53 protein-coding genes and 2 pseudogenes (1 of these 55 running past the window's edge) are annotated in these 57,671 nt (G+C 52.7%); 15 read left to right on the top strand and 40 right to left on the bottom strand.

Going from position 1 to position 57,671, the window contains the following annotated elements:
- The 12 genes from gstA to blr form a co-directional block, all read right to left on the bottom strand.
- On the bottom strand, positions 1-189 hold the 5' portion of the coding sequence (gstA, locus tag AC3G3F_RS16780; protein ID WP_053529770.1) for a glutathione transferase GstA. It extends 417 nt beyond the left edge of the window; the window shows 189 of its 606 coding nt (coding positions 1-189); its start codon is at positions 187-189; its stop codon lies beyond the left edge, outside the window.
- A 104-nt stretch (positions 190-293) separates the two neighbouring features.
- Positions 294-1,799 (bottom strand): dipeptide/tripeptide permease DtpA, encoded by a 1,506-nt coding sequence (gene dtpA, locus AC3G3F_RS16775; RefSeq protein WP_000100918.1) that lies wholly within the window; start codon positions 1,797-1,799, stop codon positions 294-296.
- A gap of 600 nt (positions 1,800-2,399) precedes the next feature.
- Complete coding sequence (nth, locus tag AC3G3F_RS16770; protein ID WP_001030318.1) at positions 2,400-3,035, bottom strand: endonuclease III; 636 nt, start codon at positions 3,033-3,035, stop codon at positions 2,400-2,402.
- The gene (locus tag AC3G3F_RS16765) at positions 3,035-3,727 is read right to left on the bottom strand and encodes an electron transport complex subunit E (protein WP_001289628.1); all 693 of its coding nucleotides are present in this window, start codon (positions 3,725-3,727) and stop codon (positions 3,035-3,037) included. The genes nth and AC3G3F_RS16765 overlap by 1 nt, the downstream gene beginning before the upstream one ends.
- Before the next feature lie 2 nt (positions 3,728-3,729).
- Entirely contained in the window at positions 3,730-4,350 is a 621-nt protein-coding gene (gene rsxG, locus AC3G3F_RS16760) for an electron transport complex subunit RsxG (RefSeq protein WP_023187185.1), read from the bottom strand.
- Between the two features lie 3 nt (positions 4,351-4,353).
- Positions 4,354-5,412, bottom strand: coding sequence for an electron transport complex subunit RsxD (gene rsxD, locus AC3G3F_RS16755; protein ID WP_053508065.1), 1,059 nt, complete (start codon positions 5,410-5,412; stop codon positions 4,354-4,356).
- Complete coding sequence (gene rsxC, locus AC3G3F_RS16750) at positions 5,413-7,524, bottom strand: electron transport complex subunit RsxC (RefSeq protein ID WP_488395371.1); 2,112 nt, start codon at positions 7,522-7,524, stop codon at positions 5,413-5,415.
- Positions 7,517-8,095 (bottom strand): electron transport complex subunit RsxB, encoded by a 579-nt coding sequence (gene rsxB, locus AC3G3F_RS16745; RefSeq protein WP_053508062.1) that lies wholly within the window; start codon positions 8,093-8,095, stop codon positions 7,517-7,519. Before rsxB ends, rsxC begins: the two co-directional genes overlap by 8 nt.
- Complete coding sequence (rsxA, locus tag AC3G3F_RS16740) at positions 8,095-8,676, bottom strand: electron transport complex subunit RsxA (RefSeq protein WP_000133179.1); 582 nt, start codon at positions 8,674-8,676, stop codon at positions 8,095-8,097. The genes rsxB and rsxA overlap by 1 nt, the downstream gene beginning before the upstream one ends.
- A gap of 76 nt (positions 8,677-8,752) precedes the next feature.
- On the bottom strand, positions 8,753-9,193 hold the full coding sequence (locus AC3G3F_RS16735; protein ID WP_000214061.1) for a DUF2569 domain-containing protein: 441 nt from the start codon (positions 9,191-9,193) through the stop codon (positions 8,753-8,755).
- An 88-nt stretch (positions 9,194-9,281) separates the two neighbouring features.
- Positions 9,282-9,497: a transcription modulator YdgT gene (ydgT, locus tag AC3G3F_RS16730; protein WP_000217947.1), complete on the bottom strand. Its 216-nt coding sequence runs from the start codon at positions 9,495-9,497 to the stop codon at positions 9,282-9,284.
- 298 nt (positions 9,498-9,795) lie between these two features.
- Positions 9,796-9,921 carry a division septum protein Blr gene (blr, locus tag AC3G3F_RS16725; protein WP_023179784.1) on the bottom strand — a complete coding sequence of 42 codons (126 nt, stop codon included), beginning with the start codon at positions 9,919-9,921 and terminating at the stop codon, positions 9,796-9,798.
- A gap of 207 nt (positions 9,922-10,128) precedes the next feature.
- On the opposite strand from blr, the gene AC3G3F_RS16720 reads away from it, so the two are divergent.
- Entirely contained in the window at positions 10,129-11,169 is a 1,041-nt protein-coding gene (locus AC3G3F_RS16720) for an oxidoreductase (RefSeq protein WP_170245742.1), read from the top strand.
- Between the two features lie 74 nt (positions 11,170-11,243).
- Here AC3G3F_RS16720 and add read toward each other — a convergent pair whose 3' ends face one another.
- From add to malX, 3 genes are all read right to left on the bottom strand, one after another.
- A complete protein-coding gene (gene add / locus AC3G3F_RS16715; RefSeq protein ID WP_053508060.1) occupies positions 11,244-12,245 on the bottom strand; it encodes an adenosine deaminase in 1,002 nt (333 codons plus the stop codon).
- 216 nt (positions 12,246-12,461) lie between these two features.
- Positions 12,462-13,634: a MalY/PatB family protein gene (locus AC3G3F_RS16710; RefSeq protein WP_023248121.1), complete on the bottom strand. Its 1,173-nt coding sequence runs from the start codon at positions 13,632-13,634 to the stop codon at positions 12,462-12,464.
- Positions 13,635-13,643: 9 nt separating this feature from the next.
- Positions 13,644-15,236: a maltose/glucose-specific PTS transporter subunit IIBC gene (malX, locus tag AC3G3F_RS16705; RefSeq protein WP_488395367.1), complete on the bottom strand. Its 1,593-nt coding sequence runs from the start codon at positions 15,234-15,236 to the stop codon at positions 13,644-13,646.
- 172 nt (positions 15,237-15,408) lie between these two features.
- Here malX and AC3G3F_RS16700 point away from each other — a divergent pair, with 172 nt between their 5' ends.
- Positions 15,409-16,437 carry a Mal regulon transcriptional regulator MalI gene (locus AC3G3F_RS16700; RefSeq protein ID WP_023248123.1) on the top strand — a complete coding sequence of 343 codons (1,029 nt, stop codon included), beginning with the start codon at positions 15,409-15,411 and terminating at the stop codon, positions 16,435-16,437.
- 57 nt (positions 16,438-16,494) lie between these two features.
- On the opposite strand, the gene AC3G3F_RS16695 is transcribed toward AC3G3F_RS16700, so the two are convergent.
- Entirely contained in the window at positions 16,495-18,003 is a 1,509-nt protein-coding gene (locus tag AC3G3F_RS16695) for a YdgA family protein (protein WP_023248124.1), read from the bottom strand.
- A gap of 102 nt (positions 18,004-18,105) precedes the next feature.
- Positions 18,106-19,281 (bottom strand): mannose-6-phosphate isomerase, encoded by a 1,176-nt coding sequence (gene manA, locus AC3G3F_RS16690; RefSeq protein WP_053529763.1) that lies wholly within the window; start codon positions 19,279-19,281, stop codon positions 18,106-18,108.
- Positions 19,282-19,480: 199 nt separating this feature from the next.
- Here manA and fumB point away from each other — a divergent pair, with 199 nt between their 5' ends.
- Positions 19,481-21,127 carry a class I fumarate hydratase gene (gene fumB / locus AC3G3F_RS16685; RefSeq protein ID WP_053529762.1) on the top strand — a complete coding sequence of 549 codons (1,647 nt, stop codon included), beginning with the start codon at positions 19,481-19,483 and terminating at the stop codon, positions 21,125-21,127.
- Between the two features lie 167 nt (positions 21,128-21,294).
- A complete protein-coding gene (gene fumC / locus AC3G3F_RS16680; protein ID WP_053529761.1) occupies positions 21,295-22,698 on the top strand; it encodes a class II fumarate hydratase in 1,404 nt (467 codons plus the stop codon).
- On the opposite strand, the gene tus is transcribed toward fumC, so the two are convergent.
- The 5 genes from tus to rstA all read right to left on the bottom strand — a co-directional run bounded on the left by tus (position 22,695) and on the right by rstA (position 29,319).
- Positions 22,695-23,624 (bottom strand): DNA replication terminus site-binding protein, encoded by a 930-nt coding sequence (gene tus / locus AC3G3F_RS16675; protein ID WP_053529760.1) that lies wholly within the window; start codon positions 23,622-23,624, stop codon positions 22,695-22,697. The two genes, fumC and tus, sit on opposite strands and share 4 nt — an antisense overlap.
- 74 nt (positions 23,625-23,698) lie before the next feature.
- Entirely contained in the window at positions 23,699-25,000 is a 1,302-nt protein-coding gene (rstB, locus tag AC3G3F_RS16670) for a two-component system sensor histidine kinase RstB (RefSeq protein WP_053508052.1), read from the bottom strand.
- A gap of 111 nt (positions 25,001-25,111) precedes the next feature.
- The gene (locus tag AC3G3F_RS16665; RefSeq protein ID WP_079836387.1) at positions 25,112-26,818 is read right to left on the bottom strand and encodes an amidohydrolase; all 1,707 of its coding nucleotides are present in this window, start codon (positions 26,816-26,818) and stop codon (positions 25,112-25,114) included.
- A 151-nt stretch (positions 26,819-26,969) separates the two neighbouring features.
- Entirely contained in the window at positions 26,970-28,121 is a 1,152-nt protein-coding gene (gene ompS2 / locus AC3G3F_RS16660) for a porin OmpS2 (protein ID WP_488395363.1), read from the bottom strand.
- Positions 28,122-28,593: 472 nt separating this feature from the next.
- A complete protein-coding gene (gene rstA / locus AC3G3F_RS16655) occupies positions 28,594-29,319 on the bottom strand; it encodes a two-component system response regulator RstA (protein WP_488395362.1) in 726 nt (241 codons plus the stop codon).
- A gap of 126 nt (positions 29,320-29,445) precedes the next feature.
- Between rstA and AC3G3F_RS16650 the strand changes: the two genes are divergently transcribed.
- Positions 29,446-29,781 (top strand): GlpM family protein, encoded by a 336-nt coding sequence (locus AC3G3F_RS16650; RefSeq protein WP_000524877.1) that lies wholly within the window; start codon positions 29,446-29,448, stop codon positions 29,779-29,781.
- Positions 29,782-29,842: 61 nt separating this feature from the next.
- Here AC3G3F_RS16650 and AC3G3F_RS16645 read toward each other — a convergent pair whose 3' ends face one another.
- Positions 29,843-31,225 (bottom strand): amino acid permease, encoded by a 1,383-nt coding sequence (locus AC3G3F_RS16645; RefSeq protein WP_088733980.1) that lies wholly within the window; start codon positions 31,223-31,225, stop codon positions 29,843-29,845.
- A gap of 298 nt (positions 31,226-31,523) precedes the next feature.
- A complete protein-coding gene (gene ydgH, locus AC3G3F_RS16640) occupies positions 31,524-32,468 on the bottom strand; it encodes a DUF1471 family protein YdgH (RefSeq protein WP_053508048.1) in 945 nt (314 codons plus the stop codon).
- Positions 32,469-32,994: 526 nt separating this feature from the next.
- Here ydgH and pntA point away from each other — a divergent pair.
- Positions 32,995-34,524: a Re/Si-specific NAD(P)(+) transhydrogenase subunit alpha gene (gene pntA / locus AC3G3F_RS16635; RefSeq protein ID WP_079796269.1), complete on the top strand. Its 1,530-nt coding sequence runs from the start codon at positions 32,995-32,997 to the stop codon at positions 34,522-34,524.
- 10 nt (positions 34,525-34,534) lie between these two features.
- Complete coding sequence (pntB, locus tag AC3G3F_RS16630; RefSeq protein ID WP_053508046.1) at positions 34,535-35,923, top strand: Re/Si-specific NAD(P)(+) transhydrogenase subunit beta; 1,389 nt, start codon at positions 34,535-34,537, stop codon at positions 35,921-35,923.
- A 174-nt stretch (positions 35,924-36,097) separates the two neighbouring features.
- On the opposite strand, the gene AC3G3F_RS16625 is transcribed toward pntB, so the two are convergent.
- Positions 36,098-37,132 (bottom strand): AI-2E family transporter, encoded by a 1,035-nt coding sequence (locus tag AC3G3F_RS16625; protein WP_023249055.1) that lies wholly within the window; start codon positions 37,130-37,132, stop codon positions 36,098-36,100.
- Between the two features lie 135 nt (positions 37,133-37,267).
- Here AC3G3F_RS16625 and AC3G3F_RS16620 point away from each other — a divergent pair, with 135 nt between their 5' ends.
- From AC3G3F_RS16620 to mdtI, 3 genes are all read left to right on the top strand, one after another.
- On the top strand, positions 37,268-37,438 hold the full coding sequence (locus AC3G3F_RS16620; RefSeq protein ID WP_001539987.1) for a protein YdgV: 171 nt from the start codon (positions 37,268-37,270) through the stop codon (positions 37,436-37,438).
- 111 nt (positions 37,439-37,549) lie between these two features.
- Positions 37,550-37,912, top strand: a complete 363-nt coding sequence (gene mdtJ, locus AC3G3F_RS16615; RefSeq protein ID WP_023249054.1) for a multidrug/spermidine efflux SMR transporter subunit MdtJ — start codon at positions 37,550-37,552, stop codon at positions 37,910-37,912.
- A complete protein-coding gene (mdtI, locus tag AC3G3F_RS16610) occupies positions 37,899-38,228 on the top strand; it encodes a multidrug/spermidine efflux SMR transporter subunit MdtI (RefSeq protein WP_023249053.1) in 330 nt (109 codons plus the stop codon). Before mdtJ ends, mdtI begins: the two co-directional genes overlap by 14 nt.
- Positions 38,229-38,272: 44 nt before the next feature.
- Here mdtI and AC3G3F_RS16605 read toward each other — a convergent pair whose 3' ends face one another.
- From AC3G3F_RS16605 to asr, 3 genes are all read right to left on the bottom strand, one after another.
- Positions 38,273-39,094, bottom strand: coding sequence for a trypsin-like serine peptidase (locus AC3G3F_RS16605; RefSeq protein WP_023249052.1), 822 nt, complete (start codon positions 39,092-39,094; stop codon positions 38,273-38,275).
- Between the two features lie 99 nt (positions 39,095-39,193).
- Positions 39,194-39,274 (bottom strand): small membrane protein YdgU, encoded by an 81-nt coding sequence (gene ydgU / locus AC3G3F_RS16600; protein WP_100212526.1) that lies wholly within the window; start codon positions 39,272-39,274, stop codon positions 39,194-39,196.
- 91 nt (positions 39,275-39,365) lie between these two features.
- Entirely contained in the window at positions 39,366-39,629 is a 264-nt protein-coding gene (gene asr / locus AC3G3F_RS16595; RefSeq protein ID WP_053508112.1) for an acid resistance repetitive basic protein Asr, read from the bottom strand.
- A gap of 234 nt (positions 39,630-39,863) precedes the next feature.
- Here asr and AC3G3F_RS16590 point away from each other — a divergent pair, with 234 nt between their 5' ends.
- Positions 39,864-39,956: a KPN_01571 family protein gene (locus AC3G3F_RS16590; protein ID WP_001068154.1), complete on the top strand. Its 93-nt coding sequence runs from the start codon at positions 39,864-39,866 to the stop codon at positions 39,954-39,956.
- A 67-nt stretch (positions 39,957-40,023) separates the two neighbouring features.
- Here AC3G3F_RS16590 and AC3G3F_RS16585 read toward each other — a convergent pair whose 3' ends face one another.
- Complete coding sequence (locus AC3G3F_RS16585; protein ID WP_023249050.1) at positions 40,024-41,277, bottom strand: MFS transporter; 1,254 nt, start codon at positions 41,275-41,277, stop codon at positions 40,024-40,026.
- Positions 41,278-41,396: 119 nt separating this feature from the next.
- On the opposite strand from AC3G3F_RS16585, the gene AC3G3F_RS16580 reads away from it, so the two are divergent.
- The 3 genes from AC3G3F_RS16580 to bioD all read left to right on the top strand — a co-directional run bounded on the left by AC3G3F_RS16580 (position 41,397) and on the right by bioD (position 44,465).
- On the top strand, positions 41,397-42,296 hold the full coding sequence (locus AC3G3F_RS16580; RefSeq protein ID WP_023249049.1) for a LysR family transcriptional regulator: 900 nt from the start codon (positions 41,397-41,399) through the stop codon (positions 42,294-42,296).
- Positions 42,297-42,423: 127 nt separating this feature from the next.
- The gene (gene mlc / locus AC3G3F_RS16575; protein WP_053508043.1) at positions 42,424-43,644 is read left to right on the top strand and encodes a sugar metabolism global transcriptional regulator Mlc; all 1,221 of its coding nucleotides are present in this window, start codon (positions 42,424-42,426) and stop codon (positions 43,642-43,644) included.
- 125 nt (positions 43,645-43,769) lie between these two features.
- Positions 43,770-44,465, top strand: a complete 696-nt coding sequence (gene bioD, locus AC3G3F_RS16570) for a dethiobiotin synthase (protein ID WP_023249047.1) — start codon at positions 43,770-43,772, stop codon at positions 44,463-44,465.
- Here the strand turns inward: bioD and clcB are convergent.
- From clcB to AC3G3F_RS16515, 11 genes and pseudogenes are all read right to left on the bottom strand, one after another.
- Complete coding sequence (gene clcB, locus AC3G3F_RS16565) at positions 44,421-45,710, bottom strand: voltage-gated ClC-type chloride channel ClcB (protein WP_064055874.1); 1,290 nt, start codon at positions 45,708-45,710, stop codon at positions 44,421-44,423. The two genes, bioD and clcB, sit on opposite strands and share 45 nt — an antisense overlap.
- A gap of 135 nt (positions 45,711-45,845) precedes the next feature.
- Positions 45,846-46,994, bottom strand: a complete 1,149-nt coding sequence (gene osmV, locus AC3G3F_RS16560) for an osmoprotectant ABC transporter ATP-binding protein OsmV (protein ID WP_000593095.1) — start codon at positions 46,992-46,994, stop codon at positions 45,846-45,848.
- A complete protein-coding gene (gene osmW / locus AC3G3F_RS16555; RefSeq protein WP_000379677.1) occupies positions 46,994-47,641 on the bottom strand; it encodes an osmoprotectant ABC transporter permease OsmW in 648 nt (215 codons plus the stop codon). Before osmW ends, osmV begins: the two co-directional genes overlap by 1 nt.
- Before the next feature lie 9 nt (positions 47,642-47,650).
- Complete coding sequence (osmX, locus tag AC3G3F_RS16550) at positions 47,651-48,553, bottom strand: osmoprotectant ABC transporter substrate-binding protein OsmX (RefSeq protein ID WP_488395357.1); 903 nt, start codon at positions 48,551-48,553, stop codon at positions 47,651-47,653.
- Between the two features lie 28 nt (positions 48,554-48,581).
- The gene (gene osmY / locus AC3G3F_RS16545) at positions 48,582-49,292 is read right to left on the bottom strand and encodes an osmoprotectant ABC transporter permease OsmY (RefSeq protein WP_023249042.1); all 711 of its coding nucleotides are present in this window, start codon (positions 49,290-49,292) and stop codon (positions 48,582-48,584) included.
- Positions 49,293-49,597: 305 nt separating this feature from the next.
- The gene (gene dmsD / locus AC3G3F_RS16540) at positions 49,598-50,212 is read right to left on the bottom strand and encodes a Tat proofreading chaperone DmsD (protein WP_023249041.1); all 615 of its coding nucleotides are present in this window, start codon (positions 50,210-50,212) and stop codon (positions 49,598-49,600) included.
- 42 nt (positions 50,213-50,254) lie between these two features.
- A complete protein-coding gene (locus tag AC3G3F_RS16535) occupies positions 50,255-51,109 on the bottom strand; it encodes a dimethyl sulfoxide reductase anchor subunit family protein (protein WP_023249040.1) in 855 nt (284 codons plus the stop codon).
- Position 51,110: 1 nt separating this feature from the next.
- Positions 51,111-51,728 (bottom strand): dimethylsulfoxide reductase iron-sulfur subunit DmsB, encoded by a 618-nt coding sequence (dmsB, locus tag AC3G3F_RS16530; protein WP_023249039.1) that lies wholly within the window; start codon positions 51,726-51,728, stop codon positions 51,111-51,113.
- A 10-nt stretch (positions 51,729-51,738) separates the two neighbouring features.
- Positions 51,739-54,174, bottom strand: a complete 2,436-nt coding sequence (gene ynfF / locus AC3G3F_RS16525; RefSeq protein WP_488395354.1) for a selenate/tellurate reductase subunit YnfF — start codon at positions 54,172-54,174, stop codon at positions 51,739-51,741.
- A 98-nt stretch (positions 54,175-54,272) separates the two neighbouring features.
- A pseudogene (ynfE, locus tag AC3G3F_RS16520) lies at positions 54,273-56,711 on the bottom strand (selenate/tellurate reductase subunit YnfE).
- A gap of 156 nt (positions 56,712-56,867) precedes the next feature.
- Positions 56,868-57,176, bottom strand: a complete 309-nt coding sequence (locus AC3G3F_RS16515; RefSeq protein ID WP_077918492.1) for a DUF1161 domain-containing protein — start codon at positions 57,174-57,176, stop codon at positions 56,868-56,870.
- A 104-nt stretch (positions 57,177-57,280) separates the two neighbouring features.
- Between AC3G3F_RS16515 and AC3G3F_RS16510 the strand changes: the two are divergent.
- Positions 57,281-57,536, top strand: a pseudogene (locus tag AC3G3F_RS16510) (YnfC family lipoprotein); the annotation flags it as partial.
- Positions 57,537-57,671 lie beyond the last annotated feature (135 nt).

Here is a 57,671-nt window from a genome sequence, read left to right as displayed (position 1 = left end):
CAACAGCGTGCCGTCATCCAGAAGCAGAGCCGGAACCTGTCCTTTAGGGTTTACTGCCAGGTAATCATCACCGTTTTCCAGGCGTTTTTTTGCGAGATCGACGCCATCAAGCGTAAAGTCTTTGCCAATTTCGCGCAGGATAATGTGGGAAGCAAGAGAGCAGGCACCCGGTTTGTAGAACAGTTTCATCGGTAACTCCTTTTTGCTGAGGTTTAAAGTATGGTAGTGCGGGGACGGGCAAAAAAAAAGCCGCTAACGCACAGTTAGCGGCCTGAATGTTGTTTCCCGGAAAATTAAACTGTAGCGGCTTTAGAGCCTTTCTCAGCGGTATCATCGTCCTGGGTCATACGGTTCAGCTTAGGCGCTGTCAGCAGCATCAGGACGGCGATAACTGCGGTTGCTACGCCAATCTGCATAAATACGCGACCATAGACTTCCAGGGACATCAGTGGGTCAGTCACGTCACTCGGCACGGCCATCAGGTTGGCGACATAACCGCCGATGATGTTAGCGCCTGCCGTTGTCAGGAACCAACTACCCATGATGAAGCCCATAAGACGCTGCGGAACCAACTGTGCGACCATCGCCAGTCCCAGACCGGAGATCATCAGCTCACCGATACTTTGCAGACCATAGCTCACGATCAGCCAGTTTACGGATACGATGCCAGCATCGTTCGCAAATTTGGCGCCCAGCGGCAGAATCAGGAATGCGCCGGAACACAGCACCATACCAATGGCGAATTTCATCGGCATCGGCAGCGTATCGCCCATCCTGTTATAGATAGCGGCCAGAATCGGGCTGCCGATAATGATCCAGAACGGGTTCAGAGCCTGATACTGTTCCGGTTCGAAAGCGATACCGAGAATAGAGTGCTCGACGTTACGAATGGCAAAGAAGTTCAGCGACGTCGGCATTTGGCTATACAGTACAAAGAAGATAATCGCCTGCAGCATCAAAATAAAGGCGACGATCATTTTACGGCGAGCCGCGCCGTGCATGGAAAACGCTTCTTTACCGAAGATAATGACGATGCCAAGAGCGATTACGCCCAGCACCATACGCGCGATATCCTGGTTGTGCAGCAGCCAGGTGGCAACCGCAATCAGCACGACAATGCCCACGATCGTCAGCAGCAGGTTACGGAAGTTGATCGGTTCAAAGTCGGGTTTGGAACCGTAGCTTTTCACCCAGCGCTGGCAGAAAGCAAAGTTAACGACGGTTATCAGCATACCGACGACGCTAAGCGCAAACGCGGTGCTCCAGCCATAACGCGCCGCCAGCCACGGCGTCGCGAGCATAGAGAAGAAGGAGCCGATGTTGACGGACATATAATACATCGTAAAAGCGCCGTCGAGACGCGGATCGTCCTTCGCATAACAGGTAGACAACAGGGAAGACGGGTTAGCTTTAAACAGACCGTTACCCACAGCGATAGCCGCCATGCCCATATAGACGACGCCAGCGTCATGGCCAGACCATGCGACCAGCGCATAACCGATAGCCAGCACCACGGCACCCAGCATAATAACGCGTTTGGTACCCAGAACTTTATCACCTAACCAACCGCCAATCGCGACCAGGCCGTACACCAGTGCACTGAAGGAAGAGAAAAGGGTGATGGAATCCGCTTCTGACATACCCAGTTGTTTTACCAGGTAGACGGCCATAATGCCTTGCAGGCCGTAATAACCAAAACGCTCCCATAACTCTATCGAGAAGATGAGATAGAACGCCTTCGGTTGTTTGAAAGCGTTCAAACTGACGCTTTCAGTTGGTTTATTGTTTGCAGTAGACACTTTTACCTCTTTTTTACGCCCCGTATTAACAGGGATTGTCTGGCGCGTGATGAGTCAGACTCATCCGTCCGATTGTTATATTGGAGGGGAAACGGCAGGTAATGTTCACTATCTTTCCTCTCCAGACAAGACCTTTGTAATAATCTGTTACATATAACTCCTCTGGTTGAATCGTCCGGCGTCAGAAATGTTATCCAGAGTTAAATTTTTTCATTTGAAGAATGGCAGATTATTACACTGCGAAAAGGCCATAATTTTGGGTGAAAGGCGATATCTTCTGCTATTTAAGGTAAAAGGCAGTGATATAGGCCATTATCTGAAAAAATGGCAGAGTAATGTTTTGTAGTGAAAACGGGGCGTCAGTCTATCCGGTTGTAAATGTAACCTTAGATGTCACTAAATTTCACATGAAGTTATCAAAGTGATCCTGATCACGGATAGATAGAAATTTTTGCGATTAAAAAATGATTAACCTGACGTGGGGGGAAAACGAAAGCACATTACATCAGAAAAAGGACAGAGACTGGAATGATTAATGGCTAAAATAGATCCAGGCAGAAGGTGGGAGTGCGCTGGCGTGACGGACGCACTCCGACAATATCAAATATCGACTTTTTCTTTGTATTCGCAAAGATCTTCAATGAGGCAGGAGCCGCAGCGGGGTTTTCGGGCGATACAGGTATAGCGTCCATGCAAAATTAACCAGTGATGACAGTCCACTTTGAACTCATTCGGCACCACTTTCAGTAGCTTCTCTTCTACCTGCTCGACATTTTTACCCGGCGCGAACTGCGTTCGGTTACATACACGAAATATATGCGTATCAACAGCGATGGTTGGCCAGCCGAAGGCGGTATTCAGCACCACGTTAGCCGTTTTACGTCCCACGCCAGGAAGCGCTTCCAGCGCCGCCCGATCCTCCGGCACTTCGCCATTATGCTTGTCCAGTAAAATACGGCAGGTCTTAATCACGTTTTCCGCTTTACTGTTAAATAAGCCGATGGTTTTGATATAGGATTTCACGCCCTCTACGCCCAGTTCCAGCATCGCGGCTGGCGTATTGGCAACCGGGTAAAGTTTGGCGGTAGCCTTGTTCACGCTGACGTCAGTTGCCTGGGCGGAAAGCAACACGGCAATCAGCAACTCAAACGGCGACGTGAAATTGAGTTCTGTTGTGGGGTGCGGATTGTTGTCGCGCAGGCGCGTCAGAATTTCCAGCCTTTTTGCTTTGTTCATCAGACTTTCCCTGTTTCACCTGCCGGAACAGCGGAAGGCGCGGTTTCGGCGCGGCGTTTCTTCATTTTTTCATCAATAAGATATTTTACCGCCAGCATGAGTCCCAGGCCGATAAACGCGCCTGGCGGTAGCATCGCCAGCAGGAAAGGCGAGTCGGTGTGAAATATCTCGACCCGTAATACTTTTGCCCAGCCTCCCAGCAGGCTATCCGCGCCATCGAAAAGCGTGCCATTCCCGAGGATCTCGCGCAGCGAGCCCAGCACGAACATCGCGCCTGTCGCGCCCATGCCGATGGAAAAACCGTCCAACGCGGAAAGCCACGGTCCTTTTTTCGCGGCAAACGCTTCGGCGCGACCGACAACAATGCAGTTCGTTACAATCAGCGGAATAAAAATCCCTAAAGACTGATACAAACCGAATGCATAGGCATTGATCAGCATCTGTACGGCGCTTACCACCGAGGCAATGATCATAACGTAAATCGGGATACGGATTTCTGCCGGCGTCCAGCGACGTAGTGCGGAAACCGTCAGGTTGGTCAGCGTTAATACCAGCGTCGTGGCCAGACCCAGCCCCAGAGCATTGGTTGCCGTAGACGTCACCGCCAGTAATGGGCACAGGCCAAGTAGCTGCACCAGAGCGGAGTTATTTTTCCATAACCCCTGAACAACAATATCTTTTATTTCGCTCATGGTTATTCTCCACAGGCGGTTAAATGGGGGAGCTGAGCGGGCAGTGATTCGGCGTACAGCCCGGCGCGTTTAACTGCATTCACCACGGCGCGCGGCGTTATTGTCGCCCCGGTAAATTGATCAAAATCACCGCCATCTTTTTTCACCGCCCAGTGCGTATCATTTTCACCGCTGATGGTTTTACCGCTAAAGTGGGTAATCCAGTCAGACAAACGGCGCTCAATTTTATCACCCAATCCTGGCGTCTCATGATGTTCCGTCACGCGCGTCCCCAGGATGGTACCATTGAAATCTGCGCCGACGATAAGCTGGATAGCGCCGGAATAGCCATCTGGCGCGGTGGCCTCAATGATGGCCGCTACGGGTTTATCATCCTTGCGAGCGATAAAAACACGGTGTATGCCTTTGCCGAGAGCGGGCGCATCAACCAGATAACAACTCTCTTGCAGATTATTATTGTAACGATCTGGCGGCAATACCTGATCGAACAAGGCATGCTGTTGCTGCAGCGCTTGTTCGTGAATGGTTGATTTGGTCATCTGATTAATCACCGCGGTCAATCCCGTAGAGCCTGCGGCAAAAAGCGCCAGCGTAATACCGTGTTTACGAATCGTTTTCAGCATGGTTTATCCTTTGCGATGTCCATAGACGCGGGGGCGCGTGTAGTAGTCGATCAGAGGAACCGTGATATTCGCCAACAGGACAGCAAAAGCAACGCCGTCCGGATAACCGCCGAAGCTACGAATCAGCCACACTAATACCCCAGCCAGCGCGCCGAAAATTAAACGTCCACGGTTGGTCGTGGAGGCGGTAACCGGATCCGTTAAGATAAAAAACGCGCCCAGCATGGTGGCGCCTGACAGAAGATGCAACTGTGGCGAGGCCAGCGTAGCGGGCGAGAAAAGCCAACCTAACGCGGCGCATAGCGCCAGCGTGAGCAGAAAACTGACCGGGATATGCCAGCGGATAGCTTTTTGCCACAGCAGGAATACGCCGCCGACAAGCCAGGCGAGGTTAACCCACTGCCAGCCTACGCCGGCCAGCATGCCGCTGTATATCGGGTACTGCATAATTTGCTCAACGGAATGCCCGGCGCGCAAGGACGTTTTAAACGTATCCAGCGGCGTCGCCTGGCTGATACCGTCAATTCCTATACGTAGCAGCGTCATATCGCCGCCGCTGGCGGTATGCCCGGTAAAAATCATCCGCAACGTGTCCAGCATATCGGGCGTTGTTGCGGCTATTTCATAAGGCGGCAACCAGCTTGTCATTTGCACCGGAAAGGAGATTAATAGCACCACGTAACCGATCATTGCCGGATTAAAGGGGTTTTGTCCCAGCCCGCCATATAACTGTTTGGCGATAATAATGGCGAATCCCGTTCCCAGCACGACCATCCACCAGGGCGCGAGCGGAGGGATACTGACCGCCAGCAAAAGCCCCGTCAATAACGCGGAATAATCCTGCAGGTGGCTGGCGACCGATTGTTTGCGCAGCCTAAGGACAATGGCTTCTGCGACGAGCGCCGTGATGGCAGCCAGAACGATCTGGAAAAGCGTTCCCCAACCAAAAAACCACGTCTGCGCGGCAATCCCCGGCAGAGCGGCGATTAACACCAGCAACATGATTCGCGATGTCTGGCGCTGGTTATGGGTATAAGGCGAGCTTGCGATTCTGAATACCATTTAGTCCTCGTTAACAACCTGCTGCTGTGCTGCTTTTTTTGCCTGGACGCGGGCGATCGCCGCAGCAACCGCGGCTTTGCGCGGGTCGACCGGGTCGACCGGGACGCTTACGGCTTGCTGTTCCTGCTTGCGGGCTTTGGCGCGGGCGATAGCCGCTTCCACCGCGGCTTTGCGCGGGTCGACCGGTTCGACAGGAATGCTTACGGCCTGCTGTTCCTGCTTGCGGGCTTTGGCACGGGCGATAGTTGCCTCCACCGCGGCTTTGCGCGGATCGACCGGTTCGACAGGTTCACTTACGGCCTGCTGTTCCTGCTTGCGGGCTTTGGCACGGGCGATAGCTGCCTCCACCGCGGCTTTGCGCGGGTCGACCTGTTCGACAGGTTTTACGGCCTGCTGTTCCTGCTTACGGGCTTTGGCGCGGGCGATAGCTGCCTCCACTGCGGCTTTGCGCGGATCGTCGCCAGATATCGCGCTGTCAGCCATCGTATGACCGGCTTGTTTAGCGCGCGCTTGCGCTTTACGTGCTTCACGGGCCGCGATCGCGGCGCTATTGTCCGGCAGACTACCAGCCTGAATAATCACCGGCTGCGTGGCCTGCGCCTGTTTCTCTTTTACCCGTGCCAGCGCAGCGGCAATGGCATCCTGATCTTTTGCCGCAGGTTGTACGACCGCACTCTTGTGGCGTGCAAGGCGGGCGGCTTTTTCGCGCTCCAGTCTTGCCTGACGAGCCTCAAAACGCGCTTTTGCTTCGGCGGCGCGTTTTTCTTCAAGCCTTATTGCATTAATCTCCGCTTTTTCCTGACGGAAATATTGGACGAGCGGAATATTACTGGGGCAGACCCAGGCGCAGGCGCCACATTCTATACAATCGGCAATATGGTGAGTGGTAGCCTTGTCATGCTGCTGCCCTTTGCTGAACCAATAAAGCTGCTGCGGTAAAAGGTCGGCAGGGCAAGCGTCAGCGCAAGCGCTGCAACGAATACAGCTTTTCTCTTCCTGAGGCGTTCCCATTTCAGTCACGGATGGCGCCAGCAGGCAGTTGGTGATTTTTACAACCGGTACGTCAAGCCAGGGAAGGGTGAATCCCATTAACGGACCGCCCATGATGACCATTTGGTCGGCGGAAGGGCAGAAACCGGCATCGTTAAGCAAATGACGAACGGGAGTGCCGAGCCGCGCCCAGACGTTACCCGGACGGCTTACCGCTTCACCCGTTAAGGTGACGACGCGTTCTGTGATCGGTTCGCCGTCAACCACGGCGCGTTTAATGGCATAAGCCGTACCGACGTTTTGCATCAGCACGCCAATATCAGAGGAGCGCCCGCCGTGGGGAACCTGTTTTCCCGTCAGTATCTGAGTGAGCTGTTTTGCACCGCCGGAAGGGTATTTGGTTGGGATAACACGTAACGAAATATCGTGGGCGTCAGCCAGTACGGCGCGCAGCATGGAAATAGCCTGCGGTTTGTTATCTTCAATGCCGATTAATACCTCACGCGGTTGCAGAATATGCGCCAGGATGCGGATACCTTCCACAATCTGCGCGGCGCAGTCCTGCATCAGACGATCGTCCGCCGTAATGTAAGGTTCGCACTCTGCGGCATTAATAATAAGCGTGGTGATTTTATCGCCGCCGCCCTGCAATTTAACGCCGGTGGGAAACCCTGCGCCACCAAGCCCGGCAACGCCATACTGATGAATGCGTTCAATGAGCGCTTCACGGCTGTGGGCACGGTAATCAGACCAGCCCTCGCGCTCAATCCAGCGGTCCTCGCCGTCGGCATCAATGATGACGCTTAACTCCGCCAGCGCCGAAGGATGCGCCGTCGAGTGGGGCGCAATAGCGATAACCGTCCCGGAGGTGGGCGCGTGTACCGGCAGCATTCTCCCACGTCCACGGGTGAGCGCCTGGCCGCGCAGCACGCGATCGCCGACGCTAACGCACAGCTCGCCCTCAGCGCCAATGTGCTGTTTTAAGGGGATAACGAAGCGCGGTGCTAAAGGCACCTGGCGCAGCGGCGTGCCGTTTGACTGGGCCTTCATTTCGGGAGGATGAATACCGCCGTCGAAATCCCAGATTTTATCTTTTTTGAAAGCAGAAAATAGTTTAAGCATGTTGTTCCACGGGAATGATGCGAACGGGAATGGTGTTCAAATCCCATTTCCAACTGTCGGGCGTCTCATTCACCGGACGTAATTCGATGCAGTGCGTCGGACACGGAGCGACACACAGATTACAGCCGGTACAGAGATCGCTCATGACCGTGTGCATGGCGCGCGTTGCGCCGACGATAGCGTCAACCGGGCAGGCCTGAATGCATTTTGTGCAACCAATGCAGTTATTTTCATCAATAATTGCCAGCATACGTACCGGCGCGGCCTGCTGTTCTTCACCATCGCATGGCTGCGGCTCTACGTTTAGCAGCTCTGCAATTTTCAGCATGACGCCCTCGCCGCCGGGCGCGCAACGATTGATTTTCTCACCCTGGAGACCCACGGCTTCGGCGTAGGGACGGCAACCGGGATAGCCGCACTGACCACACTGGCTCTGTGGCAAAATTGCATCGATTTTTTCAACTACCGGGTCATCTTCAACCGCGAATCGGCGAGAGGCATAACCCAGAATGGCGCCGAACACCAGGCCCAGAAAGGTCAGGGCGCCAACGGCAATCCAGACAGTATTCATTACAACTTCACCAAACCACTAAAGCCCATAAAGGCCAAAGACATTAATCCTGCGGTAATCAACGCTATCGCGTTACCACGAAAAGGCGCCGGCACATCCGCCACGGCAAGGCGTTCGCGGATGGCGGCGAACAGAACCATTACCAATGAAAAACCGACGGCGGCGGAAAATCCGTACAGCGCCGACTGAAGAAAGTGATGACCGAGATTAATATTCAGTAACGCTACGCCCAGAACCGCACAGTTAGTGGTAATCAGTGGTAAGAAGATGCCTAACAAGCGGTATAATGCCGGGCTGGTTTTTCGTACAACCATTTCGGTAAATTGCACGACCACGGCAATGACGAGGATAAAGGCCAGCGTCCGCAGATAAATCAGATCCAGCGGAATAAGTATCCAGGTGTCGATAAGCCAGGCGCATATCGACGCCAGCGTCATGACAAAGGTCGTCGCCAGGCCCATCCCCATGGCGGTTTCCAACTTTTTGGATACGCCCATAAAGGGACAAAGGCCCAGAAACTTGACCAGTACAAAGTTATTGACCAGTACAGTTCCGACAAAGAGCAGCAGGTAATCAGTCATGTTTCGGCCTGAAATAAAAAAGCCGCCTATTATCTGTCAAACTACCACAGGCGACAACAGGTTAACTGTAGGGTTATTACGGATTAACAAACGTTGTTTTGACGCGCGCTGAACGTTTGAGATAAGGTACAATGAGCGCCGTCGCCAACAGTGGAAAGAGTAGCTGGCGCACGGCAAAGGCATCTGATACGGGCGAAAAGGCAAATGCTTTAACCGCCAGTAAAACCGACACCAGCAGCCAGATAATGTAATGCTTCGGCACGCAGCGTCTGCGCTTGAAGAATGCAATCGTCAACCACAGGGTATAGTACCACATAGCGATAGCGGTAATAAATGAAATGCCCCATAGCAGTAAATTACCGGTTTCCTGTCCGCTAAGCGTCTTGAACGTTTGCGGTGTGGCAAGCGCCATAACGTAGAGTAATAACGCCAGCGAGGCGCTCAACAACGCGACTAACAGCCAGGCTAACGGGCCAAGAAGCCAGCCTCCGATTCGTTGTGGCGGTGTTGTGGTCATATCTTCTCCGGGGTTACGCGCGTTAACGGTTATGCCGCTCATTTTGGGGCAAATATTATAAGGTTTTTAATGTCAAACGCTACTTTCTTTATTGCACATAGCGCCAGACGGATTGCGGGACCTGACCTACATCAAACAAGCGTCCTCCGGAGACCAGTTCGGCACGGCGGTGATCCGCAGCGCGATACATATTAACAATATCCCTGTCATCAGTAAGGGTATAGTTAAGGTGGTCGAACAGTTTTTCCAGACTTTCGAGCGAACTAATTTTGCGGAATTTTAATAGATAATCCTGAACAGTCATATAAAGTTGATCCATATTAAATATAATGCCAACGAAGTAGTCACTGATAAAAAATAAACAAAATCGCACCAGTGAGAGGTCAGGGGTGCAGGTAAAACGGGAATATTCTTACCGGTAAAGAGTCAGGCGCCAAATGGCGCCTGGGGCGAAAGGTTAACGCGCTTTCCTACAACAGGCAATAAACGTCAGACCAGGATAGAACATATTTCGTTTTTTTGGCCGATTTTTGACTTTTCCCGGCACGCCTTACGACACCGTTCACCGTGCCGTGCGAAAACGCCTTTGCGTTATCTGATGCTTACTTCTTCTGAACGGAAGCAACGGGTTCTGGCGGTTGGTAATTGTCAATATGATTGGCAATACCTAAAAGAATGACCGAGATAACGAGAACTATCCACCCTGTTAATTCAATCAGACGATTCATTATTGACGACATTTGCTTTGATTTATCCATAAACACAGAGAGTAAATGTTACTTTCCTGGCGAACGGTCGGCAAGAGGGATGGGAACGATTTCAAACTCTGTTCTGTAACAAGTTAATCATCAGATGCTACGTTGTTGGTCAGGACGCTATTGCGGCTAATGGTACGATGGTGTGGAATAGCGATATCTAAAACCGGAGGCAGTGAGATGAATGACAAAATCCGCGTTGGGTTAATAGGTTATGGTTACGCCAGTAAAACCTTTCATGCGCCCTTAATTATGGGAACGCCAGGGTTAGAACTTGCGGCGGTATCCAGCAGCGATGAAACGAAAGTGAAAGCAGACTGGCCGGCGGTGTCCGTGGTCTCTGAGCCCCGACATTTATTTAGCGATCCGCATATCGACCTGATTGTGATCCCGACGCCCAACGATACCCATTTCCCGCTGGCGAAAGCCGCGCTGGAAGCCGGTAAGCATGTGGTGGTTGATAAGCCCTTTACCGTGACACTGTCACAGGCACGAGAGTTGGATGCGCTTGCGCGGAGCACCGGCCGGGTACTTTCAGTCTTCCATAACCGCCGCTGGGACAGCGATTTTTTGACGCTGAAAGCCTTGTTGGCGGATGGCGTGCTCGGCGAGGTGTCTTTGTTTGAATCCCACTTTGATCGTTTCCGTCCTCAGGTGCGCGACCGCTGGCGCGAGCAAGGCGGGCCGGGAAGTGGTATCTGGTACGATCTGGCGCCGCACTTGTTGGATCAGACCATTCAACTTTTTGGTCTGCCGGTCAGCATGACGGTGGATTTAGCGCAACTGCGTCCGGGCGCGCAATCTACGGACTATTTCCACGCGATTTTATCTTATCCTCAGCGCCGCGTGATTTTGCACGGTACGATGCTTGCCGCAGCGGAGTCAGCGCGATACATCGTTCATGGTTCGCGCGGCAGCTATGTAAAATATGGCCTTGATCCCCAGGAAGAACGGCTAAAAAACGGCGAGCGTTTACCGCAGGAAGACTGGGGATATGATATGCGTGACGGCGTATTGACCCTGGTTGAGGGAGAGACACGCAAAGAAGAGAACTGGCTTACGTTGCCGGGTAACTATCCGGCATATTATGCCGCCATCCGCGATGCGTTAAACGGTAATGGTGAAAATCCCGTGCCGGCAAGTCAGGCGATTCAAATTATGGAGTTAATTGAACTGGGCATGGAATCGGCAAAACATCGCGCGACGCTGTGTCTTGCCTGAGATTTAGCATTTCTCCGCCTGGGATAGCATTAAACCGCAGGCGGAGAGAGGGCGTTAGCGTCAATAAAGCAATCTTATGCCGCGGCCACTTTTTCGCGCAGCGCACGTTTTTCGCCATCGCTCAGGAACGCCATTTCCAGACCGTTAATCTGTGCCTGGCGAATCTGTTCGCGGCTCAAGCCTGCCGCGGGCGCGGCAACGTGATATTCATGGATAATATCTACGCCCTGAACAGCCGGATCGTCCGTATTAAGACTAGCGAGAACGCCATGCTCAAGGAAGATTTTGAGCGGATGGTCTGCCAGCGATGCGACGGTACTGGTCTGAATATTCGAGGTCAGACAGGATTCAATACCGATACGTTGCTGCGCAAGAAAATCCATTAACGCGCGATCTTCAACGGCTTTTACGCCATGTCCGATACGTTCGGCCCCCAGTTCGCGAATTGCCTGCCAGATACTTTCCGGTCCTGCGGCTTCGCCAGCGTGAACGGTAATATGCCAGCCCGCATCGCGCGCCCGGTTAAAGTGCGACAAAAACAGACTGCCGGGAAAGCCCAGCTCATCACCGGCTAAATCCAACGCGATGATCTTCTCTCTGTGCGCCAGCAGCGCATCAAGCTCCTGTAAACATGCCGCCTCGCCGAAGGTACGGCTCATAATGCCAATGAGTCGCGCCTCGACGCCAAATGTGTTACAGCCGTCGCGTACGCCGTCGATAACGGCTTCAACCACGCCTGCAATCGGTAACTGATGCGCCATCGCCATATAACCGGGCGAAAAGCGAAGCTCGACGTAATGCAGGCCGTTACGTGCGGCATCTTCAATATTTTCAAAGGCCACGCGACGGCAGGCGTCAAGCGATGCCAGGACTTTTACCCCCCAATCGAGCTTAGAGAGAAAGCTTACTAAATCGGGTTCGGTTGAGGTGACCTGAACATGCGGAATCAGCGTTTCCAGCGTTTGGGCGGGAAGGGCGATGTTAAACTGGCGACCAAGATCCAGAATTGTTTGGGCGCGAATGTTGCCATCAAGGTGGCGGTGGATGTCAGTCAAAGGAAGCGTAATATCAATCATGGGCGCACTCAATTTTTAATAAAAGTGCGCACCATTATACTACAGATTGGTAATCCTCTGGAGATTTTGGAAAAACGGAGCCATTACGTTGCAACTTCGCGAGGGCGCGGGAGAAATTTTGTACCATTTTCTTTATCGCGCCCCGGTCAGCTCACAGGGGGAGTTGCTGTCATCGCATCTTAGGATAAAGGGTCAACCCCCCGCTTGTAGACGGTATCAGCGAACGGTGCGGATAGCATTAATTAATCCGTTGACGCCTTTTTCAAGTTTCAGGCGAGGGCATCCGGCATTCAGACGTACAAATCCCCGGCCTTCTGCGCCATAGGTATCGCCGGGCATAATGGCGACTTTCTCCCGGTGAATGAGCGCGTTCTGTAATTTTTGATTGTCAATGCCGAGCGGACGGAGATCAATCCAGGCCAGATAGGTCGATGGCGGCGCTTGCCAGTTCAACGTCGGAAAGGCGTCATTCAGCGCCTGCTCGATATAGCGCATATTAGCCGCCAGATAGACGCGTAACGCATCCAGCCACGGCGCGCCGTGCTGATATGCGGCAATATGCGCCGTGAGCGAGAGCACCGCTGGCGAGGAGAGGCCGTCACGACCTTTTAAGGCGGCCAGGTAGCGTTCACGGCTTGCGCTATTTTCAATGATTCCATAAGCGCCGGTTAATGCCGGGATGTTGAAGCTTTTCGAACCGGAGGAGAGCAGCGCCCAGTCTCCGCGCGCGACATTGCTCCAGGGAATATGCGGCTGGTTTCCCCATACCATATCCATGTGAATTTCATCGGAAATCACCCGTACGCCATGGCGCTCGCACAGCGCTGACATCGTTTCCAGCTCGTCACGCGTCCACACTTTACCGGTGGGATTCTGCGGACTGCACAGCAGCAGGATTTTGCTTTCCGGACGCGCCAGCGCCGTCTCCAGTTTTGCCATATCGCAATGCCAGGCGTTGCCTTCTTTCTCCAGCGGGACGGGAGTGACGATGCGATGGTTGCCTTCAATCGCTTTATAAAAAGCATCATAAGCGGGAGTATGAACTACCACGCCGTCGCCTTCGTCGGACCACTGGCGGATAAGCTCGGACGCCATATAGATAACGGAAGGGCCGTATACAAGGGCGCGTGTATCAATCGTGGTCTGATGACGTGTCGCAAACCAGTGGGAAATCGCCCCTAAAAACGCCTCATTTTTCCAGCGGCTATAGCCCAGTACTCCGTGGGAAAGGCGCTGGTTTAGGGCCTCCAGGATACATGGCGCGGTGGCAAAGTCCATATCCGAAATAGTAAAGGGGAGCAGATCGGCTTCGCCAAAACGATCGGCGACATAATCCCACTGCGTACACCATGTACCGCGACGGTCAACTTCCTGTGAAAAATCGAACATATCTCTTCCTTATGCCTGAACGGTATGCATCAAACCAACCATTTCATCTTTTACAGACTGAACCTGCGGGCCGATAACGACCTGCAAATTATGCTGATTGAGCTGTACGACGCCTATCGCGCGATTGTCCTTCAATGCCTGGACATCCACAAGCGACATATCTTTCACTGACAGACGTAGGCGGGTGATGCAGTTGTCCAGACTCACGATGTTTTCTGTGCCGCCTAATGCCGCCAGGATAGCAGGCACGTTGTAGCCGGATTTTCCTGGCGCGCCAGCGATCGCTTTTTCAATGCTGGTGGCGATCTCCGCCTCGCGCCCCGGTGTTTTGAGGTTAAAGCGTGTAATGGCGAAGCGGAAAATGACGTAGTAAACCGCAAACCACATCGCTGCCACTACCGGCACCAGATACCATTTTGTTGACAGACCATGCAGGATGCCGAACACCACAAAGTCAATAATATTGCCATCTGTATTGCTGATAGTGACGCCGAGAATCGCCATGATGGTAAAGCCCAGCCCGGTCAGCAGAGCATGAATAACATACAGTACCGGCGCCACGAACAGAAACAGGAACTCCAGAGGCTCCGTTGTACCGCCGACAACGCAGGCGATTAAACCGGAAATCAATAATCCTTTAATTTTAGGGCGGTTTTCTGGACGGGCGCAGTGGTACATTGCCAACGCGGCGCCCGGCAAACCACCGAGAAACGCCGGCATTTTGCCTTGCGATAAGAAGCGAGTGGCGCTTTCAGAGAAGCCGTGCGTCGTTGGGCAACTGAGCTGAGCCTGGAAAATAGTCAATGCGCCGCTAACGGTATGCCCGCACACTTCTTGTGTACCGCCCGCCTCGGTGAAGCGAATCAGCGCTACCAGAATATGGTGCAGACCAAAAGGCAACAGCAGGCGCTCGCCGGTGCCGAAAATCATCGGTCCAAAGTCGCCGGCGCTATTGATGATATGACCCAGTCCACTAATTCCCATCGCAAAAACTGGCCATACGAGCGGGATAACCAGGCCGACAAGCCCCATCACGACGGCGGAAACGATAGGTACAAAACGCGTACCGCCGAAAAAGGCCAGCGCATCCGGCAAACGAATGGTGTGAAACCGTTCATGCAGCATCCAGACAATAATACCAGCGATAACGGCGCCGAGGATGCCGGTATCGATCGAGGGGATGCCCAGAATATTTTGTACGTTATTGGCTTTCAGCACCGCCGCATCGGTGGTCGGCAGAATGCCTTTTGCCGTGAGCCAGAAGTTGACCGCAAGGTTCATTACCGCGTAACCGACGAACCCGGCAAACGCGGCGACGCCTTTGTTTTCTCGCGCCAGACCGAGCGGAATCGCGATACAAAACATCACCGGCAGGAAGCTAAAGGCAAAAGAACCTACTTTACTCATCCAGGTGAAGATAGCCTGTAGCAATGGATTACCCAGTACAGGGAGCAGGGTAATAACGTCGTGGCTACTGAGCGAGCTGCCGATACCGAGCATAATGCCGCAGAACGAGAGCAAGGCGACGGGCAACATAAACGTTTTGCCCAATTGCTGGAAAAATTCCCATAGCGTTATTCTTGGTGTGGTTTTCGTCGTCATCTAACGACTCCTTGTTAATAAAGACCGGTGTCAGGTTATGATGGCGAGAAGATAAAACGTTTTACCAGATTTTAGTGCGGCATTAATCACATTACTGACCGATAATAACGCGTATAAAGATAACAGATAGGTAAAACGTTTTATCTGTCAGACTCTGGAGCGATTTGTTGCCATGGCTATCGCCAAAAAAATCACTATCCACGATGTTGCGCTGGCGGCCGGCGTGTCGGTGAGCACCGTTTCCTTAGTGCTGAGCGGCAAGGGGCGAATATCGTCCGCGACCGGCGAGCGTGTGAACGCGGCAATTGAACAACTGGGCTTTGTGCGTAACCGCCAGGCGTCCGCGCTGCGTGGCGGGCAAAGCGGCGTTATCGGTTTGATCGTTCGCGATTTATCGGCACCGTTTTATGCCGAATTGACCGCAGGATTAACGGAAGCACTGGAAGCACAAGGCCGTATGGTTTTTCTCCTGCACGGGGGTAAAGATGGCGAACAGCTAAACCAACGTTTTACCATGTTGCTCAATCAGGGGGTGGATGGCGTGGTGATCGCCGGTGTGGCGGGCAGTAGCGAAGCGCTGAGAGCCCAGGCCGACGCACAAGGGATTCCCGTCGTGTTTGCGTCACGCGCCAGCTATCTTGATGATGCGGATATCGTTCGGCCTGATAACATGCAGGCAGCGCAGCTCCTGACGGAATACCTTATTCGTCAGGGCCATCAGCGCATCGCCTGGCTGGGAGGGCAAAGCGCATCTTTAACCCGCGCGGAGCGCGTGGGCGGCTATTGCGCGACGTTGTTAAAATACGGTCTACCGTTTCACAGCGAGTGGGTCGTGGAATGCACTTCCAGTCAGAAACAGGCTGCAGAAAGTATTACCGCGCTGTTGCGATACAATCCGACCATTAGCGCTGTCGTTTGTTACAACGAAACCATTGCGATGGGGGCGTGGTTTGGGCTACTGAGAGCAGGACGACAGAGTGGCGAGAGCGGTGTCGATCGTTATTTTGAGCAGCAGGTGTCGCTGGCGGCGTTTGCTGATGTTGCGGAGAATGCCCTCGACGACCTGCCGATTATCTGGGCCAGTACGCCGGCGCGAGAAATAGGCTATACCCTGGCCGAACGAATGTTGCAGCGTATTGCTCACGACGAGCACCATTTGCGGAGTCAAACGATAGCCGCTCGCCTGGTGACGCAAAAGTAGAGGCTGAGCGTTGTTCGGCGTAGACCGGGTGCAGCGTCGCTGCACCCGGCAAGGCGATTATTGTTGCGGCAACGCCGGAACGTCCGGTACGGAAAGCGCCGGCATCCCAAACAGGCCGACAAAGTCTTCCAACGGCATTTTTTGTCCGTTGAGCATGATCTGGCCATTGGCGTACTGCAAGCTGGAGGCGATGGTATTATCCTTCAGCGTTGTCAGTCTGAACATCTGACCCATTGCAGACAGCCCCTGCACCTGTTGTTTTGCCAGTTTTTCCGCATCATCCTGCTGATAGCCTTCCAGTTTTGCTATCTGCGTCATAAACTCGACCGCCATGTCCATCGGAATTGCCAGTTTCGCATCCAGCGATTTCACGGAGCGGTCGACTTCCTGCGCCAACGTTTGCGGTTGTGCCGTTGTGGTTGCCGGATCTTTCAGGAACAGCGACAGATTCAGCGTGGTTTCCCCTTTGGCGTTTTTCCAGCTAAGCGGCGCCAGGGTCAGCACCGGATCGCCTTTTAACAGCACGGGGAGGGCGCTAAAGAACGCTTCGGTGACTTTTTGCTGATAAAGCTCAGGATTCTGCGCCACATCCGGCTGATTCAGCAGCGCCTGCGTTTGCGCATGATATTGCTGGCTAAACTGGTGCCAGGCTTCGCCGTCGATTTGACCGACTTTCAGCGTTAATTTACCGCTGCCCAAATCCTGATTCTGTACTTTCAGGCTGTTAAGCGAGTAATCCAACTGGCTATTAATGGTTTTTCCGTCATTGACCAGATCGGACTTGCCGGCAATTTCCATCCCTTCCAGCACCGCCATCTCTTTACCTTCAATGGCGATGGACAGCTTATCCAGCGTTAACTTTTGGTCGCCTACACGCTCGTCAAAGCTTGCCAGTTTACTGGTACCGTCTGTTTTCAAATTATTAAAGGTGAGTTGCACCTTTTGATTATATTCGTTAACGGCATCGACCAGACCGCTCTGCGCTTCGCCTGACAGCGAAACCACATTACCGTCTTTATCGGCGTTAAGCTGGAACTCCCCGCCGCTAAAGGCGACCTTTTCACCGGCATTCTCGTAGTTTAACGGCTTGAGAGAGATATCGGAGCGGGTATCGCCGCCATAACCAATGCGGGTATTGATGACAAAGGGCGCGTCGCCTTTCGCGATATCAAAGAGTGGTTTTGCCGCATCGTTATTCACCAGCGTGGTTTTTACCGATGCCATAGAAGGGATCAGATTGAGCGTTTTGAGCTGGGCGAGCGGGAAGGGGCCATGTGAAACAGATTCGTCCAGCACAATGCTTTGCCCGGGTTTCAACCAGGTATTGTCTGCGCCGGCAACCGGTTTGACGACCAGTTGCAGATGGCTACTGAACACGCCGCGCTGGTAGTTTTGATAACTTAATTCAACACCGGCCTCCGGCGCAGTACGCTTGAGCTGTTCATTGGCCTGAGTCACCATTTCTGAAAGATGGTTCTCCAGCTTTTTCCCCGTATACCAGGCGCCGCCTGTCCAGACGATGCCAAGTGCAATCACTACACCTGCAGCTACCAGTGTTTTTTTCATATCAATTGTCCATAAAAATGAAACCAGGCGGATTAAACCGCCTGGAGGAGTTTTACGTCTCTTATAAGCTTAGCAAGAGTTGTTAAAAAATTCAGTATGTTGCTACAGCTTGTTATAAACACGCGCTAAACGGCCCGTGCCGCTGGCGTTAACCGGAGACTCATCCGCGCCGATAAAGGCAGATTCACCCGGCTTCAGTACCAGACGCTGTTCATCTTTCCGTAACACCGCCTCACCCTCAACGCAGAACAGAATCGCGGCGCTGTGTTGGCCGATGCTCGTCTCCTGAAGCGCCAGGTCGTGCAGTGAAAAGGCAAAGTCGTCAACCGGAATTGGGAAGTCCAGCTCCGCGCCGCTTTTCACCGGGGCAGTCAGCAACTCGCTGGCAGGTTTAGGTTCGAACTTCACGTTCGCGACCAGCTCAGGGATGTCGATATATTTTGGCGTAAGGCCGGCGCGCAGAACGTTATCGGAGTTCGCCATGACTTCCAGCGCAACGCCCTGCAAATAAGCATGAGGTGTTTCGGCAAACAGGAACATCGCCTCGCCGGGATTCAGTTTGACCACATTCAGCAACAAAGGAGAGAAAAGCCCGCTGTCGTCAGGATAATACTCTGAAATCACGCGGATCGTTTGCCACGGTTCGCCTTGCTGGCTGTTAAGTGCCGCTTTGAGTACGGCTAACGCGCGGGATTTTTCTTCGCCTTGCATATTCAACAGGCTGGCGAAAAGCTGGCTCAGACGTTCAGCGTTCGGCGCCTGCAAAAAGTGGGCGATAGCGGAATGCGCGCCAGCGATAGGTTGCAGTAAAGAGACAATGTCAGAAAATTCGCGGAACGCATTCATCGCCAGGAAAGGCGTCAGGGCAAAAACCAGCTCTGGTTTATGGTTAGGATCTTTATAGTTCCGCTCTGCGGCGTCCATTGGTATACCCGCCGCATTTTCTTTAGCGAAACCTATTTCGGAGTTGCGCTTATTCGGGTGCACCTGAATAGAGAGCGGCTGCGCGGCGCACAGTACTTTAAACAGAAACGGCAGTTCGCCGAAACGGTTGGCGACCGCTTCGCCCAGCAGGGCGGTTTTATTATTTTCGATGACGTCACGCAGGGAGACGGTTTCGCCGTGGGCAGTGGTGATTCGCGAGCTGCTTTTGGGATGCGCGCCCATCCAGAGTTCAGCCTGTGGCTGCTGCTGCGGATTTGCTATGCCATAAAGTTCCGTTAACGCAGTTTTACTTCCCCAGGCATAGTTTTGCACTGAGTTAATGAGTTTTTGCATTATCAAGCCCTGTTTCAATGTGGAAATCAATGGGAGGTATTAAACCAAGAAACCCGCATGAAGTAACCTCCGGGCGTAAAAAGTCGTACTTGTCTCAGTTTTTGTTAAAAAATTGTGTAGGATAGTGTAACTCGCTTTTAGTCGGGCAATGGAACACCTGCCCAGAGAATAACCATACCGAGCGGTAAGTGAGAGCACAATGTCAAACAAACCCTTCTTTTATCAAGACCCTTTTCCCCTCAAAAAGGACGCTACCGAGTATTATTTGTTGACCAGCGAACATGTTTCCGTCGCTGAATTTGAAGGACAAGAGATCCTGAAAGTCGCGCCGGAAGCGTTAACGTTGTTGGCGCGTCAGGCCTTCCATGATGCGTCTTTTATGCTACGTCCGGCGCATCAGCAGCAGGTGGCGGATATTCTGCGCGATCCGCAGGCCAGTGAAAACGACAAATATGTCGCGCTGCAATTCCTGCGAAACTCCGATATCGCGGCTAAGGGCGTGTTGCCCACCTGCCAGGATACCGGTACGGCCATTATTGTCGGCAAAAAAGGCCAACGCGTCTGGACTGGCGGAGGTGATGAAGCGGCGCTGGCTCGTGGCGTGTATAACACCTATATCGAAGACAACCTGCGCTATTCGCAAAACGCGGCGCTGGATATGTACAAAGAGGTCAATACTGGTACCAACCTGCCGGCGCAGATCGATCTCTACAGCGTCGATGGCGATGAATATAAATTCCTCTGTATCGCTAAAGGCGGCGGATCGGCGAATAAAACCTACCTCTATCAGGAAACAAAAGCGCTTTTGACGCCGGGTAAGCTCAAAAATTATCTCGTCGATAAGATGCGTACGCTGGGCACTGCCGCCTGTCCGCCGTATCACATTGCGTTTGTCATTGGCGGCACCTCGGCGGAAGCGAATCTGAAAACCGTTAAGCTGGCCTCGGCAAAATACTATGATGCGCTACCGATCGAAGGAAATGAACACGGGCAGGCATTCCGCGATATTGAGCTGGAAAAAGAATTGTTGCTTGAGGCGCAAAATCTTGGCTTAGGCGCGCAGTTCGGCGGCAAGTATTTCGCTCACGATATTCGTGTTATCCGATTGCCGCGTCACGGGGCATCGTGTCCGGTAGGTATGGGCGTGTCCTGCTCCGCGGATCGAAATATTAAAGCGAAGATCAACCGGGAAGGGATCTGGATCGAGAAGCTGGAGCGTAATCCAGGTCAATATATTCCGCAGGCGCTGCGCCAGGCAGGAGAGGGCGAGGCGGTGCGTGTCGATCTTAACCGTCCCATGAGCGAGATACTGCAACAACTGTCGCAGTATCCGGTATCGACGCGCCTGTCGCTGAACGGCACGATTATTGTAGGCCGTGACATTGCGCACGCTAAACTGAAAGAGCGGATGGACAGAGGCGAAGGTTTGCCGCAGTACATCAAAGATCATCCTATCTATTATGCGGGGCCGGCAAAAACGCCGGAAGGTTACGCCTCCGGGTCGCTTGGGCCGACTACTGCAGGGCGGATGGACTCCTATGTTGATCAGCTCCAGTCGCAGGGCGGCAGTATGATCATGCTCGCGAAAGGCAACCGTAGCCAGCAGGTAACCGATGCCTGTAAGAAACATGGCGGCTTCTACCTGGGCAGTATCGGTGGCCCGGCAGCCGTCCTGGCGCAGGGCAGTATCAAGCGCCTGGAGTGTGTGGAATATCCTGAACTGGGCATGGAGGCTATCTGGAAAATCGAAGTGGAGGATTTTCCGGCCTTTATTCTGGTGGATGATAAAGGCAACGATTTCTTCCAGCAGATTCAGACATCGCAGTGCGCACGCTGCGTTAAGTAACATTGCCGCCCTGCGGGGCGGTAACATTATTCGCTATTTTGCCGGAGGGCGGCGCAAGCGCTTTATCCGGTCTACACCGTTGTGTTGTTATCGTTAATACTCATAAGACCGCAAACATGTGGGCAATGTTGACACATGACCTCATCAACTTGAGTAAGGAGCAGGTAATGGTAACGGTACGCCGCGAGAAAGATTCAATGGGCGCGATTGAAGTCCCGGCAGATAAACTGTGGGGGGCGCAGACTCAACGTTCGCTGGAACATTTTCGGATTTCCACGGAGAAAATGCCCGTCTCGCTCATCCACGCGCTGGCGTTGACCAAGCGCGCCGCTGCGAAGGTCAACCAGGATTTAGGGTTGCTGGCGGCGGAAAAAGCCAGCGCGATTATCCAGGCGGCTGATGAAGTGCTGGCGGGAAAACATGCTGATGAGTTTCCGCTGGCGATCTGGCAGACCGGGTCCGGTACGCAAAGCAACATGAATATGAATGAAGTGTTAGCGAACCGCGCCAGTGAAATTTTGGGTGGCGTTCGCGGTATGGAACGCAAGGTGCATCCCAATGATGACGTCAATAAGAGTCAAAGCTCAAACGATGTTTTCCCAACCGCGATGCACGTAGCGGCGTTGCTGGCGTTACGCGAACACCTCATCCCGCAATTATCCGCATTAACGGATACGCTTCGCGATAAATCCCACGCTTTCGCCGATATTGTCAAAATTGGCCGTACTCACCTGCAGGATGCGACGCCGCTCACTTTAGGCCAGGAGATTTCCGGTTGGGTAGCTATGCTGGAACATAACCTCAGGCACATTGAGCACAGTTTACCGCATGTCGCGGAACTGGCGCTCGGCGGAACCGCAGTGGGGACAGGGCTCAATACCCACCCGGAATATGCCCGGCGCGTCGCCGAGGAACTGGCGACAATTACCGCTGCGCCGTTTGTTACCGCCCCCAATAAATTCGAAGCGCTGGCAACCTGTGACGCGTTGGTACAGGCGCATGGCGCATTAAAAGGACTGGCGACCTCGCTCATGAAAATCGCCAACGATGTTCGCTGGCTGGCGTCCGGCCCGCGCTGCGGCATTGGCGAGATTGCTATCCCGGAGAATGAGCCAGGGAGCTCTATCATGCCTGGTAAAGTGAACCCGACCCAGTGTGAAGCGGTAACGATGTTATGCTGCCAGGTGATGGGTAACGATGTGGCCATCAATATGGGGGGCGCATCAGGCAACTTTGAGCTCAACGTGTATCGTCCGATGGTTATTCATAATTTTCTGCAAACGGTGCGCCTGCTGGCCGATGGCATGGAGAGTTTCAATAAACACTGTGCGTCAGGAATCGCGCCAAACCGCGAGCGTATTACGCAGTTGCTGAATGAGTCGCTGATGCTGGTCACTGCACTCAATACGCACATTGGTTACGATAAAGCGGCGGAGATTGCGAAGAAGGCGCATAAAGAAGGGCTGACGCTCAAAGCCTCAGCCGTGGCATTAGGGTACCTTAGCGACGCGGAGTTCGACGCCTGGGTACGTCCGGAGTTGATGGTTGGCAGTATGACGCCGGGACGTTAATCCGCCACATACAGGTGCAGTCGCGGGATAATCAGTCGCAGCGGCTGCGCCTGTGGTTTAAAACGGTGCTGAATATTATCTGCGTCATAGTTTTCCAGCCCGCCAATATCCGGCGCGCCAGCGCCATTGTCCGTGTTGATTAACGCGATAATCGGCGTGGGGCAGGCGTGTTGCACCTGTTTCTGCTGGCCTTTATACCAGATGCGGGCGATCGGCTGTACTTTAACCGGGCGCTTAATCTTGAGTCGGGCCTGCTGCGGTAAGGCGGCGATATCCTGATATTCCCGTTCCAGCTTGAATTGCCATTGTTCGCGCGTCCACGGCGGGACGCTGCGAGGCGACGCGAGGCTTTTTTTCAACTGGCTCAGAACCTCATCCCGGCTTAAGTTTTTAATAATATGTTTATTTGCCCAACCGAAACGTATGGTGGCGGGGTTATTGATAAGCGTCAGCGTGCGGTAAGCGTTCAGCGTAATTAAGCCGGGTAGATGCCGATGCACCCACTCAAAACGCGCCGCCGAGGGAAGGCCGGACTCTACCGTAACCATCTGCTCGAAGGTGGTTTTCAACTGGTTAATGCGTTGTACCTGATTTTCCAGATCTGACTGCGTTGCATTATCCACTTGATAGCATAAGACGCCAGGCAGGCGGACGGCGGCTTTACTGCTGCGGTTTTCGGACTGCTGTTGAATAAACAAATGACGATAGTGACGTAGCGCCAGCGTTTCGGCCTCTTTCCCCAGATGTTGCGTCACCTCGATAGTGTCCAGCGGCGCATGTTCCGCCTCTTTGGTCACCTGAGGCAGTGAAAAGACACGGGCGATAAGTAGCGAATGCTGTTGTAGATTATCCGTCAGCACCGCCAGGTGTTGTTCTATCTGGCGAAAAGTGCCATTCAGGCGTTCAACGAGATCGTAGCGGGACATTGTATCATTCACTTTAGTTACAACATACTATCTGTATAGCACAATTTCCGCAGCTCAACCAGCGTGCAAAAAAGTCAGGCAGTGGTCATACCGGGAATTGCGTGCCAGACCGGCCAGCGAAAGCTAAATTTTGCGCCACCCAGTTCGCTATCGTCACAGGCGACGCTACCGCCCATCGCCAGCGCGATAGAGTGTACGATGGCGAGCCCAAGCCCGCAGCCGCCTGTCGCACGGTCTCTACTGGGGTCGAGTCTGACAAAAGGTTCAAATACGCGCTCTCGCGCATCCGCCTCAATGCCGGGGCCATCATCTTCGACTATCAGCGTTGCCTGACTACCGTCGAGTAACAGACTGACCTGAACGGTGGTACGACTGTAGCGCAGCGCATTATTCAGCAGGTTATCCAGTACTCGCGCCATTAACCGCATATCAAGCGCGCCATAATCGCCGGTTACACAGGTAAGAAGGTTTACGGCGCGTTCCGGGTTCACGCTCTGCACATCCTGCAAATGCGCGCTCAACCAGGCGGGGAGATCGGGTTCGGTCAGCATCAGTTCATTTTGTGGTCGGTCAAGGCGCGCATAGGTGAGCAACTCTTCAATCAGCGCTTCCAGTTGACCAATATCGCGATTGAGCGCCTGTGATTCCGGCTGTGTCAGATTTTCACTCATTTCAAGCCGATAGCGTAAACGTACCAGCGGTGTGCGAAGCTCGTGGGCGATACCGTCAATCAACTGTTTTTTACTGGCGATCAGGGCATTAATATTATCCGCCATCTGGTTGAACGCTACGCCGAGACGTTCGAAACTGGAGCCATTATCGAAATGCAGGCGTTCAGTCAAATGACCCTCGCCAAAGCGCTGCGCGGCGGATTCGAGCCTGAGCATCTCTTGCCAGTGCGGGCGCATCCAGATAAACACAGGAAAGGCGAGAGAAAACGCGATGAGTGCCATTAAGGCGATATCCAGCAGTCGCATTTGATGCAGGAAATAGAGATAGGGAACAGGGCCGACTGCCAGGACGTAATGGCTGCGCGGGATACGCTGAATAAAGGTGTATTGCTCGTCAAGCGCGACAATATCGCCTTCACGCAGTCGCTGAGTGGTAGCGGCATCAAGCTTATAGTGATTTAACGGTTCAACGCGTAAATCGAAAGAGAGGTTCAGGTCCATCTCTTTCAGCGTTTTCCCCCATTCACGCGGCGGAATTTCCCGCAGTTCGCTGCGCATTAGATAAAGCGAACTTTTCATCAGATCGTCAAGCGATTGTCTGCCCGCGCGTTCGGCGGTGAATTTGTACACCAGCCCGACCAATAATGTCATGACCAGAAAACAGACGAACAGCAAAAGGTAAAACTGCACAAACAGCTTTTTCATCAACACCCACCGGATATCAATACATTAACTCTATCGCGGCGCTGGCGGAAAAGATTTCCCGTCAGTGCCGCTGGTGGGTTATAAAAGCAGGCTTTGCGTCAACTGACAACCTCATTGTCCGGTGTTAAGGTCCGGACTTTCGTGAACAATGCGTCCATCGACAAGCGTCAAAAGAGCGCGGATGGTATCAATTCTGTCTTCCGGCATCGTCATAAATGGCTGATTGAGTACCGCCAGATCGGCCTGTTTGCCGATGCTAAGCTGCCCTCGGTTTTGTTCGGCAAAGGTGAGCCAGGCGGCATGGCGTGTATATAACGTTAGCGCTTCCAGACGCGTGAGCCGTTCGCTGGCGGGTTTACGCACGGAACCGCCTGATGCTATGCCCGTGATATGATATTCAATAGCGTGCCAGACGCCGGCAATGCCAATACGCGTCGAATCGGTGCCGCCAGCCACGACAAGCCCTTTATCCAGCGCCAGTCGAACCGGCGGCGAATTGTCTGTCGCGTAGGGTGGGTTGGCGTCGCGGATGGCAAGCCCCTCAAAGTAAGGCCCCATTTGCACAGTGTATGCCAGGCCCAGCTTACGCATTCGTTCAAGTGTCTGTGGCGAGCCGGTATTCAGATGCGCAATAGACCAGCGGAGAGGGCGCAGATCGTACTGCTGCGCTACCTGCTCAAAAATCGTCAATATCGTGTCGGCGCTGTCGTCGGTATAAGCGTGGATCTCAAGCGGTATTCCCCGTTTTGCCGCAAACATCGCGACCTGTCGAAGTGCGGTTTTGTCCTGCTCTGAGGAAGAAAATCCTGGGGCCATCCGCACGCCGTCATTCATTCCGGCCACCAGGCTTTCCCCCAGACCAAGAAAAGCCAGTTGCCCATCATCGGCGCGCGGCGGGCGAAAGGCCATGAGGTTGCTGAACCACTGCGCTTCATGACCTTTCGCTTCCGGCTGTACCGGAATGCGATACCCCACGCGCAGCGGTAAATCCCCCTGGTTTCGCATTGCAAATAATGGCTCATAAGCGGCGGCAGGTCCGGCAGAGGGGTCGATGATGCCGGTCACGCCGCGCGCGTTCATATCAGCGAAAAATTGCCGCAGACCGCCCTCATGATCGGCATCACTACTTATGCTGGCAAAAAGCTGGTTAAATGCGGCGATATCGCCAAATAATTTCCCTGTGGCGCTACCTTTTGCGTCGCGCTCTACGCGGATTCCCGCTAAATCAGGAGGAGGGGCGGCGTTAAGGCCAAGTACGTCTATACCGCGCTGATTCACCAATGCATAGTCGTAAAGATACTGGATATAAACCGGGTGTTCGGGAAGAGCGTGGTTAAGTTCGGCTACCGTCGGTGCCCGGTTTTCTGCAAATTGCGCTGGTATCCACGATCCCACTACGGCTACCCATTGATCGTGGGGACGACGGTTAGCGTCCGCGCGTAATTTATCCAGCGCGTCTTTAAGCGAAGGGCTGTCGTACCAGTAGGTTTCGAATGTCCAGGTTTGTCCGCCGCGAATGGCATGGATGTGGGTATCTGTCAGACCGGGTATCACGGTTTTACCCTGTAGATCGATGGTACGGGTATGGTTGCCGCGCCATTCATCTGTCGCCGTATCATCGCCAATCGCCACAATCCGCGAGCCGGAAATCGCCAGCGCGCTGGCCTGCGGCTGGGCATCATTCAGAGTAATGATATTACCGTTATGCAAAATAATATCGGCTGCGGGGCGGGCGGCGGTGGCTGCGCCTGTGGCCGTGAGCAGAAAAAGGAGAGCGGTTCTGGAAATCAGAGATGGGACGAGACTGAGCATTAGCATGTTCCTTTTTTCGGGCGATGAGCAAAAGATAGGGGGTGAACAAAAATTGTTCAATTCGTGCCCGGGGAACGGTGCGTTCTGTTTTTAGAACAGTAGTGACAAAAATAGAAAAGCCCGCCAAAATAGCGGGCTTGAGAATAATTAATAAAAATTAGAACTGGTAAACCACACCCAGCGCGACGATATCATCAGTGCTGATACCAGCATCTTTATAGAATTGATCGTCGTCATCCAGCAGGTTGATTTTATAATCAACATAGGTGGAGAAGTTTTTGTTGAAATAGTAGGTAGCACCTACGTCAGCATATTTAACCAGGTCTTTATCATCGCCATTAACGTTGTTATAGGTCAGGTCCTTACCTTTAGACATCAGGAAGGAAACTGCCGGACGCAGACCGAAGTCAAATTGATATTGGGCTGTAACTTCGAAGTTTTGCGTTTTGTTTGCTACGCCGCCAGCGTAACCTGCATCCGTTTTACCATAAGGCGTCATATTACGGGTTTCGGAATACATAGTGGCTAAATAGATGTTGTTGGCATCATATTTCAAACCTGCTGTCCACGCGTCAGCTTTGTCGCCGCCTGCAATAGTACCGCCGGCATTGACTTGCTCATTAGTACGATCGGACGTGGTATATGCAGCGCCTGCGCTGAAACCCATGCCAATATCATAGGTAGTGGAAATACCGAAGCCATCCCCATTATCGTAACGAATGTCGTCACCATCATTACGGTTATTGGTACCGATATTTACATCGTCAGCACTCTGGCTTTCATTTTTACCCTGATATTGCAACGCGAAGTTCAGACCGTCTACCAGACCGAAGAAATCAGCATTGCGATAGGTTGCCACACCGTTAGCACGGCCGGTCATATAGTTGTCGGCGTAAGTATAGGAGTCGCCGCCGAACTCTGGCAGCATATCGGTCCAGCCTTCTACGTCGTACAGGACGCCGTAGTTACGACCGTAGTCGAATGAACCGTAGTCACCGAATTTCAGGCCAGCGAATGCCAGGCGAGTCCAGGAATTAGCGCCATCGCCTTCGGAAGTGTTCGTCTGTACGTTATATTCCCACTGGCCGTAACCGGTCAGCTGATCGTTAATCTGCGTTTCGCCTTTGAAACCGAAACGAACATAGGTCTGGTCGCCATCTTTAGAAGAGTCATCAGAGAAATAGTGCAGGCCGTCTACTTTACCATAAAGGTCCAGTTTATTGCCGTCTTTGTTATAAACTTCAGCGGCGTGTACCGCGCCAGCAGCCAGCAGAGCCGGGATGACAAGTGCCAATACTTTTCTTTTCATTTTTTTATCCTTAAAAACTTAACTTTTTTGCAAAAGATTGAACTTCTACAGATTCGTTGAATCAAAGGCATCCTAATCCGAATAATATTATTTCAGCAAACGCTAACTTTTTTTATATGTTATTAATTAATACGAAAGTTACTGTTGGAAATGAATATATTTTATATGAATACATTAGTGACAATATATTCATATATATGATTTTTTTGGTTTCACATTTTGCGGGGAAAAACGGCAATATATTGAAAGGCAGCCATTCTATTATCAAATTTGTGAGTCGGCTTTGAGTTTTTTTTATTTAAATCTGGGGGCAAAAACGACGTAATGCTGAAGCGCAGGGCTGAGAAAATGCTAATAAAGAGTCTGTTTCGACCAATAAAAAGCGCATTCATATATACGGTGTTTTTTTGAGTAGTGGCGGCGTGCATCGCCACTATAACTTGAGAAAGGCGGGTAAAACCTGACGGCTAATTTACTCCGTTGTCGCCTCGTCCCAGGCGTGAGGGGCAAAAAGATAGCCTTTATTGCGAATGGTCTTTATACGATAGGGTTCAGCAGCGCTATCCAGCAGTTTCTTACGCAGGCGAGAAATCGCCACATCCACGCTGCGATCCAGACCATCGTAATTGACACCGCGTAGCGTTTTTAGCAACGCGTCGCGATCCATAATTTGTCCGGCGTGTGTCGCCAGCTCCCAGAGCAACTCAAAATCGGCGGTAGAAAGCGATATGAGCTCGCCATTGAGCTGGACCGCCCGGTTAAGGGGATCGATGGTTAACGCGCCAAAACGCAGCGCTTTATGCGCGCGCTCTTGTAGACTTTTTGTCTGTTGCGCCTGTTCGTTTTGCCGCAGGTGCAAGCGCAGGCGCGCCAGTAAAACGGCCGGAGGCGTAGTTTTGAGGATATAGTCACAGGCACCCATCTCCAGCGCCAGTATATGATTCATATCACTATCCAGCGAGGTGAGCAAGACAATCGGGCCTTGCCAGCGGTGGCGTAAATCGCGGCATATCGTCATGCCATCTTTACCTGGAAGCATAATATCCAGTAAAACCAGATCGGGCTGAGTGGTGAGGATAAGATCCTCCGCTTGGTCACCACGCGGCTCAACAATGACATCAATATCATGTTTCGCCAGATAAGCGGCAATGAGAGAACCTACTTCAGCGTCGTCTTCAACAAATACAATGCGGTTCATATTATAAATGGAGAATAGAAAACGCCAACATACACCGCCTCTGTTTTCCCTTCCATAAATCTTTTCTAAACGAGAGCGGTTCCGTTATGCTACACGCTGTTGTTATTAACGTGTTAAGGCAAGGTAATGGGACTCGTGATTAAAGCTGCCCTGGGGGCGCTGGTTGTCGTATTGATTGGTCTGCTGTCAAAAACGAAAAATTATTATATCGCCGGATTAATCCCTCTGTTTCCAACGTTTGCGCTTATCGCGCACTATATCGTTGCCAGCGAGCGGGGCATCGACGCGATGCGTACCACCATCGTCTTTAGTATGTGGTCGATCATTCCTTATTTTATTTATCTTGCAACGCTATGGTATTTCAGCGGCGTGATGCGCCTGCCTGTCGCGCTTGGTGGTGCGGTGGTCTGCTGGGGGCTAAGCGCGTGGCTGCTGATTTTTTGCTGGATTAAATGGCATTAATATTGGCAAAGACAGTGGTTTTCCCATCGTAATATCCGTATGTATTACGATGGGGAAGCATTTATCCCACCAGCATCCACGTAGCCGGAACCGCCGCGATCAGCAATAAACCAATCAGCACGACTTCCTGACGATTTAATACGTTGTCATGCTTGTGCGTCCGACGCGCATACAGGAAAACCAGTAATCCAGGCGCATACAGTACGACCGAGAGCAACAGGTGCATGGGGCCCGACGCGTATAACAACCATAAGCCATAAATACAGGCTCCGATACCTACCGCACGATGTAGGGGACGTGTTGCAATCTTCAGCAGAAATGCGCCGACCAGAAAGTAGGGCACCAGAATCATTTCTGACGCAATCGTCAATAGCGTATTGTAGTCCGAACCGGTAAGCCAGATCAGCACCAGACAGATTTGCACACAGATATTGGTGAGCCATAGCGACGCAGAAGGCGCGCCTTGCGCATTTTGTCGCGCGAAGATTCCCGGGAAGGACTTATAGGCTGCTGCCAGAAACGGCACTTCCGCCGCCATGATAGTCCAGCTTAGATAAGCCCCGCAGACAGACACAATCAGTCCCGCCGCAATAATAATTTCGCCCCACGGCCCCATCATTTTCACCATCAGACCGGCCATCGACGGGTTGCGCATCTCCGCCAGTTCCGGACGGGCGAGGACGCCAAGAGAAAGTAGCGTGACCAGGAGATATATTCCCAGAGCCGCGAGGACCGCCAGTAGCGTGGCGCGGCCTACATCGCGTTTATTTTTCGCTCGGGCCGAGACGACGACGGCACCTTCAACGCCAATAAATACCCACAGCGTAATGAGCATGGTGTTCTTGACTTGTTCCCATACAGGGATACCGAGTTCAACACCGGTAAAGTCCAGTGTGAAGGTATCAAGTTTGAACAACATGATAGCCAGCACAATAAACGCGCCGAGCGGCAACAGTTTCGCCAGAGTCGCGACCAGATTGATGCTGGCTGCCGTTTGTACGCCGCGCAGGATAAGGAAATGGACAATCCAGAGCAGGGCTGAAGCGCCGACAATAGCCTGCCAGGTATTACCGTCGCCAAACAGACGCAGCGCAGGCGTATCGGTAAAGAAACTCAGCGCTGAAAAGACAATAACTAAATACGATACGTTGGCGATGACCGCACACAGCCAATAGCCCCAGGCAGAACAGAAGCCAATGAGTTCGCCGAAGCCTTCGCGGGCGTAAGTAAAGATACCGCCGTCAAGGTCGGAACGAATACGCGTAAGGATTAACATGGCGAATGCCAGTAGAAGTATCCCTACGCCGGTAATGGCCCAGCCAATTAACAGCGCAGCCGGACTGGCAACGGCGGCCATATTCTGGGGCAGACTGAAAACACCTGCGCCAAGCATTGAGCTTAAAACCAGCGCGGTCAGCGCGCTCAGTCCCAGTTTTTTTTCCATCGGTATCCAGCTATAAAAATGAAATTGGAAGAATAATTATTATGGCAAAACGCATAAAAATGGTGAAAGCCACTAAGGCGCGGGATTTTACGGAGAGAAGGGAGCGCATGCAACGGCCTGGATAAGATTTATCGCTAAAAAAGCGAAAAGTGAGATTCATCGCGATATTTGACGGAGTTGGAATCCCGCGAGAAAATGCCTGATGGTGGCTTATCAGGCCTACCGTTGAACGATCGTGTAGGCCGGATAAGGCAGTTATGCCGCCATCCGGCGAGAAAACCTGATGGCGACGCGCGTCTTATTTATAGAGGTCGGCGCTGATGGTGATGTTGTTGCCGCGCTCCTGCCACTGACGCGTAATATGATAATACTTCGCGCCTTTCTTCGCCGCGCGTTTGGCGACCTGGTAGGAGATTTCTGTCATATTGCCGTAGTTGCCGGTGAACTTAACGCTGTCGAAAGGCACCATCATCGCGGCGGTCGCTTTATTCAGCTCCTCAACTTTTGTGCCATCCGGAAGTGTGACAGTGTAACGTCCGCCTTTGGTGGATTGCGTTTCAAAGAAACGGCCTACTTCGGCGCTCGGCGAGGCTGACGTGGCGACGCCTGGAATTTCGACTTTCTTCGCAGCTTCGCCGCCCTGAGCCAGCGCGGCGCGACCGGCTTCAGAATCTGCCGGAATAGCGTCCGGGCTCTGGACGATGCGTTTTTTCGCATCTTGTTTATAGATAAACGCAGTGATGCGCTGGTTCCCGCCCTGGTTCGCATCCACCTGACGAACAATATAGAAAGCGTATGCGTCTTTCTGTTTCGCTGCTTTCGTAATGGCATCGTTGACTTCCGGCTGGCTACGGTAGAAGCCCTGAACGGTGACGGTATCGTATGGTTCCAGTTGCACGGCCTGGTCTTTTGGTAATTCCACGATGCCATTAATGACACGATTTTTGGGCGCGTCAGCTTTCGGCGCGTCGGTTTTATACACATCCGCCACAACACGCCAGTTACCACTATTGCCGAACTCCGAGGTGTCGACAACATAGAAGGAGGCTGCACCTTCTTTATCCGCGCGGCGGGACACGGCGGAGACCGCATCGCCAATAGCATTAAAACGACCGGTAATAACGATGCGGTCATAAGGTTTTAGTGCAGCCGCTTGCTCCGGCGTCAGTTCTGTTGCTGCATGGACAGAAAAAGCAGCCGCAGAAAGCAGTGCCGACGCCAGGAGAGTGTTCTTAAGCTTCATAAAAATAATCCTTCGCCTTGCGCAAACCAGGTACTGGTATTGTTATTGACTAGAAACGTGGCTGATTATTGCATTTAAACCGTATGGATGTCTGCGGGATTTTTCACGCATCGTGTCATGTACCGTATCTTCGATGATAACATTTATCCCTATGTCGAAAAAAACGGCGGCTGGGTGGCTAAGCTGATGAAGCACATGAATTTAATAAGTTAATTTAATGTTAATTCCTTGATCGCGCCCGGGGTTTAATTATGTTTTGTTGTCAAATTTGAGCGAATTATCAGCCCTCGCAGGCCGTTTTCAAGGCATTATGGCTGTTTAGCGGCTGAATCGTTCATATTTTGCAAATTTGATAAAAAATTCTGTTTTTTGGCGCTAGATCACAGGCGTTATTTTCAGTAGGTTATAGAGAGTTTGTAACGGTTTTATTCTGCTGGGGTAACATTTACCTCAAACGCGGGCAGGCGTACGCTTCCCGCGCTTACTGACAAACCATCATCAAAAATACCGATGGAAGGGAACATTTATGCGAATTGGCATACCAAAAGAGCGGTTACCCAATGAAACCCGTGTCGCTGCGACGCCGAAAACGGTAGAGCAGCTACTGAAGCTGGGTTTTAGCGTCGCTATCGAAAGCGGGGCGGGTCAACTGGCAAGTTTTGACGACAACGCGTTTGCGCAGGCTGGCGCGGATATTGTAGACGGCAATGCCGTCTGGCAGTCGGAAATTATTCTCAAGGTTAATGCGCCTGAAGAAGATGAAATCGCTTTACTTAACCCCGGGACTACGCTGGTCAGTTTTATCTGGCCCGCGCAAAATTCTGGGTTAATGGAGAAACTCGCCGAACGTAAGGTCACGGTGATGGCAATGGACTCCGTGCCGCGCATTTCCCGCGCACAGTCGCTCGACGCGTTAAGCTCAATGGCGAATATCGCGGGTTATCGCGCCATTGTAGAAGCCGCGCATGAATTTGGGCGCTTCTTTACCGGGCAAATCACCGCCGCCGGGAAAGTGCCGCCTGCGAAGGTGATGGTTATCGGCGCCGGGGTTGCGGGTCTTGCGGCTATCGGCGCAGCAAACAGCCTGGGGGCGATTGTCCGCGCGTTTGACACTCGTCCTGAAGTCAAAGAGCAGGTCCAGAGTATGGGGGCAGAGTTCCTCGAACTGGATTTTAAAGAGGAAGCCGGTAGCGGCGATGGTTACGCCAAAGTGATGTCCGAGGCGTTTATCAAAGCGGAAATGGCGCTCTTTGCCGCCCAGGCCAAAGAGGTCGACATCATTGTTACCACCGCATTGATTCCGGGCAAACCTGCGCCGAAGCTGATTACCCGCGATATGGTCGATTCTATGAAGGCCGGCAGCGTGATTGTCGACCTGGCCGCGCAGAATGGCGGTAACTGCGAATATACCGTCGCCAATCAGGTTGTGACGACGGACAATGGCGTGAAAGTGATTGGCTACACCGATCTACCGGGGCGTTTGCCGACGCAGTCATCCCAACTTTATGGCACTAACCTGGTTAACCTGCTGAAGCTGCTGTGCAAAGAGAAAGACGGCAATATTGACGTGGATTTTGACGATGTCGTGATCCGTGGCGTGACGGTGATTCGCGACGGCGACATTACCTGGCCTGCGCCGCCAATCCAGGTTTCCGCGCAGCCACAGGCCGCGCCTAAAGCAGCACCTGCGCCAAAAGAGCCGGAAAAGCCCGCTTCACCCTGGCGGAAGTATGCGTTAATGGCGCTGGCGATCATTCTTTTTGGCTGGCTGGCCGATGTCGCGCCAAAAGAGTTCCTCGGCCATTTTACCGTATTTGCGCTCGCCTGCGTGGTTGGTTATTACGTGGTGTGGAACGTGTCTCATGCGCTTCATACACCATTAATGTCGGTGACCAACGCGATTTCAGGGATTATTGTTGTCGGGGCATTATTGCAAATTGGTCAGGGCGGCTGGGTCAGCTTCCTGAGCTTTATCGCGGTGCTTATCGCCAGCATTAATATTTTCGGTGGCTTCACCGTGACTCAGCGTATGCTGAAAATGTTCCGGAAAAACTAAGGGGTAACACATGTCTGGAGGATTAGTTATAGCTGCATACATTGTTGCCGCGATCCTGTTTATTTTCAGTCTTGCCGGGCTTTCAAAGCATGAAACGTCCCGCCAGGGAAATAACTTCGGTATTGCCGGGATGGCGATCGCGTTGCTGGCGACCATTTTCGGGCCGGATACCGGCAACGTGGCATGGATTCTGGTCGCCATGATTATTGGCGGCGCGATTGGCATCCGCATGGCGAAAAAAGTTGAGATGACCGAGATGCCGGAGCTGGTCGCGATCCTGCACAGTTTCGTGGGCCTGGCGGCGGTACTGGTTGGCTTTAACAGCTATCTGTACCATGACGCCAGTCTGGCGCCGGTGCTGGTGAATATCCATCTGACCGAAGTCTTCCTCGGTATCTTTATTGGCGCAGTCACTTTCACCGGATCGATCGTGGCGTTTGGTAAACTGCGCGGCAAAATCTCTTCTAAGCCGTTGATGTTGCCTAACCGTCACAAAATGAACCTGGCGGCGCTGGTTGTTTCTTTCCTGTTGCTGCTGGTTTTTGTCCGCACCGAAAGCGTGGGTCTACAGGTTCTGGCGCTGCTGCTGATGACCATTATCGCGCTGGCGTTTGGTTGGCATCTGGTCGCCTCTATCGGCGGGGCGGACATGCCGGTGGTTGTTTCAATGCTGAACTCCTATTCCGGTTGGGCTGCCGCGGCGGCTGGTTTTATGCTGAGCAACGATCTGCTGATTGTGACCGGTGCGCTGGTCGGTTCATCAGGTGCGATCCTGTCTTACATTATGTGTAAAGCGATGAACCGCTCTTTCATCAGCGTTATTGCTGGTGGGTTCGGTACTGACGGCTCCTCAACGGGCGACGATCAGGAAGCTGGCGAACATCGCGAAATCACGGCGGAAGAGACCGCTGAGATGCTGAAAAACTCCCACTCCGTCATTATTACGCCGGGGTACGGGATGGCGGTGGCGCAGGCGCAGTATCCGGTGGCGGAAATCACCGAAAAACTGCGTGCGCGCGGTATCAACGTGCGTTTCGGCATTCATCCGGTGGCGGGTCGCCTGCCGGGGCATATGAACGTGCTGTTGGCGGAGGCGAAAGTACCTTATGACATCGTGCTGGAAATGGACGAAATCAATGATGATTTCGCGGATACCGATACCGTGCTGGTGATTGGCGCGAACGATACGGTGAACCCGGCGGCGCAAGACGATCCCCGCAGCCCGATTGCCGGTATGCCGGTTCTCGAGGTGTGGAAAGCGCAGAATGTCGTGGTCTTTAAGCGTTCAATGAATACCGGTTATGCTGGTGTACAGAACCCGCTGTTCTTTAAAGAGAATACACAAATGCTGTTTGGCGATGCCAAAGCCAGCGTGGATGCGATTCTGAAAGCGCTTTAATCTTTTCAATGTGCGGCGGCCTCTTTGGAGGCCGTTTTTATACACTTCATTCTTTAAGCTGCCTCTTTGTTGGCTGCGCTCAGAAACCCCGGTCACATAGTTATCTATGCTCCCGGGGATTTCTTCCCTTGCCGCCGCAATGCATCTTGAATGATTTTGTGTATATATTGCATTTTATCTTTTGTTTAAATCGCTAAGCAGAACGGCGATACTCTGCCCGCCAGTGGTCTGTTCCAGGGCGATTTTGACAATGATGGTTAACGGAACGGAGAGCAACATGCCCACCGGACCTAATAGCCAGCCCCAGAAAATTAACGACAAAAATACAACTAAGGTCGAAAGTCCTAAACCACGTCCCATAATGCGTGGTTCAAGGATATTGCCGAAGACCAGATTAATCAGCAGATAGCCCGCCAGAACCAGCAGCGCATCATAAAACCCGTTAAACACCAGCACCTGAATAATGGGCGGCAGGGCAGCGAGCACCGATCCAATATTAGGAATATAGTTCAGCGCGAAGGCCAGTAGCCCCCAGACAAAGGCGAAGCGGACATCCAGCGCGGCCAGCATTCCCCATGCGACCAGCCCTGTCACGATACTGATCGCTGTTTTTAGCACCAGATAATGGGAAACGCTATCAAGCGCGCGTTGAATCGCCGCCATGCCTTCCACCGGGCGGCTCATCATCTGCTGCAGTTTCTCAGGCAGTTGTGGAACCTCCAGCAGCATAAATACCACGGTCAATAACAATAAAAAGATAGACGACATGGCATTGGACAATTGGGTGAGCAGGTTCGTTACCAGAGTCATGGCGGCGTTTGGATCGATATATTTCGCCAGCTCATCAACCGACACGCCAATGCCTGCCCGCTGTAACCACGGTTCAATACGTTGCAATGGTATGACCAATGAGGAGCGATATTGCGGCAGGGTACGGGCCAGTTCATTTAATGATGTGCCCAAATAGGCCAGCAGCAGTACCATTAACATAACAATAATCACAATAAGCAATGACACGGCGATAACGCGCGGAATTCGACATCGGGTCATCCGTTGCACAACAGGATTGAGAACTACTGCAATAAATAACGCCAAAATAAAGGGAACAATGATATCTGCGGCGAAGCGGATACCGCTCAGAATAACCACCAGCATTCCCAGCATAATGACGATTTTTAGACCATTGAGCGTGATGATCGGTTTTGTCATATCATTCCCTGTTTTCTGATGCCGACACGAATAATAATGTGATGCCGGTCGACCTGTTCTGGTTAAAATCAAACACTTCAGGTAAAGAAGTGAAAAGATTTTGAGTTAATTCCTGGCTTATGATACAAATCAGGCGTGTTCAACTACCGAGGACAATTATCATCCGCGATGACGAGAAGCAACACTGCGGATAATTGTAATATTATGGACAATATGTTCAGCGCTTTTTTCTCCACTCAAACGCATCTTCACTCTACCTCCTTTTTCCTGCTGATCGGCGAGCAGCACTGGCGTAACGCGCTTTAGTCTCTAACTTCTGCCTGAGCTGGCGCAACGCGCTGTGCTAACTGATTTTATTTTTTAGTTTGCTGCGTGCAGCAGACTCGAAAGAGTATATTCTCATGCAGGAGAAGTGTCATGTTTTACTGGATTTTATTAGCTCTGGCTATCGCGACTGAAATTACCGGCACGCTCTCAATGAAATGGGCTAGCGTGGGTAATGGTAATGCGGGTTTTATTTTAATGCTGGTGATGATCACGCTGTCATATATATTTCTTTCTTTTGCGGTAAAAAGGATTGCCCTGGGTGTGGCGTATGCCTTATGGGAAGGGATCGGCATTTTATTTATTACCGTTTTTAGCGTGCTGTTATTTGATGAAGCATTATCAACCATGAAGATTGCCGGCTTGCTGACGCTGGTCGCCGGCATCGTATTGATCAAATCAGGGACACGTAAACCCGGTAAACCGGTGAAGGAGGCGACCCGTGCAACAATTTGAATGGGTACACGGCGCCTGGCTTGGGCTGGCAATAATGCTGGAAATCGCGGCTAACGTATTGTTGAAATTTTCGGACGGTTTTCGCCGTAAATGCTATGGCATCTTATCGCTTGCCGCTGTTCTGGCCGCCTTCAGTGCGCTTTCCCAGGCGGTAAAAGGGATAGATCTGTCGGTGGCGTATGCGTTATGGGGCGGTTTTGGTATCGCCGCCACGCTGGCGGCTGGCTGGGTGCTCTTCGGCCAGCGCTTAAATCCCAAAGGCTGGGTTGGCGTGATATTGCTGCTCGCCGGGATGATTATGATAAAACTTGCCTGATACACGCGCTGCCGGTTAGGCAGCGATTCCCGCGACTCACAATATTAATCCTGCGCCAGCGCTTTCAGCTTATCGCGAAAGCCGGTGACGGATATAGCGCGGTTATCGGCGCGCCAGCGATCTTTAGCCGCAGGGGCGGAGCTTTGTACGCCAATGAGCTGCCATCCGCTATCCGTGTGCAATAATAGCGGCGAGCCGCTGTCGCCAGGTAACGTGTCGCACTGGTGTGAGAGTACGGCATTCTGCGCCCAGCCGGTCACGATGCAATCCTGATGAGAATAGAGCGCATTCAGATGATCCTCCGGATAACCGGACTGCGTGACTTTTCGGTCTGCGGCTTTCAACGCCGCAGTGAGCGCCGCTTTATCGCCGGTAAATAAAGGCACTGGCGTGATACCGGAAGGTGGGTAGCGTAATATTACCAGACCAAAATCCCAGCTTGCCGCGGCAGGCGGCACAATCCAGCCATCGCCATCCGCTTTCAGGCGCCGGCCCAGCGACGGTTCAACGCGGCCTTCAATGCCGTGGATTTCATAGCGCCATATTCCTTTTTGCGCCACAAAACGCAGCGCAACCGCTTTGTCCGGTTTTCCTTTTGGCGGCGTTAGCAGGCAGTGGCCTGCTGTTAGGGCGATATGTGGGGAGATAAGCGTTGCCGTACACAAATTGCCGCTGGCGGTCTCTAGTTGCCCGATGGCATCCCACGGCGATTGGGTGGGATCGGCGACGGGCACCCGATCGTCATGGTTAAAAAAAAGCGTTTTGACGTCGCTGGCATCCGTGGCGTTGGTATCAGACTCGTTGGCATCCGCCATGACCGGTAAAAAACAAACTATGCCCAGTAATACAGCAATGGTTTTATGCATATCACACTCTGGTGGGTAATTATGATTATTAACAACAAACCCTCAGTATTACTATAGACGTGACGGTAAGAAAGTGGGAGTAAAATCAGATAACTACACTCAGGAAAGATAGAAATGCGTGGCAATAACGGCGCATAAAATAAGCGCGATAAGAATGAGCTCAAAGCGGTAGCGAGACACTTTTTTGCCCTCCCAAACGGCGGCGCTAAACCAGAATGATCTAGCGCCGTAAAAACGGGCGCGGGGGCGCGCCACAGCATGTTATGACGACTTACGCAGCCGGCTGCGAAGTTGTTTTTGATGTAGATTTGGCTGGGGCTTTTTTGCCATCTTTTTTCTGGTGCTTTTTAGCCGCCTGCGCTTTTTGCTCAACGGGTTTCTTATGCGTATTTTTATGCTGTTTTTTGTGGTGCTGGGTGGGCTGGGTTGTTTTGGCTGGCGCTGCGGTTTTCGCAGGCGTCGCAGTCTCAGCCGCGAATGCTGCGGAAGAGAGACCCATTGCAGCGGCAACAACCAGAGCTAATACTTTTTTCATTTTGATACCCTCGATTTGGTTTTTCATTCAACCCCACTGCGGGGCCGGTGAAATAACTATATCGCTGTTATCAAAGGGCTTCCGTGAGTGATTGGTATCGGCATGTAACGATATGTACAATGACAGCGATAACGCGGCGTAAGCTCACCATAATGGGTAGTTTTTTGTTGCCGTTCCCTTTTTTAGTCTCAGAGACGGTAATATCTGCCCTCCAGAATAAAAAGCACACCATATATGAATCCAATAATCTGGGTGGTATTTACGCTTCTGGCGCTGGATGCAATCAGAGAAGTGATGGGCGTATCAAGCCTGACAGGTCTATGGTGAACAGTGAGTCGTGGAGTGAGAACCAGCCCGGCGATAGCGTACGTTGCTATCGCCGGGTGACTTTCTTTCAGGCGTGAAGACGATGATGTAACCGCGTCCCGACCAGGATGGCCAGTACCAGCATTAGCGCGATAAAACCGCCTACGCCGTTCCAGCCGTAACTATGCCAGAATACGCCGCCTAGCGTCCCGGCGATACTGGAACCCAGATAATAGCTGAAAAGATAAAGTGACGAGGCCTGTCCCTTCGCCCGCCGCGCACGCGGGCCAATCCAACTGCTGGCCACGGAGTGCGCGGCGAAAAAGCCGGCGGAAAAAAGCAGCATTCCGGCAAAAATCAGCCAAAGCGAGGTAAAAAGCGTCAGTAAAAGCCCGCACAGCATTATCGCGGTAGAGAACAACATGACCGGTCCCCGGCCATAGCGCGAGGTCATTGCGCCAGCTTTCGGTGAGCTCCATGTGCCGGTGAGATAGGCTACTGATAACAGTCCGACCACGGCCTGGCTTAATTCCCAGGGGGAGAGCATCAGGCGATAGCCAATGTAGTTAAACAGGGTCACGAACGCCCCCATCAGTAAAAAGCCTTCGGCAAACAGCAGTGGTAGCCCCCGATCGCGCCAGTGGAGACGGAAATTAATAAATAGCGTTTTAGGTCGTAACGACGTGGGACGGAAATGTTGCGAGGCGGGTAAAATCTTCCAGAACATCAGCGCAGACGCCAGCGCAAAACATCCGATGGTCGCCAACGCGATTCGCCAGTTAAAAAAGTCGGTCATGACGCCGCTTAATAAACGCCCGCTCATCCCGCCGATGGAATTACCGCTAATATAGAGCCCCATGGAGAAGGCGACAAAGCTGGGATGGATTTCTTCGCTCAGGTAGGTCATTCCCACGGCGGCGACGCCGCTTAACGATAGACCGATCAGCGCGCGCATAATCAGAATACCATGCCAACTGGTCATCATGGTTGATAACAATGTGCAGCAGGAGGCTAATAACAAGGCGGTGACCATCACCGGTTTACGGCCTATCGCATCAGAAAGCGGGCCGGTAAAAAGTAAGCCGATGGCCAGCATGGCGGTAGAAATAGAAAGTGACACGCTACTGCTGGCGGGGGAGACGCCAAACTCCTGGGAAAGTACCGGTAATATAGGCTGAACACAGTAAAGAAGCGCGAAAGTCGCCAGACCCGCGGAAAAAAGGGCCAGCGTGACGCGCATAAAAGGCGCTGTACCGCGTTTAATAAATTGAACCGGCTGAGAATGGCGTTGTTCATCGATATCGCTCGCCGTGGCGTCATCGAGAATAGTTGTACGACTCACGTTAAATCCTTGCTTTACATCTCCGTAAACAGGAGACGGGTATAACCGACAGATAAAGCATAGAAAAAGCAAAATATTCTGTCTAATATATTAATTGTCTCAAATAAGACGTTAAAAATATGAATATCGAATTACGTCATTTACGTTACTTTGTGGCGGTAGCAGAAGAGCTGCATTTTGGTCGCGCCGCCGCGCGCCTCAATATCTCGCAGCCGCCGCTGAGTCAGCAGATACAAATTCTGGAGCAGCAGGTCGGCGCGCGATTACTGGCGCGGACCAACCGCAGCGTAGCCTTAACGGCCGCCGGGCGACAGTTTCTGGCGGATAGCCGACAGATCCTGAGTCTGGTAAACGACGCCGCCGCTCGCGCCGAGCGGTTGCATCAGGGAGAAGCGGGTGAAATCCGTATTGGCTTTACGTCTTCAGCGCCTTTTATTCGGGCGGTATCGAATACCTTTTCGCTGTTCCGCCAGTCCTACCCGGGGGTGCATATGCAAACGCGTGAAATGAATACGCGTGAGCAAATCGCGCCGCTCAACGAAGGCGTACTTGATATTGGCTTGCTACGTAATACGCCGCTGCCCGACACGCTTAATCGCGAGGTGATTTTGCATGAGCCGCTTATGGCAATGATCCCGCGCGAGCATCGGCTGGCGCAAAAGCCGGTCGTCAGTCTGACAGAGCTGGCGAAAGAGCCTTTCGTCTTTTTCGATCCGCATGTCGGGACGGGCCTTTACGACGATATTCTCGGCCTGATGCGGCGTTATAACCTGACGCCGACCATCACGCAGGAGGTTGGCGAGGCAATGACCATTATCGGTCTGGTGGCGGCGGGACTGGGCGTCTCGATTCTGCCGGCATCCTTTAAGCGCGTGCAGATGAGTGAGATGCGCTGGGTCCCTCTGGCGGAAGAAGACGCCGTATCTGAAATGTGGCTGGTATGGCCAAAGCATCATGAACAGAGTCATGCCGTACAGCGGTTTTGCCAACTGCTATTAATGGCTGCCCGGCAGGATTAATTTTACTTAAAAAGGGTGAAAATGTGCAGTTAATCACACGGCTAAGCAAAAAGTTGACGGCGAGTATTGAAGTGTTTCACCATAGCACACAGATTATTTCGGAGCGCGAAAATAAAGGGAGTGAGCGGTGGTTGCTGATAGTCAGCCTGGGCATATCGATCAAATTAAGCAGACCAATGCTGGCGCAGTGTATCGCCTGATTGATCAGCTCGGACCGGTATCGCGAATTGACCTGTCTCGTCTGGCGCAGTTGGCGCCTGCCAGTATTACGAAAATTGTCCGCGAAATGCTGGAAGCGCATTTGGTTCAGGAACTTGAAATTAAAGAGGTGGGCAGTCGTGGCCGTCCCGCCGTCGGGCTGGTAGTGGAAACTGAAGCCTGGCACTATTTATCTATTCGTATTAGCCGTGGCGAAATTTTCCTTGCGCTGCGCGATCTTAGTAGCAAGCTGGTGGTAGAAGAGTGTCTGGAGCTGCCGTTAACCGAAGCTACGCCGTTGCTTGAGCGAATTATCACGCACGTTGATCGGTTTTTTACCCGCCATCAGCAAAAACTGGAGCGTCTGACCTCTATTGCGATTACGTTGCCGGGCATTATCGATACCGAAAACGGCATTGTGCATCGGATGCCGTTTTATGAGGATGTCAAAGAAATGCCTTTAGGTGATGCTTTGGAGCGTCATACCGGCGTACCGGTTTACATTCAGCATGATATCAGCGCCTGGACGATGGCGGAGGCGCTTTTTGGCGCCTCACGCGGTGCGCGCGACGTTATCCAGGTGGTGATTGATCATAATGTGGGGGCGGGTGTTATCACCGACGGCCATTTGCTTCATGCGGGCAGTAGCAGCCTGGTGGAGATTGGGCATACCCAGGTCGATCCTTATGGTAAGCGCTGTTATTGCGGTAATCATGGCTGTCTGGAGACCATAGCCAGCGTCGATAGCGTACTGGAGCTTACGCAGCTTCGGCTTAATCAGTCTATGAGTTCAATGCTACACGGCCAGCCGTTAACGGTAGATTCACTGTGTCAGGCAGCGATACAGGGAGATCTATTAGCAAAAGATATCATTAGCGGCGTTGGCGCGCATGTTGGACGCATTCTGGCTATTATGGTGAATTTATTTAATCCGCAAAAAATTCTTATTGGTTCGCCGCTAAGTAAAGCGGCCGATATCCTTTTTCCGGCGATTGCCGACAGTATTCGTCAGCAGGCGCTGCCCGCCTACAGTAAGAACACGGTAGTGGAAAGCACGCAGTTTACCAACCAGGGCACGATGGCGGGGGCGGCGTTGGTAAAAGATGCGATGTATAACGGCTCTTTGTTGATTCGTCTATTACAGGGTTAACATTTTTTAACTGTTGTACAAAAATTTGCGCTAACTCAAGCTGATTGCCCTTGCCATACCTTAGACTTTCTCCACTGTATTATTTTCCTGACTTATATTTTCGAAGCATAACGGTGGAGTTAGTGATGCTGAAGCGTTTCTTTATTACAGGTACAGACACTTCTGTTGGGAAGACGGTGGTTTCCCGCGCATTACTACAAGCGTTAGCGTCGAGTGGTAAGAGCGTGGCAGGATATAAACCTGTCGCCAAAGGGAGCAAAGAGACCCCGGAAGGGATGCGCAACAAAGACGCTTTGGTATTGCAAAGCGTCTCTTCTCTGGAATTGCCGTATGAGGCGATTAATCCGATCGCGTTAAGCGAAGAGGAAAGCAGCGTAGCGCATAGCTGTCCTATTAATTACACCTTGCTGTCCAACGGGCTGGCAAGCCTGAGCGATAAAGTGGATCACGTTGTTGTGGAGGGCACTGGCGGCTGGCGTAGTCTGATGAATGATTTACGTCCGTTGTCCGAATGGGTGGTACAGGAACAATTACCGGTATTGATGGTGGTAGGGATTCAGGAGGGGTGCATTAATCACGCGCTACTGACTGCGCAAGCTGTCGCTAACGATGGACTGCCATTAATTGGCTGGGTGGCGAATCGCATTAATCCTGGCCTGGCGCATTATGCTGAAATTATTGATGTACTTGGAAAAAAACTGCCAGCGCCGCTGATTGGCGAGTTGCCATACCTGCCGCGCGCTGAGCAGCGTGAACTGGGGCAGTATATTCGTTTGTCAATGCTCGGCAGCGTGCTGGCGGTAGATAGAATCATGGCGTAACGTTCGCGAGAGTACTGACGCGACTACGCAGGCAATCAGCAGACCGGGGAGCAACTGATACTCGCCGGTCATTTCACAAATCATCAGGGTAGACATAATCGGCGCATGGGTTGTCGCCGCCAGTAGCGTCGCCATACCCGCCAGTCCCAATAAAATCACTATTTCATTCGAGCCTGGCAGCCAGAATCCCCATATCCGCCCTAAAAACATTCCAATTGATAATCCGACAAATAATGTTGGCGTAAAGACGCCGCCCGGCGCGCCAGAGCCGCTGCTGGCGAGCACAGCCAGAATTTTGCACGCAAAAATTCCGCCAATCAGCGAGAATAGCGGCGGGGAGAGCAGAAATGATTGTACGACGCTATAGCCGTTTCCCCATACCGTGGGCGTCAGTAACGACAGTATTCCGACAATAAGTCCGCCCAACGCCAGCTGCCAGGGCGGCGACAGTTTTAAGCGTAAAAAGCTATTATGGCTGGCCGTCATCAGCCACATCAGCAACGGGCCGCACAGACCGGCGACCAGGCCGGTACTGACTATCATGACGTACTCCCGCGCGTGGAGATCAACGTTCAGATGTACGGTATAGAGTAGTGAATCGCTACCGCTTAATACATGGGTGGTTAGCAGGGCGACGACGGCGGAAACGACAACCGGGCCGAGGGAAGCCAGCATTAAAGTACCGAACAGGATTTCCGCGATAAACAGGCTGCCCGCCAGCGGTGCATGGTAAGCGCCCGCCATGCCCGCAGCGGCGCCGCTGGCGATCCATAATTTCCATTCCTCACGCGGAGTGAAGCGTCGGGCAAAGCCGGATGCCGCCAGCGCGGCGAGGAGGATCATTGCGCCTTCGCGACCAATTGCGCTGCCGCTGACCACGACCAGCAGCGAGGCCAGCGATTTCACCAGACTGGCGCCAACGTCAAATTGCCCGTCGGTTTGCAATGCTTCCATATAGTCAGTGGGCGCATGGGGACGCTGTTGGTTCATTTTTTGCCACCCCCACAGCAACAGACCAGCGGCCAGGCCGCCAAGCGCAGGCGTAATCAGCCGTCGCCAGGGCGAAAGCCCCTCAGCCGCATTCACCAGACTGCCAGTGTCATTACTCAGGAAAATCCACTCCAGCAATTGCATCGCATGACGGAAGGCGGCGACAGCCAGCGCCGCGAGAATACCGATGAGCATAGCGATCAGCAGGCGACGAAACATCGCGCGCAGATCCGGGTAAGCGTGTAAACGATGCATGAGCGGGTAAACAGGGAGTTTCAGGATAGCCTATTCTGCGGGGAAATGGCGTCAGACGCAAAAGCACTATGTGCGATATAATATTGCGTACAATAATGATATTGCCGGATAGCGAGACACCATCCGGCGGCGGCGTTAGCTGCTTTCGTGAATATTTAGCGCCCGACGCGTGCGGCCTGAGCTGAGATAATCGGCGATGTAATCCTGAGAGATTTCACCGTTATAGCGTCCGTCTTCATCAACGATCGGCATCCAGCTAGTATTACTTTCGTACAATCTGGACAGCACAATACGCAGGTTATCTTCCGCTTTGCCCGTAATACGGAAAGGATGGGTGATATCGGCGCAGGTTCCGCTGGCGTTCCGCGCTTCCCGGCGCTTCACAAATCCCAGTGGCTTACCGTCGTTGTCAATGACGGTAATCGCGCGAATATCGTGATCATCCATAATGCCGAACGCCTCGCTTAACGGCGTGGAAGGCCGCGCGGTAATGGTTGGCTGTTGGTCGGTAACATCGCCCGCGGAGACCAGTAGCAGACGCTTTAACGTTCTGTCCTGGCCGACAAACGACCCGACAAATTCGTTAGCCGGTTTGGCCAGCAGTTCATCAGGACTGGCGCACTGTACAATTCGCCCCTGACGGAACACGGCGATACGGTCGCCGAGCTTTAGCGCTTCGTCGATATCATGGCTGACCAGCATCACCGTCTTTTTTAGCTTACGCTGCATATCAAGAAACTGGTTCTGGATCACTTCGCGGTTAATTGGGTCCACAGCGCCGAAGGGCTCATCCATCAGCAGTACCGGCGGATCGGCGGCCAGAGCGCGGATCACGCCAATACGCTGTTGCTGTCCCCCGGACATTTCCTTTGGATAGCGATGCAGAAATTTTCTGGCATCCAGCGCCACCATGTCCATCAACTCTTCGGCGCGTTGCTTGCATCGCGCTTTGTCCCATCCCAACATGCGCGGCACAACGGTAATATTTTCTTCAATCGTCATATTAGGAAACAGGCCGATCTGTTGGATAACATACCCAATATTGCGGCGTAGCGTTACCGTATCCATATCGTTGGTATTCTCGCCGTTAATAAGAATATTACCGCTGCTGGGCGCGATCAGCCGGTTGATCATCTTTAACGTGGTGGTTTTGCCGCAGCCGGAGGGGCCGAGCAATACGCACATTTCGCCTTCCGGTACGTTCAGGTTGACGTTGTCGACGGCTTTTAGCGGCTGACCCTTTTTCTGTACAAATTGTTTGGTGAGATTTTCCAGTTTTATCATTATCGTATCCCCTTAGGTGTCAGTACGACTTGCAGACGATGCAACAGCCAGTCAAGCACAATCGCCAGTAGACAGATCATCAGCGCGCCGGCAATTAACATGCGAATATCGCTGCCGCTAATGCCGTTTAACAGTAGCAGCCCCAGACCGCCGGCGCCGATAACCGCGGCAATCGCCATCACGCCAATATTCATCACTACCGCGGTGCGGATACCGCCGAAAATAACCGGTAGGGCCATTGGAATTTCGACCCAGCGCAGCCGTTGCCAGAAAGTCATACCAATGCCGCGTCCCGCTTCACGCAGACCGGGCGGCAGACTATCAAGCGCAGTATGGGTATTACGGACAATCGGCAGTAAAGAGTAGAGAAAAACGGCCGTTACGGCGGGCAGAACGCCAATACCATGTCCTATCAGCGAAAAGAGCGGAATCATTAACCCAAACAGCGCGATAGACGGAATAGTAAGAAGTAGCGTGGCGGCGCCCAATACCGGCGTTGCCAGCCATTTGTGGCGTACAATCAAAACGCCTAACGGTACGCCGATGATAATCGCCAGACCGACGGCCAACGCGACCAGCCAGAGATGCTGAAAGGTAAGGCTGGCGAGGTAGCCGGCGTTATCCAGCATATAATGTATCGTATCCATAGGCGCTCCTTACAGTAGACCTTTGTCCTGCAAAAATTGATGGGCTACCTGTTGCGGCGTGCGATGATCGATATCGACCTGGGCGTTTAAGGTCGATATCACATCATTATTGAGCAGGCCAGAAAGGGTGTTTAAGGCATCATCAAGGCCAGGATTGGCTTCCAGCACTTCTTTACGCACCACCGGCGTGACAGCGTAACTTGGGAAGAAGCCTTTATCATCTTCCAGCACTTTCAGATCAAATCCTTTAACCCGTCCGTCGGTGGTATAGACCAGCCCGGCGTCAACCAGACCATCCCGGACGGCGTTATAGACCAGCCCCGGGTCCATCTGTCGTATTTGCGGGCGATCGAGCTGCATCTGATAGGCTTGCTGAAGGGGCTTCATCCCGTCGCTGCGCCCGGCAAATTCCAGATCGAGACCGAGCATCCAGTTGTGGTTAGGATCGTTCTGTCGGACCTGTTCGATTTTTGCCACCATTTGCGAGATGGTGGTGATATTTTCTGCCTCGGCGCGTTTGCGCTGCATCGCGAACGCGTAAGTATTATTCATGTCAGCCGGTTTGAGCCATACCAGACCCAGCTTCGCATCCAGATGTTTTACCGTGTCGTAGGTTTGTTGTGGGTTCATGCGCTTATCGATACGGTTGAAAATAATCAGCGATGTACCGGTGTATTCCCAGGTGATATCAATCTGTTTATTCACCATCGCATTACGTGAAATTACCGCGGCGATATTGGTTTGCGGCTGAACCTGAAAGCCTTTTTTCTGCAAATACTGTACGGTCATGGCCGAGAGAATATGCTGCTCGGTAAAGCTTTTAGTGGCGAGAACCAGCGGCGCGGCCTGCGTCTGGCTACTGAACAACAGCGTTGCGGCAAGCCATCCCAGCAGGTGTTTTTTGAATCTCATTTAACGCTCCTTATTGTTATTTATGCGTTCAGGCGGTATGAGGGCTAAGACGTCGCCCAAGCCAGGCAAGCAGGGTGTCAAGAACCAGCGCGAATAACGCCGTGGCCGTTGCGCCCAGAATCAACGTAGGAAAATCGTTGAGATAAATCCCCGGGAAAATCAGCTCGCCATAGCTGCTGGCACCGATCAGAAAGGCCAGCGGCGCGGTGCCGACATTGATGGCGGTCGCGATGCGAATACCGGACAGCATTACCGGCCACGCATTGGGTAGCTCTACCTGGCGAAGCCGCTGCCATTTTGTCATCCCAATCCCGTTCGCCGCTTCAATCAGTGAGGCGGGAACGGAGCAGAGACCCGCATAGGTATTGCGGACGATAGGCAGAAGTGAAGCCAAAAATAGCGCGACAATGGCGGGGGTATCGCCGATCCCGATAATCACCATCGCTAAGGCCAGGACGGCCAGTGGCGGCAACGTATTGCCGACATTAAAAATTTGCATGACATATTCAGCAAATCCTTTTGCCGCAGGACGGCTGAGTAAAATCCCGCTCGGGATGCCGACCAATAAAGCAAAAAACATGGACGTAAAGACCAGCATCAAATGTCGTTGCCCCAGATACAGCAGATCGACCTGACGCGCTTTCAGCGTCTCCAGACCGATTCCCCAGATAAACAGCGCCAGTAACAGCAAAATGACGATAGTGAACCCAAGTACGCGTTTTAGGGTGAAGGTGTGCATTGCGGTGTGTCTCCCTGTTTGCATGTGTTATGGCGACGTAAAGACGTCGCGTGTTGTTATGCCATGTTCCGGCAGGGTGCTTTGAGCTATAGCAACAGGTTGGGAAGGATTCCAGCGAGGCGTGATTTTTAACACTGTTAAACATCTATTAACAATTGTGTTTTGCCCTTACGCGGCTTAGCGTGACCATTCACGATAAAGAATTATCTTAAAAATAGAATGGCTATGTGACGTTGTCACTTATTGTAGGTGAAAATAGGCCGCAATGGGCGAAAAGGCAGGTAAAATCCTGCCTTTTGTGGGGATTAACGGAATAACGGTTTTACGGCGATGGGAATAATGAGTTGAGCTTGCCATTGCGCCAGAGTCAAACGCGCCAGTTGCCCCAACGCCTGATAAAACGGATGCCCGGCATGATCGATAAATACGTCCAGAAAGCGGGACGACCACGGAAACAGATGCCAGGCCAGGAGTTGTTCACATTCATGATGACGGCCATTCTCGGCAAGCCAGGCCGCCAGCAACAACAGCGACCCAAAATGATCTTCTGGCTCGTTTTGCTGCATTTCAAACTGAATCCCGTTTTCGCGCATCCACTGACGTAGCGCCAACGTAGAATCGCCAAATAATACGCTCTCACGATCCAGCCAGACGGAACCCCACGGCGGAGACGGCAGAGCGTAAGGGCCGATAAACAGGCGCTGCCAGGCTTGTGGCAACGACTCTTCGCTGTGGGTCTTAAACATAGCCGCCACAGGCGCAAGCGTATCGGCATCAAGCGGCCACTGCGCCTGCCAGTCGTCGGTTAATAGCGCCTGAACCAGAGGAGCGGTTTCGTGGCTTTCCGGCGAATAATAAAACAACGCGCCAAGAACACGCGCCGTTACTGCAAAATCATCACGTTGTAAAAAAGTGGTCATTCAAACAATCCCGAAAGGTGCGGGTCGCCCCGCACGCATAAATTAACCTGCGACGGCCATACCTACGGTCATATGCAGGCCATAAAAAAGTCCGCGGCCAATAATTTCGCCCGCCAGCATCAGCACGACACCGAGCAGCAAACCAACAGTATGCGGTTCGCGGCGACGGATTAGCGGACATAGCCAGCAGCCTAATCCGGCAGCAAGCAAGACAATGCGCCAGACCTGTAGCATACCGTAATCCGGTACGAGATGGCTGGCCTGTTGCACGGAACTGTGAAGGGTTGAGAGGGACAGTCCCTGTAGGACGATGACCGTCACGCACACCACCAACGCCAGGCCGCTAATACTGGCAAACGTCACGCTGCAAAATGGGACGCGCGCGATGCGTAGCAGTAGCGCCGCAAACACAGGGCCACACAGGAATGCCGTGAGGAAAAAGGCCAGCGTGGTGTAGCCATTATACCAGGTCGGCACGGTATCTATCTGATAAACGAGCGTCATTGCCCAGATGAATGCAACGCCGAGCGCCATACTGACCAGCAGCCACACTTTACCCAGAGCCGGGGGCATTTTACCGAGTACCGCCACCAGCCACCAGATGCCGCCTACGGCAAAGAACACCGATCCTGCGGCGATTTCATTACTCAGTGCGGAAGCGCCTACGCGGTTAAGCGAGTTAAACGCGCGCATCGGCGAGCCAAGATGCATAATCGACGCGAGGAACCCCAGTCCCATCACCAGCCACAGAAAAAACATACTACGCACGATACGTTGTTTTGCCACATCGTCTTTGGTGGTTAACCAGCCATACCCACTCACGATCAGCGCCCCGGCCACACATTGACCCAGCACCGTAAACAGGACCAGCGGCCATTCATGCCATCCACTTCCCATCTTATACCTCCTTCGGATTGGCCAGATAACCGATGGTGTCTCCGGTCGGGCGGCTGTTGGCGTTGGGTTTAATCACAATATTCGGCTTCGTGAAATGCACGCGCGGCAGCGGCGCGACGGCAGCCAGCTCACCGTGTTTTTTACGCAGTTCGTCTATCGGGCCGAAATCCAGCGCCCGCAGCGGGCAGGACTCGACGCAAATCGGTTTCTTACCTTCCGCCACCCGGTCATAACAGCCGTCGCACTTGGTCATATGACCTTTGGCCGTGTTGTACTGCGGCGCGCCGTACGGGCAGGCCATGTGGCAGTAGCGGCAGCCGATACAGACCTCTTCGTTCACCACCACAAAACCGTCATCGCGCTTGTGCATCGCGCCGCTCGGGCAGACTTTGGTACAGGCCGGGTCTTCGCAGTGGTTGCACGAAATGGAGAGATAATAGGCAAAGACGTTCTGGTGCCAGACGCCGTTATCTTCCTGCCAGTCACCGCCTGCATACTCATAAATGCGGCGGAAGCTGACATCCGGGGTCAAATCTTTGTAGTCCTTGCAGGCCAGTTCGCAGGTTTTGCAACCGGTGCAACGGCTGGAATCAATAAAAAATCCATACTGGGTTGTCATCGGTTACTCCTTACGCCTTTTCAACCTGAACAAGGTTCGTATGTGACGGGTTCCCCTTCGCCAGCGGAGAAGGCCGGTGCGAGGTCAGAATGTTAATGGAGCCGCCACGATCGATTTTGTCGCCAAACATGTCGGCATTTAACCAGGCGCCCTGGCCGATAGCGGTGACGCCAGGCAATATGCGCGGCGTGACTTTTGCCGGAATGAGCATCTGTCCGTTCTGGTTAAAGACCCGCACGGTGTCGCCGTGCTGAATGCCGCGCACTTGCGCATCAATCGGGTTGATCCAGATCTCCTGCGGACATGCCTGTTGCAGGACGTCGATATTGCCGTAGCTGGAGTGGGTACGCGCTTTATAGTGGAAGCCGGTTAGCTGTAGCGGGTAGCGCTGACGAAGCGGATCGTCCCAACCGTCAAAGCCTGGCGTATAGGCGGGTAAAGGATGGATAATCTCATCTTTCTTCAGCTCCCACGTGTCGGCGAGGGTTGCCAGCCGCTCGGAATAGATTTCGATTTTACCGGACGGCGTTTTCAGTGGATTTGCGGCAGGGTCTTCGCGGAATGAGCGGAAAGCGACGTAGTGCTCCTCCGGGCATTTTTTCTTGAAAATCCCTGTCTGTTTCATCTCTTCGTAATCCGGCATTTCCGGATTACGCGCTTTGGTTTTTGCGTGCAGGTATTTGACCCACTCATGCTGCGTGCGGCCTTCTGTGAAGGTCTGGTATACGTCCGGACCAAGCCGTTTAGCCACTTCACTGAGCGTCCAGTAAATGGGCTTTCTTTCAAATTTCGGCGAGGTGGCGGGCTGACCAAGAATGACATATCCCATATTGCCTGCGGATTCGTGGGAAATCAGATCTTCCTGCTCGGTCGGCATTAAATCAGGCAGCAGAATGTCGCAATATTTTGCCGATGCGGTCATAAAGTGCTCAATGCCGACGATCATTTCACATTTACTGTCGTCCTGAAGCACCTCGTGGGTGTGGGCGATATCGCCGTGCTGATTGATCAGCGTATTACTGGCGTAGCACCATAAAAATTTAATCGGCACGTCGAGCTTGTCTTTTCCGCGCACGCCGTCGCGTGTGGCGGTCATTTCCGCGCCATGATCGATAGCGTCGGTCCAGGTAAAGACCGAAATCTGGGTTTTTACCGGGTTCTCCAGCATAGAAAACCATTCGACGCCCAGATCCCAGGTGCCTTCGCGCACGCCGGAATTACCGCCATTTATGCCGACGTTACCGGTGAGTACAGACAACATGGCGATTGCGCGTGCGGTCTGTTCGCCGTTAGAGTGGCGTTGAGGTCCCCAGCCCTGGCAAATATAAGCCGGTTTCGCCGAGCCGATTTCCCGCGCCAGTTGAATGATTTTTTCCGCCGGAATACTGGTAATCTGCGCGGCCCATTGCGGCGTTTTCGCGATACCGTCTTCGCCCTGACCCAAAATATAGGCTTTATAGTGTGCGTTACGCGGGGCTGAGGCGGGCAGAGTGGTTTCGTCGTAGCCGATGCAGTATTTATCCAGAAACGGTTTATCAATAAGATCTTCGGTAATCAGCACCCAGCCGATTGCCGCCGCCAGCGCGCCATCGGTACCTGGGCGAATCGGCAGCCACTCGTCTTCGCGGCCGGCGGCAGTGTCGTTATAACGCGGGTCAATGACGATCATCCGGGCGTTGGAGCGTTCGCGCGCCTGTTCGACATAGTATGTCACGCCGCCGCCGCTCATACGTGTTTCCGCGGGGTTATTGCCAAACATCACCACCAGTTTTGTATTGGCGATATCATCCGGACTGTTGCCGTCGTTGCCGCCGAACATATAGCTCATGGCCGCGCTGATTTGGGCGGTGCTGTAGCTACCGTAACGGCTGAGATAGCCGCCGCAGGCGTTCATCAGGCGATACGGTATGTTAGAATTGGTGATATTGCCGCCGTCCACGCCGGTACCGTAAAGCACATGTACCGCTTCGTTGCCGTAGTCCTTGAGGATACGTTTCAGGTTATCGCCGATGGTATCCAACGCTTCATCCCAACTGATACGTTCGAATTTGCCTTCTCCACGTTTACCAACGCGTTTCATCGGATATTTCAGGCGATCGGGGTGGTTCATCCGGCGACGAATGGAACGACCGCGCAGGCAGGCGCGTACCTGATGGTTGCCATATTCATCGTTGCCCGTGGTATCTGATTCAACCCAATATACGGTGTCATCTTTTACGTGCAGGCGTAGCAGACAGCGGCTGCCGCAGTTAACGGTACATGAACTCCAGACCGCTTTTTCTGCCACATTGCCAGATGCGAGGTCTGCTGCGGCGTGGGCGATGCGGGAGAACGGAAGGGTGAAAGCGCTACTGGCAAGCGCAAGGCTACCGATAGCGGAGGTTTTCACCAGGCTTCGTCGGCTGATACTGGCCGCCATTAATGCCTCAGGGTTGGTGATTTTCATAACAGCTCACTATGCTCATCCAAAAAAGAGTTTTAAATGTTGTTGTGTTCGCAAAACGGGGAGCCCCGGGCGCGTAAAAACGTCCCGGAGCAGGCGGCTTAGATTTTTTCGATTTCCACCAGATTTGTATGTTGAGGATTCCCTTTTGCCAGGGGGGAAGGACGCAGCGTCGTGAGCGTATTGATGCAGGCGCCGTGGTCAATTTTATCGCCAGCCATATCCGCATTATGCCATGCGCCCTGACCCATCGCGCTGACGCCGGGCAGAATACGCGGCGTGACTTTGGCGGGTAGACGCACCTCTCCACGATCGTTAAAGACGCGAACCTTATCGCCATTCGCGATACCGCGTTTTTGCGCATCGAGCGGATTTATCCACACCTCCTGGCGACAGGCGGCCTGCAGAACATCAATATTGCCGTAGCTTGAATGGGTACGGGATTTATAGTGAAAGCCAAACAGCTGTAGCGGGAAGGTGTTCCGTTTCGGATCGTCCCATCCTTCAAAAGTAGGGGTATAAATCGGCAGTGGGCTTATCACGTCGCCTTCCGCCAGCTCCCAGGTACTGGCGATGTGAGCGAGTTTGCTCGAGTAGATTTCGATTTTGCCGGACGGCGTTTTTAACGGATTGGCCTGCGGATCTTCACGAAATTTTTTATAGGCGACAAAATGGCCGTTGGGATCTTTGCGTTTATAGATGCCCATTTTTTTCAGCTCGTCATACGCGGGCAATGCCGGATCTCTTGCCTGCATTTTGGCGTACAGATATTGCAGCCATTGCGCCTGTGTTCGGCCTTCGGTAAACCGCTGATACACATCGTCGCCGAGGCGTCTGGCGATTTCGCTGAGTACCCAGTAGATGGGCTTGCGCTCGAACTTAGGCGTCGTCGCCGGTTGGATAAAAATCAGATATCCCATATTGCCGGCGTAATCATTGGGGATGATATCTTCCTGTTCGACGGTCATGAGATCCGGCAGTAAAATATCGGCGTACTTCGCGGAAGAGGTCATAAAATTGTCGATGACCACAATCATTTCGCATTTCGCTTCATCCTGAAGAATTTCATGGGTTTTATTAATATCCGAATGCTGATTAATCAGGGTGTTGCCAGCGTAGTTCCATAGAAATTTGATCGGAACATCCAGTTTATCTTTGCCGCGTACGCCGTCGCGCAGGGCGGTCATTTCCGGACCGCGCGCAATGGCGTCCGTCCAGCTAAAGCAGGAGATGGCGGTTTTAACGGGATTCTCCAGGACCGGCAGACGTTCAATGGTAATGGTGTAAGTAGATTCGCGTGCGCCGCTATTACCGCCATGAATGCCGACGTTGCCGGTCAGAATCGGTAACATGGCGATGGCGCGAGCGGTTTGTTCACCGTTCGCCTGACGCTGCGGCCCCCAACCCTGACAGATGTAGGCCGGCTTGACGCTGCCTATCTCGCGCGCCAGTTTGATAATCCGATCGGCGGGGATGCCGGTAATATGCGATGCCCACTGCGGCGTTTTGGCGATACCGTCATCCCCCTAGCCCAAAATATAAGCCTTATAATGGCCATTGGGGGGCGCGTCAGCCGGAAGGGTCTTTTCATCGTAGCCGATGCAATAGTTGTCGAGAAAAGGCTGGTCAACGAGATTTTCGTTAATCAATACCCAGGCAATTCCCGCCACCAGCGCGGCATCGGTGCCGGGGCGAATTGGTATCCACTCGTCTTCACGTCCGGCAGCGGTATCGGTATAGCGCGGATCTATCACGATCATGCGCGCATTTGAGCGTTCACGCGCTTGCTCCAGAAACCAGGTAATGCCGCCGCCGCTCATGCGTGTTTCAGCCGGATTATTGCCGAACATGACCACCAGTTTACTGTTTTCGATATCAGACGTGCTGTTGCCGTCGTTGGAGCCATAGGTGTAGGGCATGGCGCAAGAAATTTGCGCGGTACTGTATGAGCCGTATTGATTCAACGAACCGCCGTAGCAGTTCATCAAACGCTTCACCGGCGAGGCGGCAGGCGACGAGCGGGTTATGTTGCCGCCTACGATGCCGGATGAATAGTGGATATAGACGGCTTCATTGCCGTAGGTCTCTACGGTCTTTTTCAGGCTGGCGCTAATGGTGTCCAGCGCTTCCTGCCAGCTAATGCGTTCAAATTTGCCTTCGCCGCGGCGGCCAACGCGTTTCATGGGATAGTTAAGGCGATCCGGATGGTTAATGCGCCGACGGATTGAACGGCCCCGCAGACAGGCGCGAACCTGATGATTGCCGTAGACATCGTCGCCAGTGTTATCAGTTTCAACCCACCAGACTTCATTATCTTTTACATGCAAACGCAGGGCGCAGCGACTGCCGCAGTTGACCGAACAGGCGCCCCAGACGATTTTATCTTCTTCGTTGCGCATGGCCTGCTGCACCGCCGCGGCCGCGGTACGCATCCCAAACGGTAAAGATACGCCTCCGGCAGCCAGCGCCAGTGAGCCAAGCGCCGCTGATTTCACTAACGTCCTGCGGCTAACGCCTGTTTGTTGCTTTTCTCCGGGCATCACTCACTCCATTGTCGTTATTATTTCGCTATATATTGATAACTATAACGAAATTATTAACATGCTAATGATGTAATGAGTTTACCCCTTTGGGAGTAAGGGTTATTAATCCATGTCAAAGAGCATTACCCTCCGGACCCGGAGGGTAGGAGGATTTTATTGCGGTTCGGCGGATGAACCGTCCTGAGCGGGTGGGGTATTGGCTGGCGCATTGCCGCTGTTGGTGCGGGTATAAAGGATTTTATGCGTGTCGTTCGCGCAATGACCCACCACCTGTGAATCCGGCTGATCGGCCTGGTCGTTAGGAACAATAGTGAGCGTAAAATTATCCGCCGGTACGCCGTTATTGATGATACGTTGTTCAATATCACTTTTTACTCTCTCGCACGATCCCGGTGCCGCCATCACCAGCGAGGGGGCGCTAATTAACGCCAGAGCGGCTATTGCAGTTGCGATTTTCATCATGAACTCCTGTGATTAATGACGATGTTCTAAGCTTAGCATTTTTCGTGTAAATAACTGTATTTACTAATATGATTGATAAATATCGTTTCATCCTGGTGACACGCGTGAAGAAACCCATTTTACTGACGTTATTGTGCATGATGCCAGCAGGTTGAGATAACCCGAAATCCTCTGGGTCTTATACGCCGGAAATGGCCCGTTTTTCGAATGAATTTGATTTTGATCCAACGTGGTCCGGTAAAGGATTTCAGCCAGACGTTGATGAATGAGAACGGCGAGGTGGCGAAGCAGGTCACCGGTACGCTTTCACAGGACGGCTGTTTTGATACGCTTGAGTTACACGAGCTGGAGAATAATTCTCTTGATTGCGTTATGATTCCCAGCCCAGTCAGTCTGACTGGCAGCATAACCTAAACAGGAAAATACCATGAGCACTTCGTTGTTCAGTAACACCCCGACGGTCACGGTCCTCGACAACCGCGGACTGACCGTGCG

The sequence above is a fragment of the Salmonella sp. FC25216 genome, assembly GCF_057751355.1.
Note: the sequence above shows the minus strand (reverse complement) of the source record. Positions and strands in the feature narration are given on the sequence as shown.

Bases quoted from the DNA above. Each gene is read 5' to 3' on its own strand.
- rsxA (WP_000133179.1), bottom strand. From the start codon at position 8,676: ATGACTGATTACCTGCTGCTCTTTGTCGGAACTGTACTGGTCAATAAC.
- asr (WP_053508112.1), bottom strand. From the start codon at position 39,629: ATGAAAAAAGTATTAGCTCTGGTTGTTGCCGCTGCAATGGGTCTCTCT.
- AC3G3F_RS16605 (WP_023249052.1), bottom strand. From the start codon at position 39,094: ATGCATAAAACCATTGCTGTATTACTGGGCATAGTTTGTTTTTTACCG.
- blr (WP_023179784.1), bottom strand. From the start codon at position 9,921: ATGAATCGTCTGATTGAATTAACAGGGTGGATAGTTCTCGTTATCTCG.
- add (WP_053508060.1), bottom strand. From the start codon at position 12,245: ATGATTGATATTACGCTTCCTTTGACTGACATCCACCGCCACCTTGAT.
- AC3G3F_RS16700 (WP_023248123.1), top strand. From the start codon at position 15,409: ATGGCTATCGCCAAAAAAATCACTATCCACGATGTTGCGCTGGCGGCC.
- AC3G3F_RS16710 (WP_023248121.1), bottom strand. From the start codon at position 13,634: ATGTTCGATTTTTCACAGGAAGTTGACCGTCGCGGTACATGGTGTACG.
- rstB (WP_053508052.1), bottom strand. From the start codon at position 25,000: ATGAAAAAGCTGTTTGTGCAGTTTTACCTTTTGCTGTTCGTCTGTTTT.
- dmsD (WP_023249041.1), bottom strand. From the start codon at position 50,212: ATGACCACTTTTTTACAACGTGATGATTTTGCAGTAACGGCGCGTGTT.
- AC3G3F_RS16625 (WP_023249055.1), bottom strand. From the start codon at position 37,132: ATGACAAAACCGATCATCACGCTCAATGGTCTAAAAATCGTCATTATG.
- dmsB (WP_023249039.1), bottom strand. From the start codon at position 51,728: ATGACAACCCAGTATGGATTTTTTATTGATTCCAGCCGTTGCACCGGT.
- clcB (WP_064055874.1), bottom strand. From the start codon at position 45,710: ATGCATCGTTTACACGCTTACCCGGATCTGCGCGCGATGTTTCGTCGC.
- AC3G3F_RS16580 (WP_023249049.1), top strand. From the start codon at position 41,397: ATGAATATCGAATTACGTCATTTACGTTACTTTGTGGCGGTAGCAGAA.
- AC3G3F_RS16590 (WP_001068154.1), top strand. From the start codon at position 39,864: ATGAATCCAATAATCTGGGTGGTATTTACGCTTCTGGCGCTGGATGCA.
- AC3G3F_RS16765 (WP_001289628.1), bottom strand. From the start codon at position 3,727: ATGAGCGAAATAAAAGATATTGTTGTTCAGGGGTTATGGAAAAATAAC.
- osmV (WP_000593095.1), bottom strand. From the start codon at position 46,994: ATGATAAAACTGGAAAATCTCACCAAACAATTTGTACAGAAAAAGGGT.
- rsxC (WP_488395371.1), bottom strand. From the start codon at position 7,524: ATGCTTAAACTATTTTCTGCTTTCAAAAAAGATAAAATCTGGGATTTC.
- AC3G3F_RS16720 (WP_170245742.1), top strand. From the start codon at position 10,129: ATGAATGACAAAATCCGCGTTGGGTTAATAGGTTATGGTTACGCCAGT.
- ynfF (WP_488395354.1), bottom strand. From the start codon at position 54,174: ATGAAAATCACCAACCCTGAGGCATTAATGGCGGCCAGTATCAGCCGA.
- AC3G3F_RS16535 (WP_023249040.1), bottom strand. From the start codon at position 51,109: ATGGGAAGTGGATGGCATGAATGGCCGCTGGTCCTGTTTACGGTGCTG.
- pntA (WP_079796269.1), top strand. From the start codon at position 32,995: ATGCGAATTGGCATACCAAAAGAGCGGTTACCCAATGAAACCCGTGTC.
- fumC (WP_053529761.1), top strand. From the start codon at position 21,295: ATGGTAACGGTACGCCGCGAGAAAGATTCAATGGGCGCGATTGAAGTC.
- AC3G3F_RS16515 (WP_077918492.1), bottom strand. From the start codon at position 57,176: ATGATGAAAATCGCAACTGCAATAGCCGCTCTGGCGTTAATTAGCGCC.
- AC3G3F_RS16735 (WP_000214061.1), bottom strand. From the start codon at position 9,193: ATGACCACAACACCGCCACAACGAATCGGAGGCTGGCTTCTTGGCCCG.
- manA (WP_053529763.1), bottom strand. From the start codon at position 19,281: ATGCAAAAACTCATTAACTCAGTGCAAAACTATGCCTGGGGAAGTAAA.
- ompS2 (WP_488395363.1), bottom strand. From the start codon at position 28,121: ATGAAAAGAAAAGTATTGGCACTTGTCATCCCGGCTCTGCTGGCTGCT.
- AC3G3F_RS16695 (WP_023248124.1), bottom strand. From the start codon at position 18,003: ATGAAAAAAACACTGGTAGCTGCAGGTGTAGTGATTGCACTTGGCATC.
- pntB (WP_053508046.1), top strand. From the start codon at position 34,535: ATGTCTGGAGGATTAGTTATAGCTGCATACATTGTTGCCGCGATCCTG.
- AC3G3F_RS16650 (WP_000524877.1), top strand. From the start codon at position 29,446: ATGGGACTCGTGATTAAAGCTGCCCTGGGGGCGCTGGTTGTCGTATTG.
- rsxG (WP_023187185.1), bottom strand. From the start codon at position 4,350: ATGCTGAAAACGATTCGTAAACACGGTATTACGCTGGCGCTTTTTGCC.
- fumB (WP_053529762.1), top strand. From the start codon at position 19,481: ATGTCAAACAAACCCTTCTTTTATCAAGACCCTTTTCCCCTCAAAAAG.
- rstA (WP_488395362.1), bottom strand. From the start codon at position 29,319: ATGAACCGCATTGTATTTGTTGAAGACGACGCTGAAGTAGGTTCTCTC.
- malX (WP_488395367.1), bottom strand. From the start codon at position 15,236: ATGACGACGAAAACCACACCAAGAATAACGCTATGGGAATTTTTCCAG.
- AC3G3F_RS16645 (WP_088733980.1), bottom strand. From the start codon at position 31,225: ATGGAAAAAAAACTGGGACTGAGCGCGCTGACCGCGCTGGTTTTAAGC.
- AC3G3F_RS16665 (WP_079836387.1), bottom strand. From the start codon at position 26,818: ATGCTAATGCTCAGTCTCGTCCCATCTCTGATTTCCAGAACCGCTCTC.
- rsxB (WP_053508062.1), bottom strand. From the start codon at position 8,095: ATGAATACTGTCTGGATTGCCGTTGGCGCCCTGACCTTTCTGGGCCTG.
- mdtJ (WP_023249054.1), top strand. From the start codon at position 37,550: ATGTTTTACTGGATTTTATTAGCTCTGGCTATCGCGACTGAAATTACC.
- rsxD (WP_053508065.1), bottom strand. From the start codon at position 5,412: ATGGTATTCAGAATCGCAAGCTCGCCTTATACCCATAACCAGCGCCAG.
- tus (WP_053529760.1), bottom strand. From the start codon at position 23,624: ATGTCCCGCTACGATCTCGTTGAACGCCTGAATGGCACTTTTCGCCAG.
- bioD (WP_023249047.1), top strand. From the start codon at position 43,770: ATGCTGAAGCGTTTCTTTATTACAGGTACAGACACTTCTGTTGGGAAG.
- ydgH (WP_053508048.1), bottom strand. From the start codon at position 32,468: ATGAAGCTTAAGAACACTCTCCTGGCGTCGGCACTGCTTTCTGCGGCT.
- ydgT (WP_000217947.1), bottom strand. From the start codon at position 9,497: ATGACTGTTCAGGATTATCTATTAAAATTCCGCAAAATTAGTTCGCTC.
- nth (WP_001030318.1), bottom strand. From the start codon at position 3,035: ATGAACAAAGCAAAAAGGCTGGAAATTCTGACGCGCCTGCGCGACAAC.
- osmX (WP_488395357.1), bottom strand. From the start codon at position 48,553: ATGAGATTCAAAAAACACCTGCTGGGATGGCTTGCCGCAACGCTGTTG.
- osmY (WP_023249042.1), bottom strand. From the start codon at position 49,292: ATGCACACCTTCACCCTAAAACGCGTACTTGGGTTCACTATCGTCATT.
- osmW (WP_000379677.1), bottom strand. From the start codon at position 47,641: ATGGATACGATACATTATATGCTGGATAACGCCGGCTACCTCGCCAGC.